Source organism: Vicinamibacterales bacterium, assembly GCA_036496585.1.
GTDB lineage: Bacteria > Acidobacteriota > Vicinamibacteria > Vicinamibacterales > 2-12-FULL-66-21 > JAICSD01.
In genome coordinates, this window is the sequence record DASXLB010000081.1 from 1 (window position 1) to 44,748 (window position 44,748).

At 68.6% G+C, this 44,748-nt stretch carries 36 protein-coding genes; 18 read left to right on the forward strand and 18 right to left on the reverse strand.

The window, feature by feature from the left end:
* The 4 genes from VGI12_22665 to VGI12_22680 all read left to right on the forward strand — a co-directional run.
* The coding region (locus tag VGI12_22665; protein HEY2435490.1) for a glycosyltransferase at positions 1-1,009 on the forward strand (1,009 nt) is incomplete at its 5' end.
* A complete protein-coding gene (locus tag VGI12_22670; GenBank protein HEY2435491.1) occupies positions 1,006-2,232 on the forward strand; it encodes a glycosyltransferase family 4 protein in 1,227 nt (408 codons plus the stop codon). The genes VGI12_22665 and VGI12_22670, both read left to right, overlap by 4 nt.
* Positions 2,229-3,293: a glycosyltransferase family 4 protein gene (locus VGI12_22675; GenBank protein HEY2435492.1), complete on the forward strand. Its 1,065-nt coding sequence runs from the start codon at positions 2,229-2,231 to the stop codon at positions 3,291-3,293. Before VGI12_22670 ends, VGI12_22675 begins: the two co-directional genes overlap by 4 nt.
* Positions 3,294-3,392: 99 nt before the next feature.
* Positions 3,393-4,709, forward strand: a complete 1,317-nt coding sequence (locus VGI12_22680; protein ID HEY2435493.1) for a glycosyltransferase family 4 protein — start codon at positions 3,393-3,395, stop codon at positions 4,707-4,709.
* Positions 4,710-4,736: 27 nt separating this feature from the next.
* Here VGI12_22680 and VGI12_22685 read toward each other — a convergent pair whose 3' ends face one another.
* The 4 genes from VGI12_22685 to VGI12_22700 form a co-directional block, all read right to left on the reverse strand.
* Positions 4,737-6,188 carry a sigma-54 dependent transcriptional regulator gene (locus tag VGI12_22685; GenBank protein HEY2435494.1) on the reverse strand — a complete coding sequence of 484 codons (1,452 nt, stop codon included), beginning with the start codon at positions 6,186-6,188 and terminating at the stop codon, positions 4,737-4,739.
* Positions 6,185-9,106: an ATP-binding protein gene (locus VGI12_22690; protein ID HEY2435495.1), complete on the reverse strand. Its 2,922-nt coding sequence runs from the start codon at positions 9,104-9,106 to the stop codon at positions 6,185-6,187. Before VGI12_22690 ends, VGI12_22685 begins: the two co-directional genes overlap by 4 nt.
* A 199-nt stretch (positions 9,107-9,305) precedes the next feature.
* Positions 9,306-11,171, reverse strand: a complete 1,866-nt coding sequence (locus VGI12_22695; protein ID HEY2435496.1) for a TonB-dependent receptor — start codon at positions 11,169-11,171, stop codon at positions 9,306-9,308.
* A 20-nt stretch (positions 11,172-11,191) separates the two neighbouring features.
* Positions 11,192-12,289 carry a hypothetical protein gene (locus VGI12_22700; GenBank protein ID HEY2435497.1) on the reverse strand — a complete coding sequence of 366 codons (1,098 nt, stop codon included), beginning with the start codon at positions 12,287-12,289 and terminating at the stop codon, positions 11,192-11,194.
* Positions 12,290-12,406: 117 nt separating this feature from the next.
* On the opposite strand from VGI12_22700, the gene glgC reads away from it, so the two are divergent.
* From glgC to gpmA, 3 genes are all read left to right on the forward strand, one after another.
* Complete coding sequence (gene glgC, locus VGI12_22705; GenBank protein ID HEY2435498.1) at positions 12,407-13,669, forward strand: glucose-1-phosphate adenylyltransferase; 1,263 nt, start codon at positions 12,407-12,409, stop codon at positions 13,667-13,669.
* Positions 13,670-13,830: 161 nt separating this feature from the next.
* A complete protein-coding gene (eno, locus tag VGI12_22710) occupies positions 13,831-15,138 on the forward strand; it encodes a phosphopyruvate hydratase (protein HEY2435499.1) in 1,308 nt (435 codons plus the stop codon).
* A gap of 52 nt (positions 15,139-15,190) precedes the next feature.
* Positions 15,191-15,940, forward strand: coding sequence for a 2,3-diphosphoglycerate-dependent phosphoglycerate mutase (gpmA, locus tag VGI12_22715; protein ID HEY2435500.1), 750 nt, complete (start codon positions 15,191-15,193; stop codon positions 15,938-15,940).
* Here gpmA and VGI12_22720 read toward each other — a convergent pair.
* On the reverse strand, positions 15,937-16,911 hold the full coding sequence (locus VGI12_22720) for a PHP-associated domain-containing protein (GenBank protein ID HEY2435501.1): 975 nt from the start codon (positions 16,909-16,911) through the stop codon (positions 15,937-15,939). The two genes, gpmA and VGI12_22720, sit on opposite strands and share 4 nt — an antisense overlap.
* Before the next feature lie 69 nt (positions 16,912-16,980).
* Positions 16,981-17,304 (reverse strand): hypothetical protein, encoded by a 324-nt coding sequence (locus tag VGI12_22725; GenBank protein HEY2435502.1) that lies wholly within the window; start codon positions 17,302-17,304, stop codon positions 16,981-16,983.
* Between the two features lie 173 nt (positions 17,305-17,477).
* Between VGI12_22725 and VGI12_22730 the strand changes: the two genes are divergently transcribed.
* From VGI12_22730 to VGI12_22745, 4 genes are all read left to right on the forward strand, one after another.
* Positions 17,478-19,004 carry a methylmalonyl-CoA mutase family protein gene (locus tag VGI12_22730; GenBank protein HEY2435503.1) on the forward strand — a complete coding sequence of 509 codons (1,527 nt, stop codon included), beginning with the start codon at positions 17,478-17,480 and terminating at the stop codon, positions 19,002-19,004.
* A complete protein-coding gene (locus VGI12_22735; protein HEY2435504.1) occupies positions 18,994-20,049 on the forward strand; it encodes an ABC transporter ATP-binding protein in 1,056 nt (351 codons plus the stop codon). The genes VGI12_22730 and VGI12_22735 overlap by 11 nt, the downstream gene beginning before the upstream one ends.
* Entirely contained in the window at positions 20,049-20,927 is an 879-nt protein-coding gene (locus tag VGI12_22740; protein ID HEY2435505.1) for an ATP-binding cassette domain-containing protein, read from the forward strand. Before VGI12_22735 ends, VGI12_22740 begins: the two co-directional genes overlap by 1 nt.
* 162 nt (positions 20,928-21,089) lie before the next feature.
* Entirely contained in the window at positions 21,090-23,357 is a 2,268-nt protein-coding gene (locus VGI12_22745; protein ID HEY2435506.1) for an ABC transporter permease, read from the forward strand.
* A gap of 31 nt (positions 23,358-23,388) precedes the next feature.
* Here the strand turns inward: VGI12_22745 and VGI12_22750 are convergent, their stop codons facing one another.
* The 10 genes from VGI12_22750 to VGI12_22795 all read right to left on the reverse strand — a co-directional run bounded on the left by VGI12_22750 (position 23,389) and on the right by VGI12_22795 (position 36,115).
* Positions 23,389-24,075, reverse strand: a complete 687-nt coding sequence (locus VGI12_22750) for an ABC transporter ATP-binding protein (protein ID HEY2435507.1) — start codon at positions 24,073-24,075, stop codon at positions 23,389-23,391.
* 5 nt (positions 24,076-24,080) lie between these two features.
* Positions 24,081-24,875, reverse strand: coding sequence for a J domain-containing protein (locus tag VGI12_22755; GenBank protein HEY2435508.1), 795 nt, complete (start codon positions 24,873-24,875; stop codon positions 24,081-24,083).
* Complete coding sequence (locus VGI12_22760) at positions 24,872-26,884, reverse strand: ATPase, T2SS/T4P/T4SS family (GenBank protein HEY2435509.1); 2,013 nt, start codon at positions 26,882-26,884, stop codon at positions 24,872-24,874. Before VGI12_22760 ends, VGI12_22755 begins: the two co-directional genes overlap by 4 nt.
* Before the next feature lie 87 nt (positions 26,885-26,971).
* Positions 26,972-28,600, reverse strand: coding sequence for a hypothetical protein (locus tag VGI12_22765; GenBank protein HEY2435510.1), 1,629 nt, complete (start codon positions 28,598-28,600; stop codon positions 26,972-26,974).
* A 115-nt stretch (positions 28,601-28,715) separates the two neighbouring features.
* Positions 28,716-30,665 carry an acetate--CoA ligase gene (gene acs / locus VGI12_22770; protein HEY2435511.1) on the reverse strand — a complete coding sequence of 650 codons (1,950 nt, stop codon included), beginning with the start codon at positions 30,663-30,665 and terminating at the stop codon, positions 28,716-28,718.
* 52 nt (positions 30,666-30,717) lie between these two features.
* Positions 30,718-31,377: a tetratricopeptide repeat protein gene (locus VGI12_22775; protein ID HEY2435512.1), complete on the reverse strand. Its 660-nt coding sequence runs from the start codon at positions 31,375-31,377 to the stop codon at positions 30,718-30,720.
* Between the two features lie 377 nt (positions 31,378-31,754).
* Positions 31,755-32,741, reverse strand: a complete 987-nt coding sequence (locus VGI12_22780) for an AAA family ATPase (protein ID HEY2435513.1) — start codon at positions 32,739-32,741, stop codon at positions 31,755-31,757.
* A gap of 97 nt (positions 32,742-32,838) precedes the next feature.
* Positions 32,839-34,047, reverse strand: coding sequence for a hypothetical protein (locus VGI12_22785; protein HEY2435514.1), 1,209 nt, complete (start codon positions 34,045-34,047; stop codon positions 32,839-32,841).
* 239 nt (positions 34,048-34,286) lie between these two features.
* On the reverse strand, positions 34,287-34,802 hold the full coding sequence (locus VGI12_22790) for a hypothetical protein (protein HEY2435515.1): 516 nt from the start codon (positions 34,800-34,802) through the stop codon (positions 34,287-34,289).
* Complete coding sequence (locus VGI12_22795; protein ID HEY2435516.1) at positions 34,802-36,115, reverse strand: inositol-3-phosphate synthase; 1,314 nt, start codon at positions 36,113-36,115, stop codon at positions 34,802-34,804. The genes VGI12_22790 and VGI12_22795 overlap by 1 nt, the downstream gene beginning before the upstream one ends.
* Before the next feature lie 25 nt (positions 36,116-36,140).
* On the opposite strand from VGI12_22795, the gene VGI12_22800 reads away from it, so the two are divergent.
* Entirely contained in the window at positions 36,141-36,656 is a 516-nt protein-coding gene (locus VGI12_22800) for a methyltransferase domain-containing protein (protein ID HEY2435517.1), read from the forward strand.
* Between the two features lie 33 nt (positions 36,657-36,689).
* On the opposite strand, the gene VGI12_22805 is transcribed toward VGI12_22800, so the two are convergent.
* Positions 36,690-37,460 (reverse strand): SDR family oxidoreductase, encoded by a 771-nt coding sequence (locus VGI12_22805; protein ID HEY2435518.1) that lies wholly within the window; start codon positions 37,458-37,460, stop codon positions 36,690-36,692.
* A 152-nt stretch (positions 37,461-37,612) separates the two neighbouring features.
* Between VGI12_22805 and VGI12_22810 the strand changes: the two genes are divergently transcribed.
* The 5 genes from VGI12_22810 (at position 37,613) to VGI12_22830 (ending at position 43,417) form a co-directional block, all read left to right on the forward strand.
* Entirely contained in the window at positions 37,613-38,689 is a 1,077-nt protein-coding gene (locus tag VGI12_22810; protein ID HEY2435519.1) for a TonB family protein, read from the forward strand.
* An 18-nt stretch (positions 38,690-38,707) separates the two neighbouring features.
* Positions 38,708-39,532, forward strand: coding sequence for an FxLYD domain-containing protein (locus VGI12_22815; GenBank protein HEY2435520.1), 825 nt, complete (start codon positions 38,708-38,710; stop codon positions 39,530-39,532).
* A gap of 2 nt (positions 39,533-39,534) precedes the next feature.
* Positions 39,535-40,647, forward strand: a complete 1,113-nt coding sequence (locus tag VGI12_22820; protein ID HEY2435521.1) for a VWA domain-containing protein — start codon at positions 39,535-39,537, stop codon at positions 40,645-40,647.
* 115 nt (positions 40,648-40,762) lie between these two features.
* Positions 40,763-41,491, forward strand: a complete 729-nt coding sequence (locus VGI12_22825) for a ZIP family metal transporter (protein HEY2435522.1) — start codon at positions 40,763-40,765, stop codon at positions 41,489-41,491.
* 81 nt (positions 41,492-41,572) lie between these two features.
* Positions 41,573-43,417 carry a carboxypeptidase-like regulatory domain-containing protein gene (locus VGI12_22830; protein ID HEY2435523.1) on the forward strand — a complete coding sequence of 615 codons (1,845 nt, stop codon included), beginning with the start codon at positions 41,573-41,575 and terminating at the stop codon, positions 43,415-43,417.
* Between the two features lie 37 nt (positions 43,418-43,454).
* Here VGI12_22830 and VGI12_22835 read toward each other — a convergent pair whose 3' ends face one another.
* On the reverse strand, positions 43,455-44,249 hold the full coding sequence (locus VGI12_22835) for a hypothetical protein (GenBank protein HEY2435524.1): 795 nt from the start codon (positions 44,247-44,249) through the stop codon (positions 43,455-43,457).
* 20 nt (positions 44,250-44,269) lie between these two features.
* On the opposite strand from VGI12_22835, the gene VGI12_22840 reads away from it, so the two are divergent.
* Positions 44,270-44,748 (forward strand): hypothetical protein (locus VGI12_22840; GenBank protein ID HEY2435525.1); only part of this gene is annotated, 479 nt, incomplete at its 3' end.

Sequence of the window (44,748 nt, forward strand, 5' to 3'; positions counted from 1 at the left end):
CGACTACGTCGAGCAGCACGCCGCCGGCTACGATTTCGTGCTCCTCTTCAGCGCGCGCTATCACCACGCCTGGCACCTGGCGCGCCGTATCCCGGCCAAGGCGGTGATCGTGCCGACCGCCGAGCGGGATCCAACGGTCGCGCTCTCGATCTTCGGCCCCGTTTTCCGCGGCGTGCGCGCGTTGATGTACAACTCGCCCGAGGAACGGGCGATGATCAACGCCGTTTCGAACAACGCCGCCGTGCCGGGCGTGGTCGTCGGGGTCGGCTCCGACGTGCCGGAACGGACCGACGCCGCGCGCTTCCGCCGCGCCTACCGCCTGAACCGCCCCTTCGCGATCTACATCGGCCGCATCGACGAGAACAAGGGGTGCACGGAGCTCTTCTCGCACTTTCAGCGCTACGCCGCGACCTTCCCGCGCGGCCTGGATCTCGTGCTGATCGGCAGCGCGATTCTCGACGTGCCGCGGCACCCGCGGATCCACCATCTCGGGTTTCTCGACGATCGAGACAAGTTCGACGCGCTGGCCGCGTCCGATCTGCTGATCATGCCCTCGTACTTCGAAAGCCTGTCGATGGTCGCGCTCGAAGCGTGGGCGCTCGGCAAGCCGGTGCTCGCCAACGGCCGCTGCGACGTGCTCAAAGGGCAGTGCATCCGCAGCAACGCCGGCCTCTACTACGAGAGCTACGAGGAATTCGTCGAGGCCCTCTACTCGCTCGAGTCGAACGGACCGCTGAACGCGCGCCTCGGGCAGAACGGCCGTGAGTTCTTCCGCTCTCACTACGCATGGCCGATCATCGAGCGGAAATACCTGGAGATGTTCGAGCGGCTGCAGCGGGACGCGGGCCGCGCCGCGATGGAGCCCGTTCCGGGATTCTTCTCGCGCCGCCGTCGGGAGATTCCGCCTGCCCGGGACCTGCTCCGTGAGATCCCGGCCGGACCCGCACTCGAGGCATCGCTGCCGTCGGAGAGCGGGCGTCGCACATCGGACTCGAGGCGGTCGGCGTGAGCCCGTGCGTCCATCAGGTGCTCGCCACGCTCGGCTACGGCGACGCCATCGGCCACGAGGTGCTCGGCATCCAGCGCGTGCTGCGCGGCGCCGGCTACTCGTCGGAGATTTTCGTCGAGACAGCCGACCGCCGCCTCGAGGAGCTGACCACCGACTATCGCGAGATGGTCGGCCGCGTGTCGGCCGACGACGTGCTGATCCATCACTTCTCGATTGGCTCGCGCGCCTCGCGAACCGCCTACGCGCTGCCAGGTCGGATGGCGCTCGTCTACCACAACATCACCCCGCCCGAGTACTTCCTCGGCGTGCACAAGGACCTGGTGAAGCTGTGCTTCCGCGGCCGGCGCGAGCTGACCGCCTACGTGTCGCGCTGCGAGCTGGCGCTCGGCGACTCCGAGTACAACCGCCAGGAGCTCGAAGCGCTCGGCTTCGCCCGAACCGGCGTGCTGCCGGTGGTGCCGGGGTTCGCGCACCTCGAGCGCCCCCCGAACACCATGACCGCCGACCGCTTCGACGACGGCTGGACGAATGTGATGTTCGTGGGCCGCGTGATCCCGAACAAGAAGTTCGAGGACGTGATCAGCGCGTTTCACGTCTATCGGACGAAGTACAATCCGCGCGCGCGGCTGCTGCTGGTCGGCTCCCACAGCGGCTTCGAGCGCTACCTGGCGATGCTGAACGGGCTGGTGGCGCGTCTGGGCACGCCTGACGTCCACTTCCTCGGCCACGTGTCGAACGAGGAGCTGACGGCACTCTACGACGTCGCCGACCTCTTCCTGTGCGCCAGCGAGCACGAGGGCTTCTGCGTGCCGCTGATCGAGGCCTTCTACAAGCAGGTGCCGGTCCTCGCCTACGCCGCCACCGCCGTACCGGCGACCATGGACGGCGGCGGCGTGCTCTACGACCTGAAGGATCCGTTCGAAGTCGCGCGGCTGATGTCGGCGGTGCTCGACGACGCCAGTCTCGAAGACGCCATCGTCGCCAGCCAGGACGCCGCGCTGGCGCGCCTGCTGGCCAGGGATTTCGACGGCACGCTCCTGCGTTTCGTCGACGACGTGATCGCCACGCCGCCGCGGCCGGCGCCGGACGTGCCGTACGACTTCTGGCCGATGTTCGACCAGGCGGACCGCCTGGAGGAGCTCCGCCAGTTCCGCCCGGCGATCTACCGCGCGCTGCCTGCGGAGGACGCGGGCCGGAAGGCGGAGGGGGGTACACCCTCGTGAAGATCCACCAGTGGGTACCGGCCGCGCATCGCGGCGACGCCATCGGCGACAGCGCCCGCCAGGTGCGCGATCTGCTGCGCGCGATGGGGCACGACTCGGAAATCTTCGCGCTGACGATCGACGACGACATGCGCACCGAGGCGCGGCCGTTCGCCGATCCTGGCGCCAGGCGTGGGGACGTCACCATCTTCCACTTCGCACTGCCCTCGCCGATGACCGAGGCGTTTGCCGGGCTGCGCGGTGTCAAGGTGCTGCAGTACCACAACATCACGCCGGCGGCGTTCTTCGCGGCCTACGACCCGGGATTGTTCCGGCTGGCGGCGCTCGGCCGCCGCGAGCTCGCCACGCTCGCCGGCCGCGTCGACGTCGCGCTCGGCGATTCCGAGTTCAACCGGCAGGAGCTCGAGGCGCTCGGATTCACGCGGACCGGGGTCATGCCGATCGCCGTCAATCTCGAGCGGCTGGTCGGGGCACCGCCGCGTCCGGCGTTGGAGACGATTCTCGCCGACGGCCTGATCAACATCCTCTTCGTCGGCCGCATCGTCCCCAACAAGCGGATCGAAGATCACATCCGACTGGCGGAGATCTACAAGCGCTACGTCGACGCCTATTACCGCTTCATCTTCGTCGGCCGCTACGACGGCATCCCGGCGTACTACGATCAGATCCGCGCGCTGCTCGCGCAGTACGAGGACCTGCCGGATCGGTTCTGGTTCACCGGGCCGGTGCCCGACGAGGATCTGGCGGCGTTCTATCGCTGGGCCGACGTCTACGTATCGCTCAGCGAGCACGAAGGGTTCTGCGTGCCACTCGTCGAAGCGATGGCGGCCGACGTGCCGATCGTCGCCTACGCGGCCGGCGCGGTGCCGGAAACGCTGGGCGGCGCCGGGATGCTGTTCGCGCCGAAGGACCTCGAGGTCGCGGCCGAACTCGTGGGCAGCGTCGTGTACGATCGCGGCGTGCGCCAGGGAGTGATCGAGGGACAGCGTCGCCGCGTCCGTGACTTCGCGCCGGCGAAGACCGCGGCGCGGCTGGCGCAAATTCTGGAAAACCTCGTGTGAGCGAGCCACGCGAGCGAACCGCGGGAGCGGAGCGGGACACGGCGTCCCCGCGAGCGACCGCGTAGGAGGGTCCGGCGGGGCGAAGCCCCCCGGCTGAGCATGAGAATCGCCTTTGTCGTGCAACGCTACGGTACCGAGATCCTCGGCGGATCCGAGTATCACTGCCGGCTGATCGCCGAGCGGCTGGCCGTCCGCCATCAGGTCGACGTCCTGACCACCTGCGCGCAGGACTACATCACCTGGAAGAACGAATACCCGGAAGGGGCGGATCGGGTGCGCGGCGTGACGGTGCGCCGCTTCGCCAACGCGCGGACGCGCGACCTCGAGTCGTTCAACCGCTACTCCGAGTGGATCTTCAACAACGCGCACACGCGCGACGACGAGATGGAGTGGCTCAAGCAGCAGGGGCCGTGGTGCCCGGCGCTGGTGGACTACGTCGAACGTCACCACCAGCAGTACGACGTGCTGATTTTCATGACTTATCTCTACGCGCCGACCGTGCTCGGCGTGCGCGTGGCTCCCCACAAGAGCATCCTCGTGCCGACCGCGCACGACGAGCCGGCGATCCATCTCGGAATCTACCGGGAGATGTTCAGCGCTCCGGCGGGCATCGCCTACAACACCGACGTCGAGCGGCGTTTCCTGACGACCCACTTCTCGATTCGCGCGGTCGAGGAGGAAACGGTTGGCTGCGGCGTCGATCTGATTGGGAAGGAACCGAAGGAAGCGAAGGACACCAAGGAACCGAAGGAGCCGAAGGAGCAGGAGCCGAAGGAGCCGAAGGAATCGAAGGAGCTTGACGAGGACGACGAGCCGATACCGGACGACGAGCAGCCGCCGAGCTATCGGCCGCACCTGGCCGGGCGTGGCGTGTTGTTCAAGCGCCGTCATCGGCTGCACGGGCCGATGGCGCTCTACGGCGGTCGCATCGATCCTGGCAAGGGCTGCGAGGAGCTGATCGAGTACTTCAGCGCGTACGTGCAGGATGGCGGCGACGCGTCACTCGTGCTGATGGGCGTGAAGCTGATGCCGCTGCCGGAAGAGCGATTCCTGCACTTCGCCGGCCGGCTTCCCGACAACGAGCGCCTGCAGGCGCTCGAAGCCGCGACGGTGGTCGTCGTCCCGTCGCCGTACGAGAGCCTGTCGCTGCTCGCGCTCGAAGCCTTTGCCGTGGGCACGCCGATCCTGGCCAACGCGCGCAGCGAGGTGCTCGTCGACCACTGCCAGAAGTCGAACGCCGGCCTGTACTATGCCGATCGGGACGAGTTCGTGGAAGCGCTGAAGATGCTGGTGGCCGATCCCAGGCTGCGCGCCGCCATGGGGCGCCAGGGACGCGCCTACGTCCAGCGCAATTACCGGTGGGACGTGATCATCTCGAAATACGAGCGGATGTTCGCGAAGTTGCGAGGACGATAGGCCACCGCCACTGACGCTGCAGAGAGGTCAGAGATCGTCGGCGCCGACGATCTCGGGCTGCGGATCGGGCTCGTCGGTCCGTGCGCCGGCCTTCTTGCGGCGCGGCCGGATGTCGTGCCGCTTGATCATCTCGTTGAGCGTCGTCGGTTTGATCTGCAGGAGCTCGGCAGCGCGCTTCTGGACGCCGCCGGCGGCCTCGAGCGCCGACTCGATCAGGTTGCGCTGGAACGACGTCTCGGCGTCGCGATAGGAGATGCCTTCCGGCGGCACCACGAACTGCGGCATCTGGAAGCGACGGCCGTTGCGGACGTTATCCGGAATCAGGTCGGCGTCGATGCGCGTCCCGGAGCTGAGCACGGAGGCCCGCTCGATCACGTTCTCGAGCTCGCGCACGTTGCCCGGCCAGTCGTAGTCGAAGAGCAGATCGAGCGCCTCGGCGGTCAGCTCGAGGTTCGGCTTGTTGTTCTCCTTGCCGTACTTCTCGATGAAATGCTGCACCAGCAGCGCGATGTCGTCCTTGCGCTCGCGCAGCGGCGGCAGCTGCACGGTGATCACGTGCAGACGGTAGAAGAGGTCCTCCCGGAACTTCCCGTCCTCCATCATCTTCTTCAGATCGACGTTGGTGGCGGCGATGATCCGCACGTCGACCTTGATGGTCTCGACGCCGCCGAGCCGCATGAACTCGCGCTCCTGGATCACGCGCAGCAGCTTGGCCTGCGTCTCGATCGGAATGTTGCCGATCTCGTCGAAGAAAATCGTCCCCTTGTCGGCGAGCTCGAACAGCCCCTTCTTGGGGTAGACGGCGCCGGTGAACGCGCCTTTGACGTGGCCGAACAGGTTGGATTCCAGCAAATCGGGGGGCAGGCTGCCCGAGTTGACGGTGATGAAGGCGCGATCGGAGCGCGCCGAGTTCTGGTGCAGCGAACGCGCCACCAGTTCCTTGCCGGTGCCGCTCTCGCCGTTGATCAGGATCGTGGTGCGGCTGGGCGCCGCCTGGATGATCAGGTCGAAGACCTGCCGCATCCGGCCGCTCTTGCCGATGATCTCGCCGAAGTGGTTGGCGTGCGCCTGCAGGTTCTGGCGCAGCGCGCGGTTCTCGGCGACCAGCCGGTGCTGCGCCAGGGCGTTGCGCAGCACGGCGAGCACTTCGTCGTTCTTGAACGGCTTGCTGATGTAGTCGAAGGCGCCGCGCTTCATCGCGGCGATCGCGTTTTCCACCGAGGCAAATGCGGTGATCATGAGCACCGGCAGGTCCTCGTCGATCTTCTTCAGCTCGTCGAGCACCCGCACGCCGTTCATGCCGGGCAGCATCACGTCGACGATCGCCGCGTCGAGCGGCCCTCGGCGGGCGAGCTCCAGACCGTCCTCCGCGGTCGCGGCGAGGCGGACCTGATAACCCTCGCGGGTCAGCAGCGCCTCGAGAATCTCCCGCATGATCTCCTCGTCGTCGACGACGAGGACGGTGGCGCGCTCACTCATCGAATTTGACCCGCGGCGAGTGCCTGCGGCACGGCCTCGGCCAGCGGCAGCTGGATGGAGAAGCGCGTGCCCTGCCCGACCTGGCTCTCGCAGCTGATCGTGCCGCCGTGCTCCTGGACGATCCCGTAGGTGATCGACAGGCCGAGACCGGTCCCCTGCCCGATCGCCTTGGTGGTGAAGAACGGATCGTAGATGCGCGACAGCTGTTCGGCCGGAATACCCGACCCGGTGTCGGCGATCTCGATCAGGGCGGCGCCGTGCTGCTGCCGCGTCACGATGGTCAGCCAGCCTCCCTTGGGCATCGCATCACGTGCGTTCAGGAAGAGGTTGAGAAAGACCTGCTGCAGCTTGTGCTCGATTCCCTGCACGACCGGCGCGGTCGAAGCCAGCTCCTTGCGCACCTGGATGCTGCCGTTCCTGAGCTGGTGCTCGAGCAGAGACAGCACGTCGTTGATGACGCCGTTGACGTCGCACGGACCGCTGTCGACCTGCGCCGGCCGCGCCAGGTTCAGCAGGCCGTTGACGATCTTCGCGGCGCGGAAGGTCTGCCGCTCGATCTTCTCGAGCACCGCCGTCTTCGGGTCGTCGGGGCTGGCCCCTTCGAGGAGCATCTGGGTGAAGCTCGAGATGCCGGTCAACGGCGTATTGACCTCGTGGGCGACGCCGGCCGCGAGCAGCCCGATCGACGCCATCTTCTCGGAGATCTGCAGCTGCTCTTCGAGCTGGACGCGCGACGAGATGTCTTCGACGACGACGATGGTGCCGGCGACGCCGGCGTGGGAGTCGCGCAGCGGCGTCGTGCCGATGTTCACCAGCAACCGGCGCGCCGGCTGGTGCCGGCTGCGCATCGGGATCTTGTAGTAGGCCGCGCCGTCGGCCGCGCCGCGCAGCAGCGCCACGACGTCGGTGTCGAACAGGTCGCCGAGCGCGCGCCCGACCGCCTGTTCATGCCGGACGCCGTAGAGCTCCTCCATCGGCCGGTTCCAGCGCACCACACGGCCGTTGCGATCGAGCACCGCGAGCCCGTCGTTCAGCGATTCGAGGATGTTCTCGCTGAATTGGCGCATGCGCTCGAGCTCGTCGGCCTTGGTGCGCAACTGGCGGTAGAGGCGGCCGTTCTCCAGCGCGATCGCCGCCTGAGCGGCCACCGCCGAGAGCAGCGACATGTCTTCGCTGCTCAGCGGCTCCCCGCCTTCGCCGCGGCGCGGCTTCGCCGACACCGCCTCCGGCGGCGCCAGCTTCCGGCCCAGCGCCATCACCGCAATCGTCCCTTCCTTCGAGACGCACGGCACGAAGTAGTGGATCCCCGCCTCGCGCCAGTACTCGACCTCGCGCATGTCGATGCGTCGCAGCGGCAGGTTGTCGTCGAGCGAGAGCGTGTGTCCGGCGATCAGCCGCGTCGCCACTTCGGAGTTGCCGCGCAGCGGCGGCACCAGATCGACGAAGCCGGCGTGGGCGATCGTCGTGAAACCGCCGGCGAGCTCGGCGCCGGCGGACACCGGCGCCAGCATCAGCGCGATCCGATCCACCAGCAGCGTTTCCATCACCCTGGTGACCAGCCGCTCGCTGAGCCGCTGCAGATCGAGATCGCTGTTGAGATCGCGCGCGAAGCCGACCAGCGCGCGCCGGTAGTCGTAACGATCGCGATAGTAGGCACGGTCCAGCCCCGCCTGAATCGCGTTCTTCACCGGCCGCGACAACAACACGACGACCAGCGTCGCCAGCAGCGCGATGAGCGGATTGCGCTGATCGGAGTCCTTCAGGAACAGCCGCTCCGCCGTCCACAGCAGCACCCCGTAGATCGCCGCGATCGCCGCCAGCGCCGCCGCGTAGACCAGCGCGCGCTTGATGATCACCTCGACGTCCATCAGCCGGTAGCGGACGATCGCCGAGGCAAAGGCGAGCGGCACCAGCCCGAGCAGCAGCGCCGTGTACTCGAATCCCCGCAGTGGCGGCAGCCCGACCGCGAACGGCAGCGCGTAGCCGAAGGCGAACGGCACCGAGCCGATCGCGCTGCCCCACACGATCCAGCGCAGCTGCCGGCGCGCCGTCACCGAGCGCACGTGCCGGAGCGCGCGCATCATGATCGCCAGACCGGCAATCAGGCAGACGGCCAGGTAGAGCAGTTGACCGCTCTGCACGAGATCGGTCAACCGCGCCAGCATCTCGCCGTGGGTCGCCCCGTTCATCACCGCGAGCACCGATACCGCGCCGAGCGCGAGCGCCGGCAGGTAAAGAAGCGGCATGAACCGCCGCCCGGCGTCGCTGCGCACCCACGCGTCGGGCCGATCCGGGAAGACGAGCGCAAAGTGCACGAACAGCGGCGGCAGCATCAGCGCGGCAGTGAGGTCGCCCCAGTAGAACGTCCAGTCGGGCCCATCGAGCTTGCCCGTGTACGAGAACGCCATCATCCCGAAGAAGGCGACCGTCAGCCAGAAGAAATGCAGCGTCGCCTGATGATCCGGCCGGCGCAGCCGCACCGAGGCACCGACCAGCAGCGAGAACATCCCGACAGCGGCGAGCGCGTAGTAGGGACCGCGCGCCCCCATCGGCACCGGCTGGACCTCGATCGTCGGCTGCTCCCGCGCGTCGGCGCGCGCCACCAGGTAGCGCAGCGGACGTCCGGCTTGACTCCCGTGCAGCACGCCGACGACGTCCTCGACGTCGAGCACCTCTTTGCCCTCGACCGCCAGAAGGATGTCGCCGCGCTGGATGCCGGCCCGCTCGGCGGCCGTTCCGGGCGCAATTTCCGCGGCGACCACGGCGCCGTTGAGCGACCGCCACAGCACGCCGTCCTCGACCTCGGACCACGTCGCGCGCTCGTAGAGATTCAGGGCAGCCAGGCCGAGCAGCGCCGCCACCACCATCATGGTGGAGGTCGACTTGAGCCAGAGTGTGCGCTGCCAGGAGCTGGTCATGTCTACGGGTTGTATCCAGCAGAGCCTAGCAAATCGCATACCCGGCATAGGCCAGGCATTTCACTGGAAACCATTGAATTTGCAGGTGTTTATATCACGAGACCATAACCGCACAACGGTTGAGTCCAATTTTTTGGACACTTGTCCATCGCGTTGGAGTGCGCCAGAGGCACTGGAGCCAGAGAGGGATCCAGGTGAATCAGAACTTGATCAGCACGCCGCCAATGACGCGCTTGGGCGGGTGCGTGACGAGCAGTTCGTCGTAGATCGACGCGGTGTCGGCGGGATCGCGGAACAGATTGCGGAGCCCGACGAGCACTTCCCAGCGCGCCGTGCCGCTGAACGGCATGAACGGCAGCGCCTGATTCACCTGCACGTCGAAGCGGTAGTCGGGGGCGGACCGGGGATCAGTGCCGCCGGCAAAGGCGTTGTTGAGGCGGTAGAGCACGAACAACCGCGTCGAGGTCTGCGGCAGCTCGGTCTCGAGCGACGTCGTCAAGTCGTGAATATCATCGCTCCGCGGCCGGATCGCCGTGGGGGACCAGACGGCGATGGCCGCCATGTCGCCGCGCGACAGCCAGTCGGCGCGCGACAGGCTGTATTCGATCGAACCGCGCACGAGCTGAGTCGGCGCGCTCGCGACCCGGAACGCCCAGCCTTGAGCCGCAAACGATCCGGCGCTGGCGACGAAGTAGTGGCCGGGCGACTCCGGGCCTCCGTCAACCGGCACACCGAAGAGCGTGACGAGCTGATTGTCGACGTTCTCCTGGAAGCGCCGCACGCCAACCACGTAGGCACCGTTGAACTGGTGGTCGAGACCGATGTCGAGCAGACGCGCCCGCTCGACGCGCAGATCCTGCCCCTCGAGCGGAGCGAAGGTCCGCTCGGGCGGCAGCCATGGGCCGACGAGCGACGGCGCGAGGAACTCCTCCGCCCCTGGCGCGAGCATGCGCTGCGCGATGTGCACGTCCAGATGCGTGTGGCTGTCCATCGGCGTCAGCGTCACGCCGACCATGGGACTAATGAGCGAGCGCTGGTGCAGGTAGTCGTAGTGCGCGTAGCGGGCGCTGTAGTCGAGCGCGAGGCTCGGCGAGAGCGTCCAGTGGTCGCCGCCGTAGATCTCGCCGACGGCGTGCGAGTCGTCGGCAGCGCGGCCGAGCCCGACCGGGCGAAGCTCAGGATTCTGATACTGCTGCGTGCTGTACGAGACACCGAAGGCCGAGTCGTGCGCCGTGGCGATGCGTGTGTGGAACGACCCGGCGACGATCCACGCCGCCACGTCCGACTGGCTCATCGAGGCGCGCACGTCCCAGCGCCCGTTCGCCACCGGCGCGCCGATCGAGAGATAGGCGATGCCGCGCGGCGCGAGGTCGCTCACGAAGAACGGCGTGGTCGACGCCTGCGACGAGCTGGTCAGCAGGTTGACCTCACCCGAAAACGGCGTCGTCGTGAAGAAATTGGCGGCTGCGGTGGCGGCGCCGTCGACGGCACGTCCGAAGATCGAACCGGCCTCGGGAATCGGCTGATCCGCGGCGGCGTCGGCGACGGTGACGGGCGAGCCGCTGTCCTTCAGCACGCTGCGCTTGACGTGGCGAAGCCGCCACGCCGTCTCGCTGTGGCTGTCTCCCTCGTCCGCCGTCGTGGTGTCGGTCGCCGGCGTCACCGCGACACCGGCGGTGAGGATCGGGCGAGCGGCCAGCGCATCGGCGTCGGCGCGTCGCATCTGGATGTGGTCGACGTCTGCGGCGAGCGTCCCGACGCGGACGCCCTCGCGGCGCGCGGACACATAGCCGGCATGGTTGACGCGGAGGACGTACTGCCCCGAGGGCAGCGGCTGGATGACGAAGTGGCCGCGCCCGTCGGTGGTGGCCATCGCCGAGGTGACGCCGAGCGCCGAGACCATCGCGCCGACGAGCGGTCCGCCGCGCTCGTCGATGACGACGCCCTGGATGCCGCCGAGCAGCAGGTGGACCTGCTGCATCGAGGGGACTGCCGGTTGGGCAGACGCCGACGTTGCCGTCAATCCGATTGCCGCCGCCGCGAAGAGACCGGTGAGGCGAAACATGAAGCCTCCGGCTGAAAAAACTACGGCGCCACCGTAAAGGTCGTGCTCTGCGTGAGAACCTTGCCGTTCTGCTTGTCGGTGATCTTGATCTCCAGGCGGTAGTTGCCGTCGCCGAAGCTCTGGAGCGGGATCCCCTGCCCGGCCTGGATGCTGCTGCTGCCGCTCGTCGGGTCGAACCCGGGCGGCATCGTGTCGTTGTTGAGCGGCTGCGGCTCGGTGCTGTTGAACCGCTTCTCGCCACCGGCGTCCTGCTTGTAGAACGTGTAGGTCGCCTCGAGGCTGAACTTCTTTTCGGCCGTGACGTTCGCGTTGTAGATCTGGAAGAGCACGATCAGCTCGTCGGACTTCTTGAACTTGCGATCAGACGAGGCTTCGATCTCCGTCTGGCCGAAGGCGTAGGGGTGTTCCGACTGCTGATCGGTCGGCACCGGCGCCGTCAGCTGGTTCACGTGCTGCGCCAGGATGATGCTGCTGGTCATCAGCTCGCCGGTCGAGTAGTTGGGCACCTCGAGGGGCTGCCGGAGCACGCCGAGCTTGCCGCCCGACGCGCGATCGTGCAGCACGACATAGAGGTCGTAGCTCCCGGACGGCACGCCGATCCCCCGCTGGATGCGGAACGGCATTCCCGCGGCCGGCGGCTTGAGCTCCATGAACGTGACGTCTTCGTAGGGGTACGACGGCGCGGCGGGAGCCGGGGCGGCGTTCTTGTCCTTGCTCTTGTCGTTTTTGTCGGGCTTCTTCTTCGAGTCCTTGGCGGCCGCCGGATCCGGGACCGGCGCCGTCGGCGGCGCGGGGGTGGCCATGCCGCGCGGCGCCACCCGGACGTAGAGCGTCACGGGACCGGGCTGCACCTTCGTCGGGTCGATCGTGAGCGTCAGCGGCACCCAGATCCGCCCCTGCATCGCTTTCAGGAAATCGGTCTGGACCTGAATCGGGATGTCGGAAGACGCCGGCGGCGTCGCCATGGCGGCGTCGGCCGCCTGCATCACGGTCGAGATTTCCTGGTTCTGCGCCTGTTGCTGGGACGTGGCGGCGTCCGGCTTCTGGTCCCCCTTCTTCTGGGCGAACACCAGCGTTCCGCAGACGAGCGACAACGCGACGGCGAATCCGGCCCGCACCAACCCACCCCTCCGACACGCCAACAGCATCATGACTCCTTGCCCGCTCGATCATATGCCGGTCCCACCGAAAGTCAAAGCCCGGGAGGGGGCAAAAGACGCTAGAATCGGCGATCTGTGCTTGACGATGTCGTAACCATGGTGCTGGCGGGAGGCGTGGGGGAACGCCTCTATCCCCTGACCCGTGAACGGGCCAAGCCGGCCGTCTATTTCGGGGGGCCCTACCGCATCATCGACTTCACCCTCAGCAACTGCCTGAACTCGGGGCTGCGCAAGATCTTCATCGCGCTGCAGTACAAATCGCTGTCGCTCACCCGGCACCTCCGGTTCGGCTGGAGCATCGTGGCGGACGAACTGGGGGAATTCGTCGAGGTGCTCCACCCCCAGAAGCGGGTCGGCGAGCACTGGTATCAGGGGACGGCCGACGCCGTCTACCAGAACCTCTATTCGATCCAGCGCGAAGGGCCGCGCCACCTGATCGTCCTGTCGGGCGATCACGTCTACAAGATGGACTACGCGCGCATGCTGCGCTTCCATCTCGAGCGCGGCGCGGCCGCGACGCTGGCCGTGATCGAAGTGGATGCCGCCGACGCCAACCGCTTCGGCATCCTGCAGGTCGACGGCGAGGACCGGCTGACCGGCTTCCTCGAGAAGCCGACCGACCTGCCGCCCGGACAGCACCTCGCGTCGATGGGCATTTACATCTTCGACATGAACGTGCTCGTACCGGCGCTCGAAGACGACGCGCGCAACGCGACGAGCCACGACTTCGGCAAGGACATCATCCCGGGGCTGATCGCAAACGGGCCGGTCTACGCCTACCGCTTCTACGACGAAAACAAGAAGGCCTCGAAATACTGGCGCGACATCGGCACGCTCGACGCCTACTACGAAGCCAACATGGACTTGTGCCACGTCAATCCGGAGTTCAATCTCTACGACCCGGAGTGGCCGGTGCGGACGCACCAGGTGCAGGCGCCGCCGGCGAAATTCGTGTTCGCCGACAGCGGCCGGCGGGTCGGCGAGGCGCTCGACTCGCTGATCTCAGCCGGCTGCATCATCTCGGGCAGCACCATCCGCGGCAGCGTGCTCTGCCCCAACGTCCGCGTCCACAGCTTCTGCACGCTGGAAGACAGCATCCTGATGCCGGGCGTCCGCGTCGGCCGCCACGCCCGCATCCGGCGCGCAATCATCGATCGCGACGTCTTCATCCCGCGCGGCGCGTCGATCGGGTTCAACGAGGACGAAGACCGACGCCGCCACACCGTCACCGACCGCGGCATCGTGGTGGTGACGAAAGAGGACGAGCCGTTCCTGTCGCCGATCGGCGACGAGGCCCTCAAGAACGAAGCCGAATTCGACGGCAGGGGCGGGTCGTAACCCAGACGGCTCACGCCGCGCCGGGCCTCGAGGCCCGGCCTGCCTCGAGACCATCGCGAAGCCGTCACGTCGCAGAAGAATCGCCGTCCGGAGGACTGAAGCCGGCCCCTTCCAGGTCCGGTCTCGGTGAATCCGCCATAATGAAACGACACGAGGAGCGCATGCAGATTACCGGCGTGAAGGGCAGGGAGATTCTCGACTCGCGTGGCAATCCGACGATCGAAGTGGATGTCACGCTCGATGGTAAGGTCACCGGGCGCGCGGCGGTGCCGTCGGGCGCGTCCACCGGCGTGCGCGAAGCGCTGGAACTGCGCGACGGCGACCAGCGGCGCTACCTCGGCAAGGGCGTGACCAAGGCGGTCGCGCACGTGAACGGCGAAATCGCCGCCGCGATCACGGGGACGGCGGCAGCCCAGCGCGCGACCGACGAGCGGATGATCGCGCTCGACGGTACCCCCAACAAGGGGCGTCTGGGCGCCAACGCCATCCTCGGCGTCTCGATGGCGGTGGCCCGCGCCAACGCGGTCGCCGCCGGCCAGCCGCTCTACGCGCATCTCGCCTCGCTCTACGAGAAGAATCCCGCGGCGCCGGCGACGCTGCTGCCGGTGCCGATGATGAACATCCTCAACGGCGGGGCCCACGCCGACAGCAGCGTCGACATCCAGGAATTCATGGTCATGCCGGTCGGCGCCGCCTCGTTCGCCGAGGGTCTGCGGATGGGCGCCGAGATCTTCCACACGCTGCGCGGCATCCTCAAGAAGAAGGGCTACGCGACCGGCGTCGGCGACGAAGGCGGCTTCGCGCCCAGCCTGAAGTCGAACCGCGAGGCGATTGACGTCGTGCTCGAGGCGGTCGCGCAGGCGGGCTACACGGCGGGCGGCAACGTCTACATGGCGCTCGACGTGGCCGCCAGCGAGCTCTGGGTCGAAGCGGACCGGAAATACGAATTCAAGAAGTCGGGCGAGCCGTCGCGCACCGCCGACGAGATGGTCACGATGTACGAGGACTGGGTGCGCCAGTACCCGATCGTCTCGATCGAGGACGGCCTCGGCGAGGGCGACTGGGACGGCTGGAAGGCGATCACCACCGCGCTCGGCGGCAAGGTGCAGATCGTCGGCGACGATCTCTTCGTCACCAACCCCGAGATTCTTGCCCGCGGCATCAAGGAGTCGGTCGCCAACTCGATTCTGGTGAAGCTGAATCAAATCGGGTCGGTCACCGAGACGCTCGACGCCGTGGCGATGGCGCGCGACGCGCACTACACCAGCGTCATCTCGCACCGGTCCGGCGAGACCGAAGATACGACGATCGCCGACCTCGCCGTTGCGACGAGCGCCGGCCAGATCAAGACGGGCTCGGCCAGCCGTACCGATCGCGTCGCCAAATACAACCAACTGCTGCGGATCGAAGAACAGCTCGGCGCCGCCGCCCGCTACGCCGGCAAGGCCGCCCTGAAACAGCTCGCGTAACGCACATTTCCCCATTTCCCCATTTCCACATTTCCACATTTCCACATCCCCCATGTTCAAGGTCGTCTTGCTCCGCCACGGCGAAAGCCTCTGGAACCAGGAAAACCGCTTCACCGGCTGGAAGGACGTCGACCTGTCGGAGAAGGGCCGCGCGGAAGCGCACGAGGCCGGCCGGCTGATGAAGGAGGCCGGCTTCGCCTTCGACCTCGCGTTCACCTCGATGCTGCGCCGCGCCATCAAAACGCTGGACATCGCGCTCGACGGCATGGACCTGCTGTGGATCCCGGTGACCAAGCACTGGCGGCTGAACGAGCGCCACTACGGCGCGCTGCAGGGCCTGAACAAGGCGGAGACGGCGGCGAAGCACGGCGAGGACCAGGTGAAGATCTGGCGCCGCAGCTACGACATCCCGCCGCCGCCGCTGACGCCGGACGACGACCGCTGGAGCGGACGCGATCCTCGCTATGCGAACCTGACACCATCGGAGATTCCGGCGTCGGAATCGCTCAAGGACACCGTCGCGCGATTCCTGCCCTACTGGCACGAGACGATCGCGCCGGCGATCCAGGGCGGCCGCCGCGTGGTGATCGCCGCGCACGGCAACAGCCTGCGGGCGCTCGTGAAATACCTCGACCAGATCGGCGAACAGGCGATCGTCGAGCTGAACATTCCGACCGGCATCCCGCTCGTCTACGAACTGGACGACAAGCTGAAGCCGATCCGGCACTATTACCTGGGCGATCCGGAAGCGGCCGCGAAAGCGGCGGCGGCGGTCGCGGCACAGAGCGCCGCAAGAACCTAGGACTGGGGCCGGGGCGCCGGGGAAACGGGCCGCGGGCCTGGCCGCTCTGACGGCAGCCCCGTCTGCTCGCGGCCGAGCGTGGCCGCGATCGCGGCGACGACACGCCGCTCCTCGACCTTTCCCCTCACGGCGATCACCGCGGGAAGGAACTGCGCCGGCGGCGACGCGACGACGCACGCCGCGCACATCAGCCGGTGCCAGCCGTAGTGATCGCGCGGGCCGTATCCGAAGATGCTCGCCGCGTAGCGCGCGACCACCCCGTAGGCATCGGCGGCGACCGTGCCCGACCAGCCGTGGTCGCCGCCCGCGCGGCCGGCGCCGGCGCGCAGGCTGGCGAGGAACTCCGCCGCCGTCGTGCCCGGAGCCTCCGTCCACGTCCGGCCGATGCGCCGCAGCGTGTGAGCGTCGCTGCCGGCCGTCACCGCCGGCGCCGCCCCTCCGAGCCTGCTCCACAGCTCCGCCACGAGCGTGTTGTGGCCGCGCAGCATCGTCCCGTTGCGCACTTCCACCGCCGGCGCCATCGCCAGCAGCCGCAGATAGTCGTCGAGCGGAACCTGGTGCCGGAAGAAGAAGAACGGATGGTTCAGCGCGAAGAACGTGCCGCTGGCGCGCAGAAAGGCCATCGCTTCGAACACGTCGCCGCGCAACCGCTGAAGCTCGGCGTGAGCCGACTCGCTGGTGCCGTAGACGCCGAGGTGCACCTGAAGGCCGGTGTCGGCCATCCGGCACGAGACTTCCTCCCCGACCAGAAAATCGGTCGCGTCCGGATAGCGCGAGAGAAACTCGAGGCAACCGTCGATCGAGTCGTGGTCGGTGAAGGTGACAATCTGCATGCCGCGAGCCTTGGCGGCGGCATAGGCCGCGAACGGATCGGAATAGCAGTCACGGCTGCGCAGCGCCCGCAGCGTGCCGCTGACGCGCGAATGGCGCGTATGAACATGCAGATCGGCGCGCGCACGTGTCTCGCTCATGACGCAAAACGGCCGCCTGGCAATTCCAAGCGGCCGTTCCTTCGGTTCCTTCGTATCCTTCGCGTCCTTCTATTCGACTTCCTTCTCCTGCGTTTCGTCGGCCGCGATACGCAGCGAGCGAAGGAAACGTCGATCGTTGGCGCTGATCTCGAACTGGCGGCGCTGGACGGGAACGGCGGCCGATTTCTGCGCCACCGCGGGCACCGTCGTGCGGGCGAGCGCGCCCGGGTTGGTCCGGCTCACGAATCCGATGATTGCCTCGAGCGAGAGACGCAGCTCGAAACCCGCCGCGCGCGCCTTTTCGCGGCATGCTTCCACGCGCGCGTCCTCGGCAACCGCGGCAGCAATGGCGTCGGACAGCTCTTTGGCCATTCGGTTCACGACGTCATCCATGCGAGACCTCCTCAACGATGAGTGGCGCCGCCGGAGCTGGGATCACCGGAGGCCTGAGCCGAAGCCGACCGCCGGGGGCTGGCGGTAGCATTCGGGCGCCAAAGTGAATCATATGAAGGGTTTGGAGCGTGGGAAAACTGCGAACATTGTAAACTCTCGAAATACCACTGTCAATGGATGAACTGCCCGGATTCTTTCCATTCACCCGCGGCATCCAGCCCACGATGTACCGCGGGCGCGTCTGGACGATGCGCCAGTACGCCGGGTTCGGGACCGCGGCCGAGTCCAATCGCCGGTATCACTACCTCCTGAACAACGGCGTCAGCGGACTCAGCGTGGCCTTCGACCTGCCGACGCAGATGGGCTACGACTCCGACCACCGCCTTGCGGAGGGAGAGGTCGGCCGGGTCGGAGTGGCCATCGACTCGATCGCCGACATGGAGGCGCTCTTCGCCGGTATTCCGCTCGATCGCGTGTCGACGTCGATGACGATCAACGCCACCGCGGTGATCCTGCTCGCGCTCTACGTCGTGGTGGCGCGACGCCAGGGGGTCGATCCCGCCGCCCTGTCGGGAACCATTCAGAACGACATCCTCAAGGAATACGTCGCGCGCGGCACCTACATCTATCCGCCCCGCGCCTCGCTGCGCATCGTCACCGATATCTTCGCCTTCTGCGACCGCGAGCTGCCGAACTGGAACACGATCTCGATCAGCGGCTACCACATCCGCGAGGCGGGCTCGACGGCGGTGCAGGAGGTCGCGTTCACCTTCGCCAACGCGATCGCCTACGTGCAGGCGGCGCTCGACGCCGGGCTCGACGCCGACCGCGTCGGCCAGCGTCTGTCGTTCTTCTTCAACGCGCACAACGACTTCCTCGAGGAGATCGCCAAGTTCCGGGCGGCGCGGCGGCTCTGGGCACACCTGATGCGCGACCGGTTCCACGCGCGCACGCCGCGCGCTCAGCAGCTGCGGTTCCACACGCAGACGGCGGGCAGCACGCTCGCCGCGCAGCAACCCGACAACAACATCGTCCGCGTCGCGGTTCAGGCGCTCGCGGCGGTGCTTGGCGGCACCCAGTCGCTGCACTGCAACGGCCGCGACGAAGCGCTGGCGCTTCCGACCGAGGAGTCGGCGCGCATCGCCCTGCGCACCCAGCAGATCCTCGCCCGCGAGAGCGGCGTCGCCAATACGGTCGACCCGGTCGGCGGCTCGACGGAGATCGAGGCGCAGACCGACCGCATCGAGCGTGAGGCCCGCGCGCTGATCGAGCGCATCGAGGCGCTGGGCGGCACGCTCGCGGCGATCGAGACCGGCTTCGTGCAGCGCGAGATCCAGGACGCGGCCTACGCGGCGCAACGGCGCGTGGATGCGGGCGAGCAGGTGATCGTTGGCGTGAACCGGTTCGAGAGCGAGCCGCGGCCGGGGACCGCGTCCGCCGCTCAGGGCGAAGGGATCGAGACGCTGCGGATCGACCCCGAGGTGGAACGACGGCAGGTCGAACGGGTCCGTCAGGTGCGGGCGTCACGGTCCGACGCCGACTGGCGATCCGCGCTCGACGGCGTGACGGCGGCCGCGCGCGGCGGCGACAACCTGGTGCCGCCGATCATTCACGCCGTCGAAGCGCAGGCGACCGTCGGCGAGATCGCCGATGCGATGCGCGCGGTCTTTGGCGAACACCGGGAGTCCGATGGCCGATAACCGGCCCACCGCTGACGGCCTCAGCCTCCTCCAGGTCGAACACCTGACCACGGTGTTCGACCTCGCGGAAGGTCCGGCGGCGGCTGTATCGGACGTGAGCTTCCACCTCGACGCCGGCGAAACGCTGTGCCTCGTCGGCGAGTCCGGCAGCGGCAAGACGGTCACCGCGATGTCGATCCTCAGGCTGGTGCCGCCGCCGGGACGCGTGACGGCCGGCCGGATCGTCTTTCGGGGACGCGACCTGCTGACGCTGCCGGAACACGAGCTGCGTCGGGTGCGGGGGCCCGGCATCGGGCTGGTCTTCCAGGAGCCGGCTGCCGCGCTGAATCCCGTATTCACCATCGGCAACCAGATCGAGGAGACGCTGGCGGTGCACGGCCTCGCACGCGGAGCCGAGGCGCGCGCCAGGGCCATCGAATTGCTCGAGGCCGTCCGCATACCCAATCCCACCCGGCGGGTGCACGACTATCCCCATCAGCTCTCGGGCGGCCTCCGCCAGCGTGCGATGATCGCCCTGGCGATCTGCTGCAATCCTCCGCTGCTCATCGCCGACGAGCCGACGACCGCGCTCGACGTGACGATCCAGGCCGAGATCCTCGACCTGCTGCGCGGGCTGCGCGACCGGCTCGGGCTGGCCCTCCTGCTCATCACCCACGACCTCGGCATCGTCGCCGAGATGGCCGATCGCGTGGCGGTGATGTACGCCGGGCACATCGTCGAGCAGAGCCGCGTGCGCGACATTTTCCGCGACGCCCGGCACCCGTACACGCGAGGGCTGCTGGCCTCGTCTCCGGAAGGTCGGCCGGGCACGCGGCTGGCGGCGATTCCCGGGGCCGTCCCGGCGCTCGGACGGTTTCCCCGTGGCTGCCCGTTCAATCCCCGCTGCGCCGCGCGCTTCGAGCCCTGCGACACGGCGCTGCCGGGTCTGACACGACTGCGTCCGACACCCGATAACGGACATCCGACAGCCGGTCCGCGCGAGACACGCTGCTTCCTCTATTCGCCCGCGGTCGACCCCGAGATCGTGGCCGAGGACGCGCGCTGATGGCGCTGCTCGAGGTGCGCCACCTCGTCAGGGAATTCACGCGCGGCGAGCGATTCTTCGGCGCGGGCGATCCGGCACGGGCGGTCGACGACGTGAGCTTCACGATCGATCGAGGGGACACCTTCGGGCTGGTCGGGGAGTCGGGCAGCGGCAAGACGACGACGGCGCGATGCATCCTGCGTCTCATCGAGCCGACGTCGGGGGAGGTCGTCTTCGACGGCCGGGACGTGCTGAAGCTGTCGCGCGCCGAGCTGCGGGCCGCGCGGCGGGACATGCAGATCGTCTTCCAGGACCCCTACTCGTCGCTCAACCCCCGCATGCGGGCCGCCGACATCGTCGAGGAACCGCTCGTCATCCACCGCCTGGGATCGCGCGACGAGCGGCGGGCGCGGGTGACACGATTGTTCGAGCTGGTCGGCCTCGACCGGGATCACCTGTCACGCTATCCGCACGAATTCAGCGGCGGCCAGCGACAGCGGATCGGCCTGGCCAGGGCGCTGGCGCTCGGTCCCAAGCTGATCGTCGCCGACGAGCCCGTGTCGGCGCTCGACGTGTCGGTGCAGGCACAGATCGTCAACCTGCTGATGGACCTGCGTCAGCAGCTCGCGCTGACCTGCCTGTTCATCGCGCACGACCTGCGGCTCGTCGAACACCTCTGCGCGCGCGTGGCGGTGATGTATCGCGGGCGGATCGTCGAGATGGGCGACACCGCGACGCTCTTCGCCGCGCCCCAGCATCCCTACACGCAGGCGCTCCTATCGGCGATCCCGGTGCCGGATCCCGACACGCGGCGGACGCGGTTGGTGCTGGATCCCGCCTCGTTCGATCGCCGTGCCGCGCTCAGGCAGATCGGACCCGGCCACTTCGCGGCGGTGTGACGGACCGTTGCGGCGTCGATCCCTCGGCGTCGGGGCAACCTGGCCGCGAGCGGCACCGAACCTGCAGCATCTACCTCCCCGGGCCTGAAAACCCTTCAGCCGATAACAAAAGTGTTGTCCGAGTTCCGTTCCGCTGCTCGCGGTCTCGCCAAGTGGCGCAGCGTGGCCGTCGCCGTACCGACGCTGGCCATCGGCATCGGCGCCGCCACTGCCCTGTACGCGGTTGCCCGCGTGTCGCTCGCCGGCCTGCCGGACGTGCCGGCGATGTCGCGCGTCGGGCGGATCTATGCGGCGAATCCGGGGCTTGGCGTCGAGCGCGGGCGGGTGTCGCTGGGCGAGTTCGATCAGGCGCTCTCGAAGGCCTCGTCGTTTGAGGCGATCGGGGCGTATGCCGACGAGGACGCGCTCGTCGGCATCGGCCCGGCGGCGCGTCCGGCCGTGGCCGGCTACGCGTCCCCGGCGTTCTTTGCGGCGATGGGCGTCCTGCCCGCTGCCGGTCGGGTCTTCGCACCGGCCGACCTGACGGGGCCGCCGGTCGTCGTGGTGAGCGACGCGCTGTGGAAGCGTGAGTTCGCCGACGGGCGGCTCGCCGACGCGAAGCTGCGGGTCGACAGTGTCGATCGCACGGTGATCGGCGTGATGCCGCCGACGTTCGAATACGGCTTCGTCGACGTGGCGGCGAGCCTCTGGATCCCGCTCGAACACGCCAGCCGCAGCATGCCGGCGATCGTCAACGTCTTCGCGCGGCTGCGAGACGGCGTCGAATGGCCGGCCGCGGAGCGCGAGCTCACCGGCATGACGCACGGACAGGGTCCCTGGACGTTTCGGGCGATTTCACTCGCGAAGGACACGCGCGGGCGCGCCGTCGTCGTCTATGTCAGCACGCTCGGCCCGGCGTGCCTCGTGCTGATCCTCGCGTGCCTGAACGTCGCCTGCCTGCTGCTGGCGCGCGGCATCGGCCGTGACCGGGAATTGACGGTGCGCCGCGCGCTCGGCGCGACGCGGTTCCGTCTGATGGGTCTGCTGCTCGTCGAGAGCCTGATCCTCGCAATTTTCAGCGGCGCGATCGGCGCCGCGCTGGCGGCGTGGCTCGTCCACGGCGCGGCGCCGGCGCTCGCCGCCGTGCAGCCGCGTGGCGCCGCGGCGCTCGCAGGCGTCCGGCTGCTCCCGGTGGCGATGGCGGCCAGCACCATCGCCTGTCTGCTGTTCGGGATGGTGCCGGCGCTTCGGCTCTCGACGCGCGAAGTCACGGCGTCGCTCAACGGAGTGCCGGGCGTCCGTCGCACCCATGTCGCCGGTTACGGCGCGCGCGACGTGATCGTCTTCACCGAGATCGCGGCGGCCGTCGGGCTTGCGGTCTGGACCGCCATGGTGTGGACGCTCGCCTCGCAGCTGCACGGCCAGACGCTGACCTTCGCCGCCGACCATGTCGTGGCGATGCGTGCGCCTGACGCAACCGTCGTCCGCGTGGCCGCGCGCGTGGCGGCGGTACCCGGCGTGGCGGCGTCGGCGATTTCATCCGGCATGATCGGCGGCGGCAGGCCTGAGCGCATCGAGACGGGCGACGGCTCGCCGCTCGTCTTCTCGCGGGTGCCGGTCGGCGACCGGTTCTTCGAGACGCTGGCGTTGCCGATGCTGCACGGCCGCGCATTCGACGCGGCTGAAACGAACGCACGAGCGGCCGTGGCCGTATTGAGCGAATCGGCCGCGCGCCGGCTGGCGCCAGGCGGCGACGCGGTCGGCCGTCGTCTGCAGACCTCGACGCACGGCGACCTGACGGTGATCGGCGTCTGCCGGGATCCGATCGATGCCGGCGCGCTCGCCGCGATCGATGCCGGCGCCGGAGAGATGTACGTCCCGTACGAACCCTCGATGACGTCGCGTGAAGCGGTCGTCCTGGCGCGTGTGCCCGGCGATGCCCGGCTCGCGCTCGACGCGATCGCGGCGGCGGCGCAGGTGCCGCCTGGCTCGCCGCCGGCCCGTCCTGTCGTGCTGAGCGACAATTTCGCGGAACGCGCCGCGGTCACGGCCGCGCCCGCGACGCTGGCGCTGAAGATCCTGGGACCGTTCGCCGTCCTCGCGCTGCTGCTGGCGGCGAGCGGCGTGTTCGCGGTGATCAGTCAGTCGGTGTCGCAGCGCACTCGCGAGTTCAGCATCCGCCTCGCCATCGGCGCGACGCGGCCGGGCGTGTTGCGACTGGTGCTCGTCCGCGAGGGGAAGCTGATTGCCGCAGCCGCCGCGACCGGTTTCGTGTTCACGATGATGGCGACGCTCGCCCTCTTCGAGCAGCTGGCGACGCTCGCGTCGATTCTGCCGTCGTTCTGGGTGGGAGCGCTCCTGCTGTCGGCCGGTGTCGCGGCGGTGTCCGTGATGTGCGCGACCTACCGGATCACCCGGCTGGAGCCGGCCGCGGTGCTGCGGCGGCTCTGAGCGCCGGCAGACGTCGCCGCGATTCAGGTCGCTATGCGGCCTGGCGAACGTCCTTTTCGACCTGGCCGTCGCGGATGTGGATGACGCGCCTGGCGTAGGCGGCGATCTCCGGTTCGTGCGTGACGACAATGATCGTGTTGCCGCCGTCGTGCAGGCGCTGGAAGACCGACATGATTTCCACGCCGGTCTTCGAATCGAGGTTGCCCGTCGGCTCGTCGGCGAGGAGGATGGACGGGTTGTTGACGAGCGCCCTGGCGATGGCCACGCGCTGGCGCTGGCCCCCCGACAGCTCGTTCGGCTTGTGCGAGGCGCGCTGCGTCAGCTCGACCTTGTCGAGCGCCGCGCGCGCGCGCTCGGCGCGGTCGCGGCCCGAGACGCCGGCATAAACGAGCGGCAGCTCGACGTTGTGCAGCGCGGTGGCGCGCGGCAGCAGGTTGAACGTCTGGAACACGAACCCGATCTCTTCGTTCCTGATCCGGGCCAGCTCGTCGTCGTTCATCGCCGCGACCTCTTTGCCGTTGAGCTGATAGCTTCCACGGCTCGGTGTGTCGAGACAGCCGATCAGGTTCATCAGCGTCGACTTGCCAGAGCCCGACGGGCCCATGATCGCGACGTATTCCCCTTTGTCGATGTTGATGTTGACACCGCGCAGGGCATGGATTTCCTCAGAGCCCATGACGTAGGTCTTCCAGAGGTCCTGTGTCGTGATCAGTCCCATAGGTCTTACCGCGCTTCTCTCAATCTCTGTATTAACGAGCGAACCGAGCCGGGAGTTTCAGGCGGAAACAGCGCTCCCCAGTCTCTCACATCCACCGGAACCAGGAGCGGACCGCCGCCGCGGCTCTTGCGGCGCAGATCGGTGACGGCCGCCGCCAGATCGGATTCCGGCGCCACCCCCTGCCCGAGCAGCAGCAGGACGCAGCTGAGCGCGCCAGGGGCTCGCACCTTGGCCGCGGGCAGCCAGACGTCGGCCACGGCGGCCGCGTCGACGAACGGTACGAACTTCACGACCAGGCAGACGCTCTCGTCGGCCCGGCGGAAGAGGCCCTTCTTCGGCCGGACGACCAGCGCGAGATCGAACCCGTGCACCGGCAGCGGCTCCGACTCGGCCAGCACCTCGGCGGCCGCCTGCTTCACTTTCGACAGCGACGCGCGACGCACGAATTCGAACCCGGCGCTCCGCTGCTTGGGGGCGGGTCGCGGGGACGGCTCGCTGGCCTGCGGCGGAGCCGGTGACGGCGACGGCGTGGGTGCCGGACGCGCCGGCGGCACGGCCGCCGAGCCGCGCCGCCCGACGTCGAGATCGGCGTCGTACTTCGCGCGCAGCGGCGCGTCCATCAGGATGCGATAGGCCTCGGTGAGGTCCGCGGCGATCCCAGCCGCCATCTCCTGGAACTCGGCGCCGAGGTGCTGGACTTTGTCGGGATGATAGCGGGCGATCTCTCGGCGAAAGGCTTTCTTGATATCGTCGACCGGCGCGTCGCGCGGCACCGAGAGCAGGTCGTAGTAGTTCTTCAACGACTGTTCTTGAACTCAGCGACCTTCCCGGGCGGCAGCTGCAGGCTGCGCCGCTGATCGCGCAGCTGGCGCTTCGAGGCGCGCGTCGCGGTGCTCGCCGTGCAATAGGGGCAGAACTGCCAATCGGCCTGCAGCGAGCGGCCGCACTTCCCGCAGCCTGACTGCAGGCGGTGCCCGCAGTGCGCACAGGCCGCGAAGTCGACGCCGACCACCCCCTGGCACGCCGGGCACAGCGTCCGCACTTCCTTGACCTCGGTGACGACCCGAAAGAGCTCTTCGGGGGTGGTGAGGCCGGCCTTCACCTTGCCGAGCGCGTCTTCGCCGAGCGTGATCATGCCCGCCGCCATCGCGGCGTCGCGGATCATGTCGTCGCCGGCGCGCTGCGCGATCAGACGGCGGACCCGATCGGTGACCCGCATCACCTCGTAGACGCCGATGCGGCCGCGATAGCCGGTGAAATGGCAGTCCTCGCAGCCGACCGCCTTGTAGAACACGAAATGCGTCGCCGTCTCCTCGCTCATGTTGAGGGCGCGCAGCGTGTCGGCGTCTGGCGTGTACTGGCGGCGGCACTCGTGGCAGAGCCGCCGCACGAGCCGCTGCGCCACGACGCCGACCAGCGCCGAGGCGATCACGTACGGCTCGAGATTCATGTCCATCAGCCGCGTCACCGTCGACGGCGCGTCGTCGGTGTGCAGCGTCGAGAGGACGAGGTGTCCGGTCTGCGCTGCCTGCGTGGCGATCTTCGCGGTCTCGTGATCGCGGATCTCGCCGACCAGGATCACGTCGGGATCCTGCCGCAGAATCGCGCGCAGCGAGGTGGCGAAGGTCAACTTCGCCTTCTCGTTCACCTGCGTCTGGTTGACGCCGGCGATCTGGTACTCGATCGGATCCTCGATGGTGATGATGTTCGTGCGCCCCGACGCAACCGAGGTGATCGCGGAACTCAGCGTCGTCGACTTGCCCGAGCCGGTCGGCCCGACCACGAGGATCATCCCGTGCTGGTGGCGCAGGAAATAGCGGAGCTCCTCCATCGCCGCGGCTGAGAGGCCGAGCTCCTCGAGCGGCGGCGCCCCCTTGCGGTGATCGAGGACGCGCAGCACGATCTTCTCGCCGTGCAGCGTCCGGATCGACGAGACGCGGAAGTCGACCTCCTTGCCGTCTTCGGTCTTCACGCGCAGCCGGCCGTCCTGCGGGAGCCGCTTCTCGGCGATGTCCATGCCGGCCATCACCTTCAGCCGCGCGATCAGCCCCTCGTGGACCCACTTCGGCAGGTCCATCAGCTCCTTCAGGATGCCGTCGAGACGGTGGCGGACGATGACCCCTTTTTCTGCGGGCTCGATGTGCACGTCGCTGGCGCCGCTCGTAATCGCACCGTTCACGACCAGGTCGACGAGATCGATGATCGGCGCCGACTCGGTGTTCTCGCGTGAGGCCCCCTCGGACCCGGCCGTCGGCTCGAAGACGCGCAGTTCCGCGCGTGGCGCGAGTGAGGCGGCCGGCGTGTCGGTCATCCGCGGTGCCGGGCGCGGCGGCGACGCCGGCACCGCGAGCGCGGCGCTGGGCCCGGTGTACTTCGCGATCGCCTTGTCCGGATAGCCGTTCTCGATCGCGGCGAGAATGTCAGTCCGCGTCGACACGACCTGCTTGATGCGATAGCCGGTCTGGAATTCAAGATCCTGCACGAGGCTGAAGAGCAGCGGATCCGACATCGCCACGGTCAGCAGGTTTTTCTCCAGCTTCATCGCGACGCAGAGGCGCTTGGCGGCGACCTCCTTGGGGATGAGGACGATGGCCGTCGGGTCCGGCGGCTCGTCCGCCAGGCTGACGTACGGAAAACCGAGCTGGTACGCCAGCGCTTTCGTGATCTGCTTTTCCGTGGCGAGGTTCAGGCGGACGAGCACCGAGCCGACGCGTTCGCCGGTCCGTCGATGCTCCGCGAGCGCGGCCTGCAAATCTTCTTCGGAGATCAGGCCGGCCTGGATCAGACACTCACCGATCTTTTTCCGCACGCGTTCCTCGCCGGCCTGCCGCTGGGGAAGGGGACTGATTCTAGGGCCAATCCCCCCTACAGGCAACCAGTACCGCCACTGTCACAATTACCGGCCGGAGCGCTGCACCCCGACCACCCGCCCGCCAAGCGCGACCCGGATCTCCAGGCCGGACGGCTCCCGCAAGAGGACCGTCCGGTCGTCGATCCCGATCACCACGCGGCGGCCAATCGTGTCGCCGACGCCAACGATTCGACCCTGTTCCCCGATCGTCGCCAGACGGCGGTCGGCCGCCATCAGGATGGCGGTTACCTTGGGAATCGGATCCTTTAGCGGCTCGGGAAGCGGATCGGCCGCTCTCCGGCCGCTGGCCGCAGCGCCTGCCTTATCGGTCGAAGAGGGCGCGGGATGCAGGGGGGGGACAGTGGTGGCCTGCGGCGCGGCCGGGACAGCCCTCTGAGGCCTGGGAACGGCTTCGGACCGGCCGGCCGGGCCGGCCGCCGGGACTGTCAGTCGGCCAGTCGCGGGCTGCGGTCGCGGCGCCGCCGGCAGGGACGAAGGCGGCTGCGGTCGCACCGTGGCGGAGGGAGGCGCGACGACAGAAGAGCCTGGCGGATGCGGACTGGCGGACGCCGGAACGGGCGCGGCTGGCGCCGCCTGCCCGACCGACCCGGCTGCCGGAGATGAGGGGGCCGGCGTCGCCGGACGGGGCGTTGCGGCCCCAGGGGCCGGGATCGTTGCGGGCGGCGTTCGCGGGGGCGGAATCGTTGGGGGCGCGGTTCGAACGGGCGGGATCGTTGCGGGCGCCGTTCGAACGGGCGGGATCGTTACGGGCACCGTTCGCGGCGGCGCCGGACGCGACCGCAGATACCACCAGGCGCCGGCACCGCCCGCGACGATCGTCGCGACCACGGCGATCGCCGACGCGATGCGCCAGCCGCGGCGGGCCCGGCGTCGCACGGCCTCGTCGACTCGACGCGTCTCGCGGGTAAACGCGCCGGCGCACGCCAGCCGGATGGCTGGCGCGACCTCGGTGAGCTTCTCGGCGAGCTCGCGGCGCATCACGAGCCCTTCGAGCGAGTCGAGCGTCTCGACCTCCACGTCGAGCTCTTCGATGAGCGGCATCGTCAGCCCGCGCAGGTCTGGCAGGTTTCCGCAAGTGACGATGCCGTCGACCGTTGTTCCCTTCTGCTTGGCAGTCGAAATGGCGCGGCGAACCTCGGGCGCGAGAAACGCAACGAGCGAATAGCGCTGCAGGAGCCGCGCCTGGCTGCCGTAGGCGCCGAGGGTGGAATCCCACGTGAAGGAGTGGGCGTAGAGAAGTTTTCCCGGACGGACGACCGTGATGGCGACGCCGCTGCGGTTGATGCCGAGCCAGCACATCGCGCCGCCGCTTCGCGACGTGCGGAGACGTGCGAGCGCCCCCAGGGCGTTGCACGGAGTGACCACGCGCGCCACCTTGAACCCGGCGCGGGTCAGCGGTTCGATGAGCGGCGCCACGCTCGGATCGGCGAGGGTCGCGCCGTCGGGCAGTCCCCACACGACCGCGCGGCAGCGGCGCGGCAGCTTCAGCGAACTCCGGGCCTGGCGCAGGGCGGTGATGAAGGCATCGGCGCCAGGAAAGGCCGGTGGATCGAGCGTCGCCGCGGCGGCGACACGGACCTCCGCGCCGTGCACGGAGGTACTGGCGAGGGCGCACGTATCAGCGCCGAGTTCGACCGCAGTGATGCTGCGCATGACAGCCGGGGAAGTCTTCCATTAACGCACGAGCCGGCCGGCACTGTAAACCTGATCCGTGGGGTCCCGCCCCGCTCCGGGCAGTGCGGCGGGCGGCGATCTCCGCGCCGGCGTCCTAGCCTTCCTTATCCTCGTAGGCGGCCTTGAGATGGGCCACGACGTTCGGGTCGGCGAGGGTGGTGGTGTCGCCGAGCGCCTTTCCCTCGGCGATGTCGCGCAGCAGGCGGCGCATGATCTTGCCCGACCGCGTCTTCGGCAGATCCGCCGTGAATAGAATCTGATCGGGCCGCGCGATCGCGCCGATCTTGTGGACGACGTGCTCCTTCAGTTCGGCGGCGAGCTCGTCGGAGGGCTTCGTCCCCTCTTTGAGGGTCACGAACGCGGCAACCGCCTGTCCTTTGATTTCATGCGACTTGCCGACGACGGCGGCTTCAGCGACGCGCGGATCATCGACCAGCGCGCTCTCCACCTCCATCGTCCCGAGACGGTGCCCGGCGACGTTGAGGACGTCGTCGACGCGGCCGAGCAGCCAGTAGAAGCCGTCGTCGTCGAGACGGGCACCGTCGCCGGTGAAATACGAGCCGTCCTGCCATTGGCTCCAGTACTGCTTGACGAAGCGTTCGGGGTCGCCGTAGATGCCGCGGAGCATGGCGGGCCACGGCCGCGTCAGCGTGAGCAGGCCGCCGCCGTGCTCGACGCGCTTGCCGCTCTTGTCGCGGTTTTCCGCGGCGACGCCCGGAAAGGGCCGCGTCGCAGATCCGGGCTTGAGGTCGGTGATGCCGGGGAGCGGCGTGATCATGATCATGCCGGTCTCGGTCTGCCACCACGTGTCGACGATCGGACAGCGCTCGTGCCCGACGTTCACGTAGTACCACATCCACGCTTCGGGGTTGATCGGCTCACCAACTGACCCGAGCAGACGCAGCGAGCTGAGATCGCGTGTGGCGGGCCATTCGGTGCCCCAGCGCATGAACGCGCGAATCGCCGTCGGCGCCGTGTACAGGATCGTCACGCCGTGGCGCTCGATGATCTCCCAGAAGCGATCCTTGCGGGGCCAGTCCGGCGCTCCCTCGTACATGACGACGGTGGCGCCGTTGGCGAGCGGCCCATACACGACGTAGCTGTGCCCGGTGACCCATCCAATATCGGCGGTGCACCAGTAGACGTCGTGCTCCTTGAGATCGAACACCCATTTCGTGGTGGCGTAGGTGCCGGTGAGATAGCCGCCGGTCGTGTGGACGATACCCTTCGGCTTCCCGGTGGTGCCGGAGGTATAGAGGATGTAGAGCATGTCCTCGGCGTCCATCGCCTCGGGCTCAGTGTAGAGCGGCGCGTCCTGCATCAGGCGGTGGTACCAGTGATCGCGCCCCTCCTGCATGTGCACGGGGATCGGCGCGCCGGCCTGGCGCTGGTAGACGACGACGCTGCGGATGGACGGCGTGTCGCGGAGCGCCTCGTCGGCCATCTGCTTGAGCGGCACGATCTGGCCGCGGCGGTAGCCGCCGTCGGCGGTCACCAGCACGGTCGCCTGCGCGTCGTTGATCCGATCGCGAAGGGACTCCGAGCTGAAGCCGCCGAACACCACGTTGTGCACGGCGCCGATCCGCGCGCAGGCCAGCATCGCGATCGCCGCCTCGGGTACGAGCGGCAGGTAGATCGCGACCCGGTCGCCGCGCCCGACTCCCAGGTTCTTCAGCACCCCCGCGAAGGCGTTCACCTGACGATAGAGATCCCAGTAGGTGAGCGTCCGGCGGTCGCCCGGCTCCCCTTCCCAGACGATGGCCGCCTTGTTGCGCCTCGGACCGCGGACATGACGGTCGACACAGTTCACGCTCGCGTTCAGCGTGCCGCCCCCGAACCACTTGGCGTGTGGCGATGTCCACTCGAGCACCCGTGTGAACGGCGACGTCCATTCGAGCTCGCGCGCGAACCCGGCCCAGAAGGCTTCGGGATCAGCGGCGGCACGTGCGTAGACGGCCGGGTCGCCGATGATGGCCTCGCGCTTCCACGCGTCCGATGGCGGGAAGCGGCGGTTCTCCTGGAGCAGTGCGTCGATTTCGCTCATTGGTGTTGTGTGTCGGAAGGGCGTCGCCCTCGGATGCCCCGGCGCGCTCGCGCTATTTGGTTCCCCGCGTCGCCGCCTGGAGGCGGGCGCGCACGTCGGCTATATAGCCGGCCTGGGCCGGGCCGGCAAACTGCAGGAACTGACGGTAGTGCTCGGCGGCGAGGGCCAGTTCGCCGGTGCGTTCGTACATCTGCGCCAGATTGTAGTGCGCGGCGGCGCTGTGCGGGGCGATCTCGAGCGCGCGCCTCAGGGTGAGCTGCGCCTCCGGCCCCTGCCCCGCCGCATCCTGCGCGAGCGCCAGGTTGACGAGCGCGTCACTGTGCCTTGGATCCGTCGCCAGCACGGCCCGGGCTTCCGCAGCCGCCGCATCGGGCCGCCCCAGCTTGAGATACACCGCCGACAGGTTCAGTCGCGCGGTCACGTAGGACGGATTAATCGCGAGCACGCGCCTGAACTCGCGCGCGGCATCCTCGTAGAGCCCCTTGTCGTGGTAGAGGATGCCGACGTTATTGTGGGCGTCGACGTTCAGTTCGTCGCGCTTCAGCACGGTCGAGTAGTGGATGAGCGCCTGCTCGAATTCGCCGCTGCGCTGATAGTAGAGGGCCAGCTGGAATTCACTGCCGTTCGTTGTGCCCCTCGCCGTCCCGACGCCGGGAGACGGCGCTGCAGACGCAGGTCGAGCGGGGCTGCTCGCGTGCGGCGGTGCTGGCACGGGTGCCCCCGGTGGAGCGGCGGACGAAACCGCCGCCGGCGCAGGGGCGGCCGCCTTAATGATGGGTCCCGGAATGACGGGTGCCGGAATGATAGGTGCCGGTGGCGGCGCCGGGATGGAGACACGCGGGGCCTGCGCAGTCCTGGGAGAGACCGACGGGGCTGCGGCAGCGGGCGCCGACGCCGGCCAACCTGCCCAGGCAAGCATGCACACGAGAACGACGCCTGCGGTCGTCCCGAAGAGGAGGACGTGGCGCCTGCGCGGCTGCTCCGCGCGATAGCCGAGCGCCGCCAGTACGGCGTCGGCTTCCGCGGCGCGCCGGCCGGCCGGCGGGGCCGCCCCGCGCGACCCGCCCCGCAAGGCATCGTGGATTCGGCTCACTGACGGCTGGCGACCCGCTGCACGAGCACGGTCGCATACTGGCGGTAATGCCACACGGCGGCCGCGCCGCCGCCGATCATCGACGCCAGCAGCACGCCGGCGGCGAAGGGGGCGAGCCGCTGGCGCAGCCACGCCAGTCCCCGGCGCGAGCGCTTCAGCTCGAGCGATCCCGCGGCGCTCTCGACGTGTGCCGCGAGCACGCGGTTGGTGTGTGCGGAATAGGCAGTCAGGAGGGCGCGATCGCAGATCAGGTTGATCAGCCGTGGGATGCCGCCCGTGAACTGGTACACGCGCGCCAGCGCTCGCGGCGCGAACGCCACGGCGGCGCCGCCTCCGGCGACCGACAGACGGTGCTGCACGTACGCCGCGGTCTCGTCGGCGGCCAGCGGCCTGAGATCATAGCGGATCGACACACGCTGATCGAGCTGCCGCAGCTCGGGGCGGCGCAGCAGATCTTTCAGGTTCGACTGGCCGACCATCACGATCTGCAGCAGCTTCTCCTTCTCGGTCTCCAGGTTCGAGAGAATGCGGATCTGCTCCAGCACCTGGAGCGGCAGGTTCTGCGCCTCGTCGATGATGAGCAGCGCCTGCGCGCCAATTGCCTGCAGAGACAGCAGGAACTCGTTGAGCGTCTCGATCAGTTCCTGCTTGCTGACCCGCGCCAGACAGCCGCGCTTGATCTCGTCCCGTGACACCACACCGAACTCCTGCAGGACGAGACGGAGCAGATCCTCCTCGGAGAGAAACGGGTTGAGCACGAGCGCGGTAAAGGTCTTGCGGTCGATCTGCTCCAGCAGCGCGCGGCAGAGCGTCGTCTTGCCCGTGCCGATGTCGCCGGTGATCACCACGAACCCCTCACGGCGGCGGACCGCATACTGGAGCAGTTCGAAGGCGCTCGCATGCGACGCGCTCTTGAACAGGTATTTCGGGTCCGGCGTGAGGCTGAATGGCTTCTCCGTGAATCCGTAATAGTCTTCGTACATCGGCATCTCCAGCCTCCGGCTCCCGTGCCGGTCGTCAGTCCCCCACCACCGGTCCCCGCGCCACGTCCGCGGTACCGGCCTGCGTCGCGACCCGCGCCTACCGCGTACCCGCCGTCACCACCGTTGCGCGCAGCAGCACCACCAGCTCCGCCTGTGCAGTCGTTCCCGCGCCGCCGGCGAGTGCCGGCGAGCCGGCCCGTGCCTCCACAATCACCGGCCGCAGCCATCCCGATAGCAGCACGGTGTCGCCGCTTCGCACGCGGGTGGCCGTATCGGCCTCGGTGGCGCGCAGCTCCCCGTCCGTCTGCTCCTGCCACGTGTGCGAGATGCTCATCTGCACGACTCCGTCGGACGCGATCTGCGGCACGACGGTCAACGTCATCGAAGACGCGCCGGGGCCGCCGGCGCGGATCAGCGCCGGCTCGTTGTTGAGCGCTGTCACTTCCGGCGCCGACAGGACGCGGATCTCTCCCTGCTCGGCCAGCGCACGCTCCAGCGCCGCCGGATCCGCTGCAACCCCTGCGCCCGCCCCGTCGGCGGACAGCCCGAGGCGGCCGCGCACCGCGTTCCAGTCGATGACGCCGGCATCGGCCTTCAGCACCACCTCGAAGACGCGCGCCTGCAGCCGCACCTGCCTGCCGCTCCGCAGCTGCAGCGCTTCCAGATACTGCGCGATCCGATCGAGCCGTTCCGGATAGTCCGTCGCCTGCACCAGCCCGGCGCGCCGGTCGACGTGCACGGTGCCGGACGGCGAGAGAAGCGTACGCACGCCGTCGCCGACGGTCTCGAACGTGTCCTCGGCTGTGAGAAGAGTCGCCACCGCGGCATCCGGGGCGCCCGTGACACGCCGCAGGCCGCGTTGCGTGGCGAGCAGACTCACGTCGAACTCGCGCGTTTCGGTTCGATGACGGATGACGCGAAGGACGGTGCCGCGCAGCTCGAACTCACAGCCGAGCGGCGGGAGCAGCGCCGTCAACGCCTCGCGCAGCGTGAGGTGCTTCAGCTCGCCGCGGAAATCGCCGGCTACGTCGGAATCGAGCGCGAGACTGAACGGTGTGCCGGCGATCACCAGCCGCAACACCTCGCCGATAGGCCGTGGCTCGGCGAAAGTCAGCGAGAGCCTGCGGGGAGAATCGAGTGCCGCGGCGAGCGTACCGGGCTCGAGCTGCGCGGCCGGCAGTCCGGCCGGCATGGGCCGCTGCGCGGGCTGGCCAGGTCCTCCCTGCTCTGGCGGACCTCCGGCCAGCCGGGTCACCGGCATCGCCTGAAGGATGAGGACGAGCCCCACCGCCGCGAAAGAATCCATAAACTCAAGATGCACAGCCATTTACGCGATAGCCCTTCCCGGGAGCGCGCACCGCTGCACACTTCTGCTGGACTAACTTTCGGTCTGTGAGGGGCGGAGGTTTAGGAGAGTGAGGGTTGGGCGAGCTGGATACTGATCAATCACCGCTGATCCGGGAACGCCGAATCAGCGGTCATCGATCCAGCGACCAGCGATCCACGATCGCTGATCGTAACGAGCGCCGGAAACGCCTCCAGGCCTTACGCCGGCGGGAGGATTTCTGTCGTGCCGGGCGGCAGATCTTTCTTCTTGAAGAGCGCCACTCCGAGGAGGCCGCCGAGGAGGCCGAAGACGGCGTAGATGCAGGCGCCGATCAGACCGAAGACCAGCCGGAACGCGATCGCGCCGCTGCGCGCCGCACCCATGCCCATGTTCTGGATCATGCTGCGGTATTGCTCGGGCACATCCGGGTTGTCGACGATGCGTTCCAGCAGACGCTGCTGGAAGGGGCCCATCGCCATCGAAATCGGGATGGCGATGAGTGCGGCGACGATGCCGCCGAGCGCACCGGCCATCAGCCCGACGAGCGCCCCGTCAGCGGCGCCGACCGGATACGGATGCTCTTTTTGCATCAGATAGACGGCGAGCACCCCGCCACCGACAACCCACAGACAGCACAGACAGTTGCCGATGTTGACGACCGGCAGCCCTGACAGGACGCCGATCGCGATTCCCGCATACAGCGCCGGTTGGGTCTTCGGTGGTACTGGAGACATCAGTCGTAATACTCCCGTCCCAGATGGGTGATCAACTCCTCACCCTGCATATAGCGCAGCGTGTTCTTCAGCTTCATCAGCTGGATGAACAGATCGTGCTCCGGGTAGAGGCCGGCCGCGTGCATCGGGCTCTTGTAGTAGAACGAGAGCCACTCCTGAATGCCGCTCATGCCTGCCCGGCGGCTCAGATCGAGGAACAGCGCGGAATCTAGCACAATCGGAGCCGCCAGGATGCTGTCGCGGCAGAGAAAATTGATCTTGAGCTGCATCGAGTAGCCGAGCCACCCGAAGATGTCGATGTTGTCCCAGCCTTCTTTGTTGTCGCCGCGCGGCGGGTAGTAGTTGATGCGGACGACGTGACAGAGCTTTTCGTACAGCTCGGGGTAGAGTTTCGGCTGGAAGATGTAGTCGAGGACCGACTTCTTGCTCTCTTCCTTGGTCTTGAACGACTCGGGATCGTCGAGCACCTCGCCGTCGCGGTTGCCGAGGATGTTCGTCGAGTACCAGCCTTCGACGCCGATCAGGCGGGCCTTCAGGCCGGGGGCGACGATCGTCTTGATCAGCGTCTGCCCCGTCTTCAAGTCCTTCCCGGCGAGCGGCGAGCCGGTCTGCTGGGCGAGCTGGATCAACGCCGGGATGTCGGCGCTCAGATTCGGCGCCGCGTTGGCGTAGGGGATGCCCTCCTTGATCGCCGCGTAGGCGTAGATCATGCTCGACGGGATGTTCTCGTCGTTGCGCGCCAGGCCCTGCTCGAACGCCTCGATCGAGGCGTGCACGGCGCTTTCCTGCAGGTAGATTTCAGTGCTGCCGCACCACACCATCACGAGCCGGCTGAGACCCCTGTCGCGCTTGAACTTCTGGATGTCGGCGCGCACCTGCTCGGCGAGGTCCTGCTTCGAGCTGCCCTTCTTGACGTTCGGTCCGTCGAGACGCTTCACGTACTTGCGGTCGAACACGGCGGGCAGCGGCGTGATCGCTTCGAGCTCGGGACGGACCTGATCGAGCAGATCGCGTTCGAGCACGCCGGCGGTCTTCGCCGCCTCGTAGGCGTTGTCTTCGAAGAGGTCCCAGCCAGCGAATTCGATGTCGTCGAGCGACGCGAGCGAAACGAAATCCTTGATGCGGGGGGAATTGGCCTCGGTCCGCTTGCCGAGACGGATCGTGCCCATCTGAGTCAGTGACCCGAACGGCTTGGCCAGGCCGCGACGAATGGCGAGGACCCCCGCGATCGTCGTCGTGCTCACGGCGCCCAGGCCGACGAGCATGATTCCCAGCTTACCTTCGGCTTTTTCAATCGTCTTCGGCTTGTTCACAACCGGGCGATCATATCATCCGGGAATGGGCTGGTTCCGCAAGGATTCCGCGCGCGACGCGCTGGCGGTCACGATGGCGGGGGTCAAGTTGGGCGACCGCTTCCTCTCGCTCGGGGTACGGGACGCGCCCTTGATCGCCGCGTTGGCGACCAGAGCGGGGCTGACCGGCCGCGCCTGCGTCGTCGACCCCGACGCGGCGCGGGCGGCGGCGGGCGCCGCGGCCGTCCACGAACAGGGCGCCTTCGTCGAGGCCGAACCCGCGCCGTGGGATCGCCTTCCCTTCGACGGCGCGAGTTTCGACATCGCGGTGGCGCGCGATCTGCTGGCGTCGCTCGAGCACGAACACCGCACCCGTGCCGCTGCCGAAGTGCTGCGCGTGCTGCGCGGCGGCGGCCGCTTCGTCGTCATCGAATCCACGAAACGCACGCGGATCGCCCCCGACGCGATGACGTCGCCGCTGATCCTCGCCGGGTTCGCGGCGGTCCGCGTGCTCGCGCACGCCGATCACACCATCTTCGTCGAGGGAATCAAGAAAGCGTGAAGCAGCGCCATTCCAAGCCTCGGGAATTGGACATCAGCGCGCGCAGGTGAGATGTCGACCACCGTCGATCGAGATCGTCTCGCCGGTGATCCAGCCGGCGCGGTCCGAGGCGAGAAACGCAATCAGATCCGCGATCTCGTCGGCGTCGCCGGCCCGTCCCAGGGGATGCGTCGTCTTCGAGTGCTCGAGGAACGCCGCGTAGGCGTCCTCGTTCATGCCGCTGCGCCGGTGGAGATTGGAGACGACTACCCCGGGATTGACGGCGTTGACGCGGACGCCGTGCGGCGCCATCTCGAGCGCGGCGCAGCGCGTCAGCTGATCGACCCCCGCCTTGCTGACGCAATAAGCGAGCACGTTGGGAAAGGCGCGCAGCCCGGTGACGCTGGAGACGTTGACGACCGAGGCGTTGTGCGTCTCTCGCGCCGACACGATCAGCTGCGGCGCCGCGGCACGCATCAGGCGGAAGGGGGCGCGCAGGTTGATGTCGAGCATCTGATCCCACGCGGCGTCCGCCGTGTTCTCCACGGTGCCGTTGGCGATGATGCCGGCGGCGTTGACGAGCGCCGAGATGCCGCCGAACGCCGCGACCGCCCGCGCGACGATTTCGTCGGGAGCGCCGGCGGCGGTGACATCCGCCTCGACCACCGCCGCCCGGCCGCCCGCGGCTTCGATGTCGCGTGCGACCGCGTCGAGGACCCGTTTCTTGCGCCCCACCGCGACCACCGCTGCCTTTTCACGTCCGAACCTGACGGCGGCCGCACGGCCGATGCCGCTCGACGCGCCGGTAACCACGACCGTATGCATCCGTGCGTTGTAGCACAAGTTGAACACTGTCTCAGTCGAGCGACAGACGGACCGGGTCCGGCGAACAGATCCGGCCGGGAACGGCCGACAAGCCGATGGAACGGGCTTTGCGCCGGGAGTCCCGAATCCCACGCCGGCGGACGCCGCCAATCGTGACCACCACCACCCTCGAGCCGACCGACGTCTATTCCGCGGGCGAAATCGCCCGGGCGGCGGGAGCGCGTACGCACGAGGTGCATGAGCTGGCTCGAGCGGGGCTGATTCGTCCGCTCACGGGGGCGGGGTATTTCACTGGTGCGGATGCCGTTATCGCCTTCCGGGCGCTGGCCGGAGGGGGAGGAGAACGCCCTCTCTTTCGGCCCACGGCGGGCGTGCGACGCGAGCCGGGCCTCCCGCTGGCCGTCTCCGGAAGCTTGCACGCCGCTACCGTGCTCGTGGTGGCCCTCCTGACCTCGGCCGGCCTGACCCGGAACCAGGCGCGTGACGCCTCGAGCCACACGCCGTCACAGCTGGTATTTCTCGTGTCGCCAGGCCCCGGAGGGGGTGGCGGCGGCGGGGGGTTGAAGGACCCGGTTCCCGCGCCCGCCGCTCAACGGCACGGCGTCGAGGCCATGCGCAGCCCGGTCGCCGTGCACCGGCGTCCGCCGCCAATCGTCGCCGTCCGTCATACGCCGCCGCCGAGGGTCGAGCCGGCGCGCAACGTCCGCCCGGATCCGCCCCCGGTCGAAAAGGCCGCGGCCATCCAGCCGGTGTTCGCGCCGGTGACGCCGGCGGCCCCCGATCCGCGCGAACGCGCCGGTGTGACCACCCCCGCTGCGGCCGATCACGACAGCCACGGCCCCGGCACCGATGGCGGCGTCGGGAGCGGCCGGGGAACAGGGCTTGGAGAAGGGGACGGCTCCGGCATCGGATCGGGCACCGGCGGCGGCGCCGGCGGCGGCCCATATCGTCCGGGCACCGGCATCACCCCGCCGTCGATTCTCCGTGAGGTCCGCCCCGACTATACCGACGAGGGGCGGCGCCGCGCGGTCGAAGGGGACGTCGTCCTCGAGATCGTTGTCCGCGCCGACGGCAGCGTCGGATCGGTGAAGGTGCTGCAAGGTCTCGGCGCTGGACTCGATCAACGGGCGATGGACGCCGTCCGCCAGTGGCGATTCAACCCGGCGAAGCGCTATGGCACGCCGGTGGACGTCATCGTCGAGGTGGCGGTGGAATTCAAACTTCGGTAAGGGACTCCGCAACTCACCATGGATGCCACACTCGTAACCGTGACCGTACTGTCGATGGGAATGGCGGGAACGCTCAGCGTCATCGTCTGGCGACTGCTGCGCGACGAACAGCGCCGCAGCGAGGCGCGCATCGCGGCGCTGACCGCTGCGGCGTCGGCGCCGGCCGTCGACGCCGCACCGCCGCCGATAGGGGACGGCCCGGTTCGGAAGCCCGCGCCGGTGATCGGGGCCTTTCGCGCAGCCAGCAGCCACGCGCCCTCCGATCTGCCGTTGCGACTGGCTGGCGCGACGCCCGCCGCAGAGCCCGTGACGGCCGCCGCGATGTTTGCGCCACCGGCGGATGCGCCGGCCTGGGGCAACCGCTTGGCGATCATCGCCGCACTCGTACTCGTCGGCGCTTCGGCGTTGTTGATCGCGATGACGGCCGGCCGCGCACGCGCCGCCGCGCATGCTTCCAACGGCGCCGCGGCGCCGCAGGCCCCCCTCGAGGCCGAGCTCGAGCTGCTGTCGCTCCGCGACACCCGCGACAGCGGCGCCCTGACCATCAGCGGCATGGTGCACAATCCGCGCACGGCGCCGGCGCTGGCCCGGGTCACCGTGACGGCATACACGTTCGACGACAAAGGAGCCTTTCTGGCCAGCGGCCGCGCCTTATTGGACGTGACCGCGCTCGCGCCCGGCGAGGACTCCCCGTTCGTCGTGTCGGTGCCGGCCGGTGATGCGGTCGCACGCTACCGGATCGGGTTCCGTGCGGAGAACGGTCGGGTCATCGGACACGTGGATCGGCGGCAGCAGGGTCCCGTGGCGTCGGCGCAACGGCTGCCGGAAGAGACACACGAATAGCAATGCGCTCGAAACGTTTTTCGATCGTGGCCATCTCCCTGGCGCTGGCCGGCGCCTTCGTCGCGGCGCAGCAGCCGGCGGCGCCGCCGGCGGGCGCGCCGCAGGAGCCGCCGGCGTTCAGGTTCCGCACCGGCGTCGAGCTGATCAATGTGAACGCGACGGTGACGGACCTGAGCGGCCGGTTCGTGCCGGGCCTGGCGCGCGAAGACTTCCGCGTCTTCGACGACGACGCCCTTCAGACCGTGACGCACTTCAGCGCCGAGCGCGTCCCGGTCAGCATCGGCATCGTCCTCGACACGAGCGGCAGCATGGACGGCGAAAAGATCGTCGCGGCGCGCGCGGCGCTCAACCGCTTCCTCTCGGAGTTGCTCGACGTCGACGACGAGGTCTTCCTGTATCGCTTCGACAACGCGCCCCAGCTGCTGCAGGGCTGGACCAAGGACAAGCAGGTGGTCAGCGACGCAGTCGCGCGCATCCAGCCCCGCGGCGGCACGGCGCTCTACGACGCGGTCGCCGACGCCGTGCAGATGGCCCAGCAGGGTCACAACCGCAAGAAGGCGGTGCTCATCATCTCCGACGGCAACGACACCAGCAGCCGCACCGACGTGTTCGCGGTGAAACAGCTGATCCGCGAGACTGAAGTGCTGGTCTACGCCATTGGCGTCGACACGTCGGGCGTGGTCACGCAGCCCCGGCGCTACCATCCAGCGCCGTCGTTCTCGCCGAACCGGGCGTTCTTTCAGAGGGGGATCCCGATCCCGATGCCGTTTCCGATGCCCGGACGCCGGCCGCCGGCCCAACCGCCGCCGTCGAACCCGCCCGGGTCGGGCGGCTCGGGCGGATCGAACTGGCACCGCGGCGGCAACGACGATCACGTCAACGTCGCCGCGCTTCGAGACATCACCGACGACAGCGGCGGACGCACCGAGATCATCCGGTATGCGCGCGACCTCGATCCGGCAACGGCCGGCATCGCCGACGAGTTGAGCCGCCAGTACTACCTCGGTTACTCGCCGCAGGGACCGCAGGACGGCCGCTGGCACACCATCCGGGTCGAAGTGCGCAACCAGTCGTACCACGTGCGCGCCAGGCGGGGGTACGTCGCGGCGAAGTGAGTGCGGAGCTGCCACGGGCAGCCGGCAGTGCCAGGGACGGGCAGAAGGCTGCGGATAGCCGACCGGATTGGGTAAACTGCCCCTGCTGACCGCTGACCGCTAACTGCCACTTTCCGTGTCCCTCGTCCCCATCGCCGTCGGCCTCTCGATTCTCGGCTCCCTTGGCGGCGTCATTGTCGCCTCGTCGTTCCTGCTGCTCGGCGAACCGATCCGCACCCGCCTGATCCCGTGGTTGATCAGTTTCGCGGTCGGCACGCTCATCGGGGTGGCGCTGCTGGATCTGGTGCCGGAGGCGCTCGTCGCGCTGGCGCCACGGCCGGCGATGTTCACGCTCGCCGCCGGCATCCTGGCGTTCTTCCTCCTCGAGAAAGCGGTGATCTGGCGGCACTGTCACGAGGACGAAGCCTGTCATGTCCACAACCGGGCCGCGTCGCTCGTCATCGTCGGCGACAGCTTCCATACCTTCGTCGACGGCGCGGTGATCGCGGCGGCGGTGCTCACCTCGGTGCCGCTCGGCTTGACGACGGCGCTGGCCGTGGCGGCGCACGAAATTCCACAGGAGGTCGGCGACGTGGCGATCCTCCTGCGCGCCGGCTATTCGCGCCGGCGCGCGTTCACCCTCAATGTCCTCGCCGGCGGCGGCGGCATTCTCGGGGCAGCGGCGATGATCGTTGCGGGACGGGCGCTCCCGCAGGTGCTGCCGTACGTGCTGGCGTTCGCGGCCGGCAATTTCCTCTACGTCGCCATGGCGGATCTCATTCCCGATCTGCACCGCGGCAACAGCGGCGCGGCGCGGCAACTGCTCCTGATCGCCGCCGGCGTGGTGGTGATAGCGCTGCTGTGAAGGGCGAGCCGCAGAGGGCCGTTTCGTGATGTTTGTGTGGCCGATTGACCTGAACCCCTCCGTCGGTCGTAGATTATCGACATGAGCCTTCGCCATCCGACAGCGCTTGGTGCCGTTTTCGCGCTGGCGATCACGTCGCTGACGGGCTGGCAGGGCACGCAAGGACAGGCCGGACAGCCGCAGGGACGCGGCGCCAGCCCGCAGGCGCGCGACCGCGGGCCCGCCGCCACGCCGCAGGGTACCGCCGTGATTGCCGGCCGTGTCCTGACCGATACCGGCAAGCCGGTCAAGCGGGCCAGGGTCTCGGTCAGCGGAGGGGGTGCGGGCGCCGGCCGCGGCAACGGCAGCGCCGCCACCGACGAACAGGGACGTTACTCGATCGGCGGACTGACGGCCGGCGCGTACAACATCACCGCATCGAAAGCCGGCTTCGTCGACGCGATCTACGGCCAGCGTCATCCCTTGCAGCCGGGCACCCCCCTGACGCTCGCCGACGCGCAGACCGCGACGAACGTCGACCTGAGCCTGATTCGCGGCGGCGTCATCAACGGCCGTGTCGGCGACGAGGATGGCGAGCCGCTCGCCCGCGCGCTCGTCACCGTCCAGCGCTACCAGTACGTTCGAGGTGAGCGGCAGCTGACGCCTGCGGGCGCCGATCAGACCGACGACCGAGGCATGTACCGCGTGTTCGGCCTGCCGCCAGGCGACTACTACGTGAGCGCGACCACTTCGGGTCTTGGCGATCTGATCGGACGCGGCATGCAGCAGCTGGCCGCCGGCCTCGGTGTCGCCGGCCGCGGCGGCCCGCTTGGCGGACGCGGCGGTTTCGGCGGGCCGGACCAGGCGGAGCCGACCGGTTATGCGCCCACTTACTATCCTGGCGTCGTCAGCGCAACCGAAGCCGGCAAGCTGACGATCGGGCCGGGCCAGGAAGCGTCGGGGATCGATTTCCAGATCCAGCTCGTCGCGCTCGCGACGGTCAGCGGCATCGTCGCGGGCTCGCAGGACGGCGCCAGCGTGATGCTCGCCGCGGCGGACGCCAGCGGCAGCGTCGGTCCGCTCGGCGGACAGACGTTCAACGGCCGCACTGTGGCCGACGGCACGTTCACGATCGCCAATGTGCCGCCAGGACACTATGTGGCGATCGCGCGATCGGGGGGACGCGCTGACGAGCCGCGCACCGCGGTGCAGCCGCTGCTCGTCAGCGGCGAGAACATTCAGGGACTGACGCTGCTGCTGCAGCCAGGCGCGACGGTTTCCGGACTCATCACCGTCGAATCGGCGGGGACGCCGTCGCCGACCGACTACTCGATTTTTCGCGTCGACATCGCCGACGTCGATCCGCTGCCGGGCGGCCGCGGCGGCGGCGGACGCGGCGGCCCCTTCGGCGCCGACAACCGCGTCGAAAGAAACGGCAGCTTCGCGATCACCGGCGTGCAGCCGGGCCGCCACTACGTGCGCGTGAGCGGTGGCGGGAACCCCGCCCAGGGCGGCGGACAGTGGACGTTGAAGGCGGTGCAGATTGGCGGCACCGACGCGGCCGACGTGCCGTTCGAAGTCAAGCCCGGGCAGAACCTCGATGGCGTCAACGTCGTGCTCACCGATCGCGCGACGCAGCTCACCGGCACCGTACGCGACAGCCAGAACGCCGGCGCTGCCGGTCTCACGGTGGTCGCGTTCTCGACCGATCCCCAGTTCTGGCGCGCCCAATCGCGGCGCATCTCCACCTCGCGCAGCGGCGACGGCGGCGCCTACCGGATTCGCGGCCTGCCGGCAGGCGACTACTACGTGCTCGCAACCGGCGACGTCGAGCAGGGGCAGTGGTTCGATCCCGCCTATCTGGACTCGGTGAAGGACAAGGCCGCGCACGTCACGCTGCAGGACGGCGACCAGAAGACCCTCGACCTCAGCGGACCCGGTTCATAACCCGGACGCCGCGGCCGCAGCCGTTCAGCGGCAGGGCTCAGGCGCTCTCGGTATCGGCGCCGCGTCTCATCGTCAGCCAGATGAGGCCGGCGAGCACCAGCAGCGCGGCGGCGAACGCGATCCCGAACAGCCACAACGTGCGGTAGAGGATCGACTCGCGATCCATGCGCACTTCCATGACGTCGGCGGTGCGGTCTTCGGCGTAGGCGATTGGCTTGCCCTTGAGCCGCTCCGACAGGCGCTGCTCCCAGACGACGATGTTGCCGCGCGCGGAAGGACGCGACTCGTTGCGATCGAGATAGCGCGAGTTCTGGTACCGGATGCGAGCCGGCAGATGCAGGCGGAACGCGACGACTTCGTCGCCGCGCCAGGGCGGCAGCGTCACGGTGGGAGCGGTCGGTTGCGCCAGCGTCTGTCGGAAGGTGAGCAGCGCCCCTTCGGGCCGCAGCTCGTAGCTCCTGCCGGCGAACAGTGCGGCCTTCGGCAGCACGCGGACATCGGGAATCGTCAGGTGGATGCCGACGAAGCGGCGGCCGTGCCGCGTCCAGGTGCTGATCCGTCCAACCGACGTATAGGGAGACGTGTAGCGGGCGCGCAATTCGTCACGGATCGGATCGGCGCCCGCCGCGACGTCGGCGTCGAGCGACATCGATTTCAACGCATCGAGCGCCGGCACCGAGGCGTTGACGACGAGCGACGCCGACCCGTCCAGACTGAGCGTGAGATCTTCCTCGTATTCGTAGTCGGGAGCGAGCGGATTGGCAATGCCGCAGGCGGCCACCGCCGCCGCCAGCACGGTGGCGAGCAGCGCCGCACGCGCGCGTGAGTACATCACGCGGATGATACAATTAAATGTTGCGTCTCTTCCTGATCGACGGCAGTTCGCAGATGTACCGCGCCTACCACGCGCCGGTTCGCACGGCTGAAGGCGGACTGCTGCGGAACGCGCAGGGACGGCCGACCAACGCGGTCTACATCTTCGTCACGATGCTGCGGAAGCTGATCGTCGATCACCATCCGGAGTACATCGCCGCGTCATTCGATTTGCCGGGGCGCACCTTTCGCGACGACCTCGCCGCGGACTACAAGGCGAACCGCGCGCCGATGCCCGACGAACTCGCCGAGCAGATTCCGATGGTGCATGCCGCGTGCGAGGCGCTCGGGGTGCCGATCATCACCTCGGAGCGCTACGAGGCCGATGACGTGATCGGCACGCTCGCGGTGCAAGCGACGGCGGCGGGATTCGACGTCGCGATTGTCACGCTCGACAAGGATTTCTTCCAGCTGGTCGGCGACGGGATTCGCGTCTTCAATCCGCGCGACGAAGGCAC

Bases quoted from the DNA above. Each gene is read 5' to 3' on its own strand.
- VGI12_22680 (HEY2435493.1), top strand. From the start codon at position 3,393: ATGAGAATCGCCTTTGTCGTGCAACGCTACGGTACCGAGATCCTCGGC.
- VGI12_22685 (HEY2435494.1), bottom strand. From the start codon at position 6,188: ATGAGTGAGCGCGCCACCGTCCTCGTCGTCGACGACGAGGAGATCATG.
- VGI12_22690 (HEY2435495.1), bottom strand. From the start codon at position 9,106: ATGACCAGCTCCTGGCAGCGCACACTCTGGCTCAAGTCGACCTCCACC.
- VGI12_22695 (HEY2435496.1), bottom strand. From the start codon at position 11,171: ATGTTTCGCCTCACCGGTCTCTTCGCGGCGGCGGCAATCGGATTGACG.
- eno (HEY2435499.1), top strand. From the start codon at position 13,831: ATGCAGATTACCGGCGTGAAGGGCAGGGAGATTCTCGACTCGCGTGGC.
- gpmA (HEY2435500.1), top strand. From the start codon at position 15,191: ATGTTCAAGGTCGTCTTGCTCCGCCACGGCGAAAGCCTCTGGAACCAG.
- VGI12_22720 (HEY2435501.1), bottom strand. From the start codon at position 16,911: ATGAGCGAGACACGTGCGCGCGCCGATCTGCATGTTCATACGCGCCAT.
- VGI12_22725 (HEY2435502.1), bottom strand. From the start codon at position 17,304: ATGGATGACGTCGTGAACCGAATGGCCAAAGAGCTGTCCGACGCCATT.
- VGI12_22730 (HEY2435503.1), top strand. From the start codon at position 17,478: ATGGATGAACTGCCCGGATTCTTTCCATTCACCCGCGGCATCCAGCCC.
- VGI12_22735 (HEY2435504.1), top strand. From the start codon at position 18,994: ATGGCCGATAACCGGCCCACCGCTGACGGCCTCAGCCTCCTCCAGGTC.
- VGI12_22740 (HEY2435505.1), top strand. From the start codon at position 20,049: ATGGCGCTGCTCGAGGTGCGCCACCTCGTCAGGGAATTCACGCGCGGC.
- VGI12_22750 (HEY2435507.1), bottom strand. From the start codon at position 24,075: ATGGGACTGATCACGACACAGGACCTCTGGAAGACCTACGTCATGGGC.
- VGI12_22765 (HEY2435510.1), bottom strand. From the start codon at position 28,600: ATGCGCAGCATCACTGCGGTCGAACTCGGCGCTGATACGTGCGCCCTC.
- acs (HEY2435511.1), bottom strand. From the start codon at position 30,665: ATGAGCGAAATCGACGCACTGCTCCAGGAGAACCGCCGCTTCCCGCCA.
- VGI12_22780 (HEY2435513.1), bottom strand. From the start codon at position 32,741: ATGTACGAAGACTATTACGGATTCACGGAGAAGCCATTCAGCCTCACG.
- VGI12_22785 (HEY2435514.1), bottom strand. From the start codon at position 34,047: ATGGATTCTTTCGCGGCGGTGGGGCTCGTCCTCATCCTTCAGGCGATG.
- VGI12_22790 (HEY2435515.1), bottom strand. From the start codon at position 34,802: ATGTCTCCAGTACCACCGAAGACCCAACCGGCGCTGTATGCGGGAATC.
- VGI12_22800 (HEY2435517.1), top strand. From the start codon at position 36,141: ATGGGCTGGTTCCGCAAGGATTCCGCGCGCGACGCGCTGGCGGTCACG.
- VGI12_22805 (HEY2435518.1), bottom strand. From the start codon at position 37,460: ATGCATACGGTCGTGGTTACCGGCGCGTCGAGCGGCATCGGCCGTGCG.
- VGI12_22815 (HEY2435520.1), top strand. From the start codon at position 38,708: ATGGATGCCACACTCGTAACCGTGACCGTACTGTCGATGGGAATGGCG.
- VGI12_22820 (HEY2435521.1), top strand. From the start codon at position 39,535: ATGCGCTCGAAACGTTTTTCGATCGTGGCCATCTCCCTGGCGCTGGCC.
- VGI12_22830 (HEY2435523.1), top strand. From the start codon at position 41,573: ATGAGCCTTCGCCATCCGACAGCGCTTGGTGCCGTTTTCGCGCTGGCG.
- VGI12_22835 (HEY2435524.1), bottom strand. From the start codon at position 44,249: ATGTACTCACGCGCGCGTGCGGCGCTGCTCGCCACCGTGCTGGCGGCG.